The organism is Actinoplanes sp. NPDC023714 (genome assembly GCF_040639855.1).
Lineage (GTDB): Bacteria > Actinomycetota > Actinomycetes > Mycobacteriales > Micromonosporaceae > Actinoplanes.
This window is the reverse complement of sequence record NZ_JBFAAR010000007.1, coordinates 57,672-112,818: the sequence shown is the minus strand read 5'-3', so window position 1 is coordinate 112,818 and position 55,147 is coordinate 57,672. Positions and strand designations below refer to the sequence as shown.

Annotated in this window: 56 protein-coding genes (1 of these 56 running past the window's edge); 29 read left to right on the top strand and 27 right to left on the bottom strand. The window is 72.3% G+C overall.

Translation table 11 applies throughout. The features are described 5' to 3' along the window. Window positions 1-209: 209 nt before the first annotated feature. Both AB0G10_RS28560 and AB0G10_RS28555 read left to right on the top strand, forming a co-directional pair. On the top strand, window positions 210-1,382 hold the full coding sequence (locus AB0G10_RS28560; RefSeq protein WP_360928227.1) for a PD-(D/E)XK nuclease family protein: 1,173 nt from the start codon (window positions 210-212) through the stop codon (window positions 1,380-1,382). A 27-nt stretch (window positions 1,383-1,409) separates the two neighbouring features. Further along, window positions 1,410-2,486 (top strand): response regulator transcription factor, encoded by a 1,077-nt coding sequence (locus AB0G10_RS28555; RefSeq protein ID WP_360928224.1) that lies wholly within the window; start codon window positions 1,410-1,412, stop codon window positions 2,484-2,486. On the opposite strand, the gene AB0G10_RS28550 is transcribed toward AB0G10_RS28555, so the two are convergent. The 3 genes from AB0G10_RS28550 to AB0G10_RS28540 are packed head-to-tail and all read right to left on the bottom strand — an operon-like array spanning window position 2,471 to window position 4,143. Next, on the bottom strand, window positions 2,471-2,737 hold the full coding sequence (locus AB0G10_RS28550) for a hypothetical protein (protein WP_360928221.1): 267 nt from the start codon (window positions 2,735-2,737) through the stop codon (window positions 2,471-2,473). The genes AB0G10_RS28555 and AB0G10_RS28550 overlap by 16 nt on opposite strands. A 22-nt stretch (window positions 2,738-2,759) precedes the next feature. After that, window positions 2,760-3,407 (bottom strand): HAD family phosphatase, encoded by a 648-nt coding sequence (locus AB0G10_RS28545; RefSeq protein ID WP_360928218.1) that lies wholly within the window; start codon window positions 3,405-3,407, stop codon window positions 2,760-2,762. Window positions 3,408-3,459: 52 nt separating this feature from the next. Beyond that, window positions 3,460-4,143 carry a neutral zinc metallopeptidase gene (locus AB0G10_RS28540; protein WP_360928215.1) on the bottom strand — a complete coding sequence of 228 codons (684 nt, stop codon included), beginning with the start codon at window positions 4,141-4,143 and terminating at the stop codon, window positions 3,460-3,462. Window positions 4,144-4,352: 209 nt separating this feature from the next. Between AB0G10_RS28540 and AB0G10_RS28535 the strand changes: the two genes are divergently transcribed. Beyond that, window positions 4,353-5,120, top strand: a complete 768-nt coding sequence (locus tag AB0G10_RS28535; protein ID WP_360928212.1) for an ABC transporter ATP-binding protein — start codon at window positions 4,353-4,355, stop codon at window positions 5,118-5,120. Continuing rightward, a complete protein-coding gene (locus AB0G10_RS28530) occupies window positions 5,120-7,657 on the top strand; it encodes an ABC transporter permease (protein WP_360928209.1) in 2,538 nt (845 codons plus the stop codon). The genes AB0G10_RS28535 and AB0G10_RS28530 overlap by 1 nt, the downstream gene beginning before the upstream one ends. A gap of 418 nt (window positions 7,658-8,075) precedes the next feature. On the opposite strand, the gene AB0G10_RS28525 is transcribed toward AB0G10_RS28530, so the two are convergent. From AB0G10_RS28525 to AB0G10_RS28515, 3 genes are read right to left on the bottom strand one after another with little or no spacing between them, the layout of a single operon-like run. Beyond that, entirely contained in the window at window positions 8,076-8,519 is a 444-nt protein-coding gene (locus AB0G10_RS28525) for an SRPBCC domain-containing protein (RefSeq protein ID WP_360928206.1), read from the bottom strand. Then, window positions 8,516-8,842: a metalloregulator ArsR/SmtB family transcription factor gene (locus AB0G10_RS28520; protein WP_360928202.1), complete on the bottom strand. Its 327-nt coding sequence runs from the start codon at window positions 8,840-8,842 to the stop codon at window positions 8,516-8,518. Before AB0G10_RS28520 ends, AB0G10_RS28525 begins: the two co-directional genes overlap by 4 nt. Before the next feature lie 55 nt (window positions 8,843-8,897). After that, window positions 8,898-9,467, bottom strand: coding sequence for a hypothetical protein (locus AB0G10_RS28515; protein ID WP_360928199.1), 570 nt, complete (start codon window positions 9,465-9,467; stop codon window positions 8,898-8,900). Between the two features lie 116 nt (window positions 9,468-9,583). Between AB0G10_RS28515 and AB0G10_RS28510 the strand changes: the two genes are divergently transcribed. Continuing rightward, window positions 9,584-10,453: a PAC2 family protein gene (locus AB0G10_RS28510; RefSeq protein WP_360928196.1), complete on the top strand. Its 870-nt coding sequence runs from the start codon at window positions 9,584-9,586 to the stop codon at window positions 10,451-10,453. A 15-nt stretch (window positions 10,454-10,468) separates the two neighbouring features. Here AB0G10_RS28510 and AB0G10_RS28505 read toward each other — a convergent pair whose 3' ends face one another. The 4 genes from AB0G10_RS28505 to AB0G10_RS28490 all read right to left on the bottom strand — a co-directional run bounded on the left by AB0G10_RS28505 (window position 10,469) and on the right by AB0G10_RS28490 (window position 12,558). Beyond that, a complete protein-coding gene (locus tag AB0G10_RS28505) occupies window positions 10,469-10,657 on the bottom strand; it encodes a DUF397 domain-containing protein (RefSeq protein WP_360928193.1) in 189 nt (62 codons plus the stop codon). Between the two features lie 84 nt (window positions 10,658-10,741). Beyond that, complete coding sequence (locus tag AB0G10_RS28500; protein WP_360928190.1) at window positions 10,742-10,927, bottom strand: DUF397 domain-containing protein; 186 nt, start codon at window positions 10,925-10,927, stop codon at window positions 10,742-10,744. Between the two features lie 170 nt (window positions 10,928-11,097). Beyond that, window positions 11,098-11,994 (bottom strand): helix-turn-helix transcriptional regulator, encoded by an 897-nt coding sequence (locus tag AB0G10_RS28495; protein WP_360928187.1) that lies wholly within the window; start codon window positions 11,992-11,994, stop codon window positions 11,098-11,100. Window positions 11,995-12,174: 180 nt separating this feature from the next. Next, the gene (locus tag AB0G10_RS28490) at window positions 12,175-12,558 is read right to left on the bottom strand and encodes a DUF6232 family protein (RefSeq protein ID WP_360928185.1); all 384 of its coding nucleotides are present in this window, start codon (window positions 12,556-12,558) and stop codon (window positions 12,175-12,177) included. Window positions 12,559-12,884: 326 nt separating this feature from the next. Between AB0G10_RS28490 and AB0G10_RS28485 the strand changes: the two genes are divergently transcribed. Continuing rightward, window positions 12,885-13,679 carry a GntR family transcriptional regulator gene (locus AB0G10_RS28485; RefSeq protein ID WP_360928182.1) on the top strand — a complete coding sequence of 265 codons (795 nt, stop codon included), beginning with the start codon at window positions 12,885-12,887 and terminating at the stop codon, window positions 13,677-13,679. On the opposite strand, the gene AB0G10_RS28480 is transcribed toward AB0G10_RS28485, so the two are convergent. Continuing rightward, window positions 13,668-14,879 carry an alpha/beta hydrolase gene (locus AB0G10_RS28480; RefSeq protein WP_360928179.1) on the bottom strand — a complete coding sequence of 404 codons (1,212 nt, stop codon included), beginning with the start codon at window positions 14,877-14,879 and terminating at the stop codon, window positions 13,668-13,670. The two genes, AB0G10_RS28485 and AB0G10_RS28480, sit on opposite strands and share 12 nt — an antisense overlap. Window positions 14,880-14,950: 71 nt before the next feature. On the opposite strand from AB0G10_RS28480, the gene AB0G10_RS28475 reads away from it, so the two are divergent. Beyond that, window positions 14,951-16,102, top strand: coding sequence for a histidine kinase (locus tag AB0G10_RS28475; RefSeq protein WP_360928176.1), 1,152 nt, complete (start codon window positions 14,951-14,953; stop codon window positions 16,100-16,102). Between the two features lie 49 nt (window positions 16,103-16,151). Further along, on the top strand, window positions 16,152-16,814 hold the full coding sequence (locus tag AB0G10_RS28470) for a response regulator transcription factor (protein WP_360928173.1): 663 nt from the start codon (window positions 16,152-16,154) through the stop codon (window positions 16,812-16,814). A 49-nt stretch (window positions 16,815-16,863) separates the two neighbouring features. Here the strand turns inward: AB0G10_RS28470 and AB0G10_RS28465 are convergent, their stop codons facing one another. After that, the gene (locus tag AB0G10_RS28465; protein WP_360928170.1) at window positions 16,864-18,138 is read right to left on the bottom strand and encodes a hypothetical protein; all 1,275 of its coding nucleotides are present in this window, start codon (window positions 18,136-18,138) and stop codon (window positions 16,864-16,866) included. 109 nt (window positions 18,139-18,247) lie between these two features. Between AB0G10_RS28465 and AB0G10_RS28460 the strand changes: the two genes are divergently transcribed. The 4 genes from AB0G10_RS28460 (at window position 18,248) to AB0G10_RS28445 (ending at window position 21,865) form a co-directional block, all read left to right on the top strand. Then, entirely contained in the window at window positions 18,248-19,342 is a 1,095-nt protein-coding gene (locus tag AB0G10_RS28460; RefSeq protein WP_360928167.1) for a histidine kinase, read from the top strand. Beyond that, entirely contained in the window at window positions 19,339-20,013 is a 675-nt protein-coding gene (locus tag AB0G10_RS28455) for a response regulator transcription factor (RefSeq protein ID WP_360928163.1), read from the top strand. Before AB0G10_RS28460 ends, AB0G10_RS28455 begins: the two co-directional genes overlap by 4 nt. An 87-nt stretch (window positions 20,014-20,100) precedes the next feature. Continuing rightward, window positions 20,101-21,345 carry a cysteine--1-D-myo-inosityl 2-amino-2-deoxy-alpha-D-glucopyranoside ligase gene (gene mshC, locus AB0G10_RS28450; RefSeq protein ID WP_360928160.1) on the top strand — a complete coding sequence of 415 codons (1,245 nt, stop codon included), beginning with the start codon at window positions 20,101-20,103 and terminating at the stop codon, window positions 21,343-21,345. A 169-nt stretch (window positions 21,346-21,514) separates the two neighbouring features. After that, window positions 21,515-21,865, top strand: a complete 351-nt coding sequence (locus tag AB0G10_RS28445; RefSeq protein WP_360928157.1) for a hypothetical protein — start codon at window positions 21,515-21,517, stop codon at window positions 21,863-21,865. A 126-nt stretch (window positions 21,866-21,991) separates the two neighbouring features. On the opposite strand, the gene AB0G10_RS28440 is transcribed toward AB0G10_RS28445, so the two are convergent. The 4 genes from AB0G10_RS28440 to AB0G10_RS28425 all read right to left on the bottom strand — a co-directional run bounded on the left by AB0G10_RS28440 (window position 21,992) and on the right by AB0G10_RS28425 (window position 25,209). Then, window positions 21,992-22,807 (bottom strand): SCO1664 family protein, encoded by an 816-nt coding sequence (locus AB0G10_RS28440; RefSeq protein ID WP_360928155.1) that lies wholly within the window; start codon window positions 22,805-22,807, stop codon window positions 21,992-21,994. Next, complete coding sequence (locus tag AB0G10_RS28435) at window positions 22,804-23,400, bottom strand: DUF3090 domain-containing protein (protein ID WP_360928152.1); 597 nt, start codon at window positions 23,398-23,400, stop codon at window positions 22,804-22,806. Before AB0G10_RS28435 ends, AB0G10_RS28440 begins: the two co-directional genes overlap by 4 nt. Before the next feature lie 109 nt (window positions 23,401-23,509). Further along, on the bottom strand, window positions 23,510-24,187 hold the full coding sequence (locus AB0G10_RS28430; RefSeq protein WP_360928150.1) for a histidine phosphatase family protein: 678 nt from the start codon (window positions 24,185-24,187) through the stop codon (window positions 23,510-23,512). Next, entirely contained in the window at window positions 24,187-25,209 is a 1,023-nt protein-coding gene (locus AB0G10_RS28425) for an LLM class F420-dependent oxidoreductase (RefSeq protein ID WP_360928147.1), read from the bottom strand. Before AB0G10_RS28425 ends, AB0G10_RS28430 begins: the two co-directional genes overlap by 1 nt. Window positions 25,210-25,322: 113 nt before the next feature. Between AB0G10_RS28425 and AB0G10_RS28420 the strand changes: the two genes are divergently transcribed. Next, window positions 25,323-26,312, top strand: coding sequence for an aldo/keto reductase (locus AB0G10_RS28420; RefSeq protein WP_360928144.1), 990 nt, complete (start codon window positions 25,323-25,325; stop codon window positions 26,310-26,312). A gap of 33 nt (window positions 26,313-26,345) precedes the next feature. Next, window positions 26,346-26,537, top strand: coding sequence for a DUF5703 family protein (locus AB0G10_RS28415; protein WP_360928141.1), 192 nt, complete (start codon window positions 26,346-26,348; stop codon window positions 26,535-26,537). A 159-nt stretch (window positions 26,538-26,696) separates the two neighbouring features. Here the strand turns inward: AB0G10_RS28415 and AB0G10_RS28410 are convergent, their stop codons facing one another. After that, the gene (locus AB0G10_RS28410; protein WP_360928138.1) at window positions 26,697-27,368 is read right to left on the bottom strand and encodes a hypothetical protein; all 672 of its coding nucleotides are present in this window, start codon (window positions 27,366-27,368) and stop codon (window positions 26,697-26,699) included. Window positions 27,369-27,396: 28 nt separating this feature from the next. Then, window positions 27,397-28,704, bottom strand: a complete 1,308-nt coding sequence (locus AB0G10_RS28405) for a M20/M25/M40 family metallo-hydrolase (RefSeq protein WP_360928136.1) — start codon at window positions 28,702-28,704, stop codon at window positions 27,397-27,399. Between the two features lie 64 nt (window positions 28,705-28,768). On the opposite strand from AB0G10_RS28405, the gene AB0G10_RS28400 reads away from it, so the two are divergent. Together AB0G10_RS28400 and AB0G10_RS28395 are read left to right on the top strand one after the other, a co-directional pair. Then, window positions 28,769-29,326 carry a hemerythrin domain-containing protein gene (locus AB0G10_RS28400; RefSeq protein ID WP_360928133.1) on the top strand — a complete coding sequence of 186 codons (558 nt, stop codon included), beginning with the start codon at window positions 28,769-28,771 and terminating at the stop codon, window positions 29,324-29,326. A gap of 126 nt (window positions 29,327-29,452) precedes the next feature. Next, window positions 29,453-30,442, top strand: coding sequence for a LysR family transcriptional regulator (locus AB0G10_RS28395; protein ID WP_360928130.1), 990 nt, complete (start codon window positions 29,453-29,455; stop codon window positions 30,440-30,442). Window positions 30,443-30,838: 396 nt separating this feature from the next. Here the strand turns inward: AB0G10_RS28395 and AB0G10_RS28390 are convergent, their stop codons facing one another. Next, window positions 30,839-33,436 (bottom strand): ATP-dependent Clp protease ATP-binding subunit, encoded by a 2,598-nt coding sequence (locus tag AB0G10_RS28390; RefSeq protein WP_360928996.1) that lies wholly within the window; start codon window positions 33,434-33,436, stop codon window positions 30,839-30,841. Between the two features lie 146 nt (window positions 33,437-33,582). Between AB0G10_RS28390 and AB0G10_RS28385 the strand changes: the two genes are divergently transcribed. The 5 genes from AB0G10_RS28385 to AB0G10_RS28365 all read left to right on the top strand — a co-directional run bounded on the left by AB0G10_RS28385 (window position 33,583) and on the right by AB0G10_RS28365 (window position 39,324). Further along, window positions 33,583-34,047: a hypothetical protein gene (locus AB0G10_RS28385; protein WP_360928127.1), complete on the top strand. Its 465-nt coding sequence runs from the start codon at window positions 33,583-33,585 to the stop codon at window positions 34,045-34,047. A 695-nt stretch (window positions 34,048-34,742) separates the two neighbouring features. Next, on the top strand, window positions 34,743-35,003 hold the full coding sequence (locus AB0G10_RS28380) for a hypothetical protein (RefSeq protein ID WP_127553437.1): 261 nt from the start codon (window positions 34,743-34,745) through the stop codon (window positions 35,001-35,003). Between the two features lie 4 nt (window positions 35,004-35,007). Beyond that, entirely contained in the window at window positions 35,008-35,907 is a 900-nt protein-coding gene (locus AB0G10_RS28375; RefSeq protein ID WP_360928124.1) for a hypothetical protein, read from the top strand. Then, window positions 35,900-38,620, top strand: coding sequence for an FtsK/SpoIIIE domain-containing protein (locus tag AB0G10_RS28370; RefSeq protein ID WP_360928121.1), 2,721 nt, complete (start codon window positions 35,900-35,902; stop codon window positions 38,618-38,620). The genes AB0G10_RS28375 and AB0G10_RS28370 overlap by 8 nt, the downstream gene beginning before the upstream one ends. Continuing rightward, a complete protein-coding gene (locus tag AB0G10_RS28365) occupies window positions 38,617-39,324 on the top strand; it encodes a hypothetical protein (RefSeq protein WP_360928118.1) in 708 nt (235 codons plus the stop codon). The genes AB0G10_RS28370 and AB0G10_RS28365 overlap by 4 nt, the downstream gene beginning before the upstream one ends. Here AB0G10_RS28365 and AB0G10_RS28360 read toward each other — a convergent pair. Beyond that, the gene (locus AB0G10_RS28360; protein ID WP_360928116.1) at window positions 39,321-40,523 is read right to left on the bottom strand and encodes a cupin domain-containing protein; all 1,203 of its coding nucleotides are present in this window, start codon (window positions 40,521-40,523) and stop codon (window positions 39,321-39,323) included. The genes AB0G10_RS28365 and AB0G10_RS28360 overlap by 4 nt on opposite strands. Window positions 40,524-40,534: 11 nt before the next feature. Then, complete coding sequence (locus AB0G10_RS28355) at window positions 40,535-40,810, bottom strand: BatC protein (protein ID WP_360928113.1); 276 nt, start codon at window positions 40,808-40,810, stop codon at window positions 40,535-40,537. A gap of 46 nt (window positions 40,811-40,856) precedes the next feature. Here AB0G10_RS28355 and AB0G10_RS28350 point away from each other — a divergent pair, with 46 nt between their 5' ends. Then, entirely contained in the window at window positions 40,857-41,681 is an 825-nt protein-coding gene (locus AB0G10_RS28350) for a DUF72 domain-containing protein (RefSeq protein WP_360928110.1), read from the top strand. 42 nt (window positions 41,682-41,723) lie between these two features. Here the strand turns inward: AB0G10_RS28350 and AB0G10_RS28345 are convergent, their stop codons facing one another. The 3 genes from AB0G10_RS28345 to AB0G10_RS28335 all read right to left on the bottom strand — a co-directional run bounded on the left by AB0G10_RS28345 (window position 41,724) and on the right by AB0G10_RS28335 (window position 43,456). Next, window positions 41,724-42,149, bottom strand: a complete 426-nt coding sequence (locus tag AB0G10_RS28345) for a TraR/DksA C4-type zinc finger protein (RefSeq protein ID WP_360928107.1) — start codon at window positions 42,147-42,149, stop codon at window positions 41,724-41,726. A 196-nt stretch (window positions 42,150-42,345) separates the two neighbouring features. Further along, window positions 42,346-42,975 carry a uridine kinase gene (locus AB0G10_RS28340; RefSeq protein WP_360928104.1) on the bottom strand — a complete coding sequence of 210 codons (630 nt, stop codon included), beginning with the start codon at window positions 42,973-42,975 and terminating at the stop codon, window positions 42,346-42,348. A gap of 4 nt (window positions 42,976-42,979) precedes the next feature. Then, entirely contained in the window at window positions 42,980-43,456 is a 477-nt protein-coding gene (locus tag AB0G10_RS28335) for a winged helix-turn-helix domain-containing protein (protein WP_360928101.1), read from the bottom strand. Window positions 43,457-43,771: 315 nt separating this feature from the next. On the opposite strand from AB0G10_RS28335, the gene AB0G10_RS28330 reads away from it, so the two are divergent. Then, on the top strand, window positions 43,772-44,152 hold the full coding sequence (locus tag AB0G10_RS28330) for an ankyrin repeat domain-containing protein (protein ID WP_360928098.1): 381 nt from the start codon (window positions 43,772-43,774) through the stop codon (window positions 44,150-44,152). Here the strand turns inward: AB0G10_RS28330 and secA2 are convergent. Genes secA2 through AB0G10_RS28315 form a run of 3 tightly spaced genes read right to left on the bottom strand, consistent with a single transcriptional unit; the run spans window position 44,136 to window position 48,551 of the window. Next, a complete protein-coding gene (secA2, locus tag AB0G10_RS28325) occupies window positions 44,136-46,427 on the bottom strand; it encodes an accessory Sec system translocase SecA2 (protein WP_360928095.1) in 2,292 nt (763 codons plus the stop codon). The genes AB0G10_RS28330 and secA2 overlap by 17 nt on opposite strands. A gap of 56 nt (window positions 46,428-46,483) precedes the next feature. Continuing rightward, a complete protein-coding gene (locus AB0G10_RS28320; RefSeq protein WP_360928092.1) occupies window positions 46,484-47,575 on the bottom strand; it encodes a zinc-binding alcohol dehydrogenase in 1,092 nt (363 codons plus the stop codon). Beyond that, window positions 47,568-48,551 (bottom strand): Gfo/Idh/MocA family oxidoreductase, encoded by a 984-nt coding sequence (locus tag AB0G10_RS28315; protein WP_360928089.1) that lies wholly within the window; start codon window positions 48,549-48,551, stop codon window positions 47,568-47,570. Before AB0G10_RS28315 ends, AB0G10_RS28320 begins: the two co-directional genes overlap by 8 nt. A gap of 184 nt (window positions 48,552-48,735) precedes the next feature. On the opposite strand from AB0G10_RS28315, the gene AB0G10_RS28310 reads away from it, so the two are divergent. From AB0G10_RS28310 to AB0G10_RS28285, 6 genes are all read left to right on the top strand, one after another. Then, a complete protein-coding gene (locus tag AB0G10_RS28310; RefSeq protein ID WP_360928086.1) occupies window positions 48,736-49,776 on the top strand; it encodes a glucosyl-3-phosphoglycerate synthase in 1,041 nt (346 codons plus the stop codon). A gap of 8 nt (window positions 49,777-49,784) precedes the next feature. Continuing rightward, on the top strand, window positions 49,785-50,900 hold the full coding sequence (locus AB0G10_RS28305; protein ID WP_360928993.1) for a glycosyltransferase: 1,116 nt from the start codon (window positions 49,785-49,787) through the stop codon (window positions 50,898-50,900). An 84-nt stretch (window positions 50,901-50,984) separates the two neighbouring features. Further along, window positions 50,985-51,731, top strand: coding sequence for an ATP-binding protein (locus AB0G10_RS28300; protein WP_360928083.1), 747 nt, complete (start codon window positions 50,985-50,987; stop codon window positions 51,729-51,731). Then, on the top strand, window positions 51,728-52,753 hold the full coding sequence (locus AB0G10_RS28295; RefSeq protein ID WP_360928080.1) for a chemotaxis protein CheB: 1,026 nt from the start codon (window positions 51,728-51,730) through the stop codon (window positions 52,751-52,753). The genes AB0G10_RS28300 and AB0G10_RS28295 overlap by 4 nt, the downstream gene beginning before the upstream one ends. A 21-nt stretch (window positions 52,754-52,774) precedes the next feature. Further along, window positions 52,775-54,613, top strand: a complete 1,839-nt coding sequence (locus tag AB0G10_RS28290) for a CheR family methyltransferase (protein ID WP_360928077.1) — start codon at window positions 52,775-52,777, stop codon at window positions 54,611-54,613. A gap of 70 nt (window positions 54,614-54,683) precedes the next feature. Further along, window positions 54,684-55,147, top strand: partial view of an ATP-binding protein gene (locus AB0G10_RS28285; protein ID WP_360928074.1) — the 5' portion only. The gene runs 262 nt beyond the window's last position; only the first 464 of its 726 coding nucleotides appear in the window; the start codon lies at window positions 54,684-54,686; its stop codon lies off the right edge, out of view.

The window sequence follows — 55,147 nt, the reverse complement described above, 5'->3', positions numbered from 1 at the left end:
CCCGACCGGCTGCCCGCCGCGGCCCCGCGCGCGCCCCTGATCACGGTTCGGGTCGCGGCCCGGGTCCCGTCCTGAGTCCCGGCCCGGGCCGCGGCTCGGGTCCGGTCCCCGGTCTCGCCCCTGCTCTCCCACGCGATCGATGCTACGGACACGCCGCCGCGCGACCCACCCCGGCGTTTTCGTCGTACCTCTGGCCTAGCCTCTTCTCCATGACGGCGCACCCCTCCACCACGGCACCGGCGGCCCCGGCACCGGCGGCCCCGGCCCCGTCCCAGCCCGGCGGCCCACGCTCCGCGGACGCCGCCGGCCAGGCGGCCCCGTCCCAGCCCGGCGCACCCTCCGCCGACGCCGCCGACCAGGCCGGCCCGCGTTCCGACGCCGACGCCGATCAGGCCTCGCCCGGCCGCGGCCGCCGCCCCGAGACGCCGCGCGGCCCCTCCCTGTCGCCGTCCCGGGCCGCCGACTTCAAGACCTGCCCGCTGCTGTTCCGCTTCCGCACCATCGACAAGCTGCCCGAGCTGCCCACCGCCGACCAGGTCCGCGGCACCCTGGTGCACGCCGTGCTGGAGCGCCTCTTCGACCTCCCCGCCGGCGAGCGCACCCCCGCGGCCGCGGCGGCGCTGGTCGCCCCCGAGTGGGCCAAGCTGCTCGAGCAGGAGCCCTCCCTCGCCGAGATCTTCACCACTCCGCTCCCGGCCGCCGCCGACCCCGCGGCCGCCGCTGCCGAGGCCGACGCCACCGGCCAGGAGACCCTGATCGACATCCCGCCCGCCGAGGCCGAGACCGCCCGCCTCGCGGCGTTCCTGTCCAGCGCGACGGCCCTGCTCGACGGCTACTTCGCGGTCGAGGACCCGCAACGCCTCCAGCCCGCCGAGCGGGAGACCCTGATCTCCACCGTGATCGGCGACGAGCTGCTGCTGAGGGGCTATATCGACCGCCTCGACGTCTCCCCGGCCGGCGACATGCGCGTCGTCGACTACAAGACCGGCGGCGCCCCGCGCGAGGCCTTCGAGGGCCGGGCCCTGTTCCAGCTGAAGTTCTACGCCCTGGTCCTGTGGCGCACCCGGGGCGTGGTCCCCCGCGTCCTGCGCCTGCTCTACCTCAAGGACGCCGAAGCCCTCGACTACAGCCCCGAGGCCGGCGAGCTCGAGCGCTTCGAACGCACCCTGACCGCCCTCTCCGCAGCGATCGAACGGGCCAAGCGCGACCAGGACTTCCGCCCCAAACCGAGCCGCCTCTGCGGTTGGTGCCGCCACCAGAAGCTCTGCCCCGAATTCGGCGGCACGCCACCACCCTTCCCCGACCTCCCCGAGCCCGCCACCGCCCTGACCCTCCTCCCCGACGACCCCGGTCCCCGCCTGAGAGACGATCCCCTTGGCTGATCCCTACCGAACCCCCGCGGGAACGCCATGACCACCGAAGAGCCACGCCGTGACGCCCGGACCAGCGGCGAGCAGGGCGCCGGCGCCACGACCAGCGGCAAGCAGGACGCCCGCGCCACGACCAGCGGCAAGCAGGACGCCGGCGCAATGGCCGACGGTCAGCCGGGAACGGAGCCGGGGACCAGCGGCGAGCCTGCGCGGCGCCCACCTTTGAGAGTGCTCCTGGCCGACCCTGCGCCGTTGCAGCGTGCGGGCCTGCGAGCCCTGCTGCAGACTCCACCGCACCCCTCCGCCGGGCGGGCCACACCGCGTCTCTCCGCCGGGCAGACCGCGGGCTTCCCTTCAGCAGGACCAGCCCCTTCACCTTCCCTTGCCCGACGATTCGGGAATGAGGTGAAATTTCCGGCGCGCACCGAGGAGCCGAGCGCCGAGCCGGGTGGGACGGGTGCCGGGCAAAGCGCGGCGGGCGTTGGGCCGGACGCGGCGGGTGCTGGGGCGGGGGCTGCTGAGATCGTCGTTGTCGGGGAGGCTGCGGACGGGGTTGAGGCTCTCGATCTGGCTCGGCGGTTGTTGCCTGATGTGGTGGTTCTCGAGCTCGGCCTGCCGCGGCTCGACGGGCTCGAGGTGGCCCAGGCCATCGGCGCGGCGAGGTTGCCGGTACGGGTGCTGGTGGTCACCGACGAGGATGCCGAGGAGCGGATCGTGGCGGCCGTCGGGGCCGGGGTCACCGGATATCTGTGCAAGGACGCGCCCCATGACGAGCTGGTGGCGGCGGTACGGATCGTCGCCGGGGGCGGGGCGGTGATCGCGCCGAAGCTGCTCGCGCGGATTCTCGGGCGGCTCGCGGAGGCTCTGCCCGCTCCGGGGAGTAACGGCGCGGACCGGCTCGACGTGCTGACCGGGCGGGAGCGGGAGGTGCTCGTGCACGTGGCGCGCGGGATGACGAACACCGAGATCGCCGAGGTGCTCCAGGTCAGCGAGACGACCGTGAAGACCCACGTGGGGCACGTGCTGACCAAGTTGCGGCTGCGGGACCGTACCCGAGCGGTGGTTCTCGCCTATGAGTCAGGCCTGGTCAAACCCGGCTCTCAGGACGGGAGGTAACCGGTCACGCGCTTGCCGGACCAGGCGCCGTGGGCGGCCGGGGGCGGGCCGTGCTGCTGGTTGACCGCCACCGTGACGCAGCGGACCAGCCAGGTGTTGACCGAGATGCCCTCGACGGCCGCGAGCTGCTCGACGTGCATGCGCAGCGACTCGGGCATCCGGAGCAGGATCTCGGCGAGACCGGCGGCCGGCTGTGGGTCCGGCACGGCGGCGACGGCGGGTGGGGGCGGGGTGACGTCCACGTCACCCATCGTGCCTCAGGGAAGAGGGGCCTCAGGGACGAATCAGATCCGCCAGGAAAGCCGGATCGACGCCGGAGAGGGACGAGCGCAGGTGCACGCCGTCGACCGGGGGCAGTTCCAGCTCGGCCGGCACGGCCAGGACCGCGGCCCCGGCGGCGAGGGCGCTCGCGACGCCGCTCGGCGAGTCCTCGATCGCGACGCACCGGGCGATCGGGACGCCGAGCAGGGACGCGGCGGTGAGGTACGGCTCCGGGTCGGGCTTCGGCATCGTCACCTCGTCGCCGCAGACGACGACGTCGAAGTTCTCCGGCCCCAGCGTCTTGAGGGCGACCTCGACCAGCCGCCTGCCGGTCGACGTGACGAGAGCCGTACGAATGCCCGCGTCCCGGACGGCGAGGAGCAGTTCCATGGCCCCGGGGCGCCAGACCAGTCCCCCGGCGAACAGCGAGTACACCCGGTCGGTCAGCCACTGCACGTCCGGCGCCTCGGGGCGGTCCGGCTGCCCCAGGTCGTCGCGGAAGATCTGCATGCTGCGGCTCATGCTGCTGCCGACCATCGCGAGCCGGGCGCTGTCGGAGAGGGTGCCACCGGCGCGGACGGCCAGCTCGGCCAGGGCGATGCCCCAGACCCGCTCGCTGTCGACCAGGGTCCCGTCCATGTCGAAGAGTACGGCGTCCATCACGACGATTCTCCGGGTCGGGGCGGCCGCGCCCCAGCGAACGTGACGACCCCTACAGTCCGCAGGCCTGCAGCGAGTCGTTGTAGCCGGCGGAGAAGGACTTCATCCGCTGCTCGGCGGTGCCGTGCGCGCCCTCGGCGAACCACGGCTGGCCCGGGTCGTCGCCGACCGCTTCCAGGCCGTCGGCGAGTTCCTGGGTGTCGCCGTCCTGCATCTCCAGCCGTCCCTCCCGGGCCTTGTCGCCGATGAACGCGCCGGCCATGCAGTCGGCCTGCAGCTCCTGCTCGATGGTGAACTCCTTGCGGATGCCGAGCCGGGCCTGGATGCCGTGCGCGTACTCGTGGCCGAGAAGGTAGAACAGGAACGCGTCGCCGACCTGCTGGAACGCCGCGAACGCCCAGTTCACGTCGTACGCGATGAAGTCACCGGCCGAGCAGTAGACGGCGTTGTTGCGCGGCAGCGGCTCACCGGCGCAGTCGACGTCACCCTCACGTTCGTACGGAATCAATCGCCGGACCGGCGAAAAGCCGGCGCCGAGCCGCTGCTCCCAGTATTCCTCGGCGATCTCCTCGGCCGCCTGGATGTCCCGGCTGAACTCCTCGGGCGTGTTCGTGCCGTCCTGGTTCGCGGTGACGGCGGGCGCCGGCTCCTCGACGTCGGGCGGCGAGGCGGCGGGGAGGCAACCGGTCAGGAGAAGAGACAGAACGACGGGTACGAGAACCGCACGAGCGCGCATGGATCCACGGTAGACAGGTCCGGCCGGGGCCGCTCGGCACGATAGCAGTCAGGGACCACCCTGAGAGTTACCTAAGTGTCTCCCCCACCCGAATCTCCGCGTCGCGCTACGCCCTGCGACGGACGCCGCCCGCCGATTCCGCCGCGAGACTGAGCAGGCCGTCCGGGGCACCGTGCCCCGGACGGACCACAGACTTCAGGGGGACGAGAGTGGCAGCGACGAATGCCGGCGGTCCGGTGGCGGCGCGGGCGAACGAGATCTGGAAGGTCTACGGCTCGGGCGAGGCCCGAGTGGCGGCACTGCGGGGGGTCAGCGCCGAGTTCGGCAGGGGCCGCTTCACCGCGATCATGGGCCCGTCGGGCAGTGGCAAGTCGACGCTGATGCACTGCCTCGCCGGGCTGGACACGGTGGACGAGGGCACCGTCCACGTCGGCGGCACCGAGATCAGCAAGCTCGGCGACAAGGCGCTCACGCGTCTGCGCCGGGACCGGATCGGCTTCATCTTCCAGCAGTTCAACCTGCTGCCGACGCTGAGCGCCGCGGAGAACATCAAGCTGCCGCTGGACATCGCCGGCCGCAAGGCGGACCCGGCCTGGTGGGACACCGTGATCGACACGGTGGGCCTGCGGGACCGGCTCACCCACCGGCCGAGCCAGCTCTCCGGCGGCCAGCAGCAGCGCGTCGCGTGCGCGCGGGCCCTGGTCGGCCGCCCCGACGTGATCTTCGCGGACGAGCCGACCGGGAACCTGGACTCGCGGTCCGGCGCCGAGGTGCTCGCCTTCCTCCGGGACAGCGTGCGCGAGCACGGCCAGACCATCGTGATGGTCACCCACGACCCGGTGGCGGCGAGCTACGCCGACCGGGTGGTGTTCCTCGCCGACGGCGCCATCGTCGACGAGCTGGCGAACCCGACCGCCGAGACGGTGCTCGACACCATGAAGCGCCTCGACAAGCACGGCGACCCGGTGATGCTCTGATGCTGCGCGCGACGCTGAAGAGCCTGCTCGCCCGCAAGCTGCGGCTGGTCCTGTCCGGCCTGGCCGTGCTGCTCGGCGTGATGTTCGTGTCCGGCGCGTTCGTGCTGACCGACACGCTCAACCGCACCTTCGACTCGATCTTCGCGGACGCCTACGCGGCGACCGACGTCTCGGTCACCGCGAAGCCCAAGGTCGAGGTCAGTGAGTTCGAGGGGGAACAGGTCGCCGCGCCGCTTCCGGCCGCGGCGGTGGAGAAGATCAAGACCCAGGCGGGGGTACGGGCGGCAGTCGGTCGCGTGGACACCGACGGCGCCCGGGTGATCGGGTCCGACGGCAAGGTGCTCACCTCGATGGGGCCGCCCCGGATCGGCTCCAACTGGACCGGCACCGACGACGTCATGGAGCTGCGCGAGGGCCGCGGCCCGGAGGCGCCCGGCGAGATCGCCATGAACGCGACCACGGCGGAGCTGTCCGGATACCGGATCGGCGACACCGTGCCGGTGCTCACCCAGAAGCCGAAGCGGGAGTTCACCCTAGTCGGCATCTGGGGGTACACCGGTGACCGGGACAGCATCGGCGGCACCCAGGAGGTCGCGTTCACCACGCCGGTGGCGCAGGAGCTGATGCTCGGCGAGAAGGGCGTGTTCACCTCGGTGACGGTCACCGCCGCCGACGGCGTCTCCCCCGCCGAGCTGCGCGACTCGCTGGCCCCGGCACTGGGCGCCGGCTACGTCGTGAAGACCGGCGACGACCTCGCGAAGGAGAGCTCGGAGAGCATCAAGGAGGGTCTCGGCTTCTTCAACCAGATCCTGCTGGGCTTCGCCGGCATCGCGCTGTTCGTCGGCATCTTCCTGATCCTCAACACGTTCTCGATCGTGGTGGCGCAGCGCACCCGCGAGCTGGCCCTGCTCCGGGCGATCGGCGCGAGCCGCCGCCAGGTGATCAACTCGGTGCTGGTGGAGGCCGTCGTGGTCGGCCTGATCGCCTCGGTGCTCGGCCTGGCCGCCGGGGTCGGCGCCGGCGCGGGCCTCGGCTACCTCTTCTCCAGCATGGGCGGCGGCGGGCTCGACCTCGCCCCGGTCGGCGTGCCGCCGGCCGCGATCATCAGCTCCTTCCTGGTCGGCCTGATCGTGACCGTGGTGGCCGCGGTGATGCCGGCGCTGCGCGCGTCCCGGATCGCCCCGGTCGCCGCGATGCAGGACGTCGCCACCCCGGACCGCCCGCTCACAAAGATCAGCGTCTTCGGCGGCGTCGTCACGGCGGCCGGCGCGGCAGCCCTCGGCGTGGGTCTGTTCGCCGACGCCGGCGACGCCGACCTGTGGCTCATCCTCGGCGGCGTGCTGGTCACCTTCATCGGTGTCGCGCTGCTCACCCCGCTGATCAGCAAGCCGGTGGTGTCGCTGCTCGGCCGCCTCTTCTCCTGGTCGCTGCCGGGCCGCCTGGGCCGGCTCAACTCCGGCCGCAACCCGCGCCGCACCGCGATCACCGCAGCCGCCCTGATGGTCGGCATCGCCCTGGTCACCGGTGTCACGGTGGTCATGGACTCGGCGAAGAGCAGCCTCAAGGCCGAGGCCGCCCGCATCCTCAAGGCCCAGATCATGATCAGCGGCGACCAGAACGGCCCGCGCCCGCCCACCTTCGACCCGGCAGTCGTGTCCGAGGCAGATCACATTCCCGGGGTACGGGCGGCAGCCGGGCTCTACAACGACCTCGTGCAGATCGGCTCCTCGCAGGAGTACGTGGCCGCCACCGAGAACCTGTCCCGGCTCGCCGAGTCCTACGGATCCACCGCGCCCGACCTGCGCGACGACCAGATCGCGGTGAGCGCGCCGGAAGCCGCCGACCAGGGCTGGCAGACCGGTTCGCAGGTGACGATCCAGGCTTCCCGGGGCGACTCCCACACGTACACGATCGCCCTGGTCTTCCCGGAGAACACCCTGCCCGGCAACATCATCCTGCCGGGCGCCGCCATCCAGGACTTCGGCATCACCCAGCCGGTCTTCGGATTCGTCCGCCTCGACGACGGCGTGGCCGTCTCCTCCGTGCTGCCGCAGATCAAGACCCTGGTGGCGGACAGCCCCGAGGTCTCGGCCACCGACCAGGAGACGTTCATCAACGGCCAGGCCGCCCAGTTCGACCAGATCATCACGATGATCCAGATCCTGCTCGGCCTGGCCATCCTGATCGCCGTCCTGGGCGTCGTGAACACCCTCGCCCTCTCTGTCCTGGAACGCACCCGCGAACTGGGCCTGCTCCGGGCCGTCGGCCTCGGCCGCGCCCAGACCATGCGAATGGTCACCGTCGAAGCCGTCGTGATCTCGGTGTTCGGCGCGCTGCTCGGCGTCGCGGTCGGCGCGGGGATGGGCGGTGCGGTGGCCCGAGCCCTGGAGAACGACGGCATCACCGAGATCGTGATCCCGTGGGAGCGGATGGGGACATACCTCGCCCTCGCCGCCCTCGTGGGAGTCGTCGCGGCGGTGGCGCCGGCGATCCGGGCCGCGAGGCTGAACATCCTGGGCGCGATCGCGCACGACTAGGTCCTGTTGCGTAGGGGGCAGGAGCTTCCTGTCTCGTAGAGGGAGCAGGAGCGAGGCGAGGTCCAGGCGTCGTCCGGGTGTGCGGCGCGAAGGACCTGGCGGAGGTTCGGTGGAGGACGTCCCGGTTTCCACACGCGGGCGTCCTCCACCGCGCCGGCCGATCCGCTGGACACGCGTGCGGCGCCGGCGAGCGCGCCCGCACGGTCGACGCCCATGCCCTGATCGCCGTCACCGCCTACCCACCCGATCTGGTCCGACAGGCCCCGGGAGCGGCCATCCACCGCCGCACCGACGTCGTCGGGTCCTGGCCGGGACCGGCTGCTGTCCATGGCTGTTCCAACCGCGTGTCGGGAGCCATGGACTGCAGCCGGACCGGCCGCCGGGGAACTGCTGCGCCCGTGGATCACCGTTGAGCGGTTCAGGCACCCAGGAGCTTGTCGAGCTTCGTGAAGCTGCTTCCCCAGCCCTCCTCGGCGCCCTCGTGCATGGGCTCGGGGAACGGGGATTGGGTGAGCACGAGCCGGGTGCGGCCGCCGGGCTCGTCGTGGAACTCGATGCGCAGGCGGAGGGTGTCGGTGCCGAAGTCGGGGATGTGGGCGACGTTCTCCTCGCCGGCCAGGAGCTCGTTCTCGACGACCTCGGTGAAGCCGGCGTTGACCGGGGAGGTGATCGCGGGGTCGTCGTCGTTGACCATGGTGAAGCGCTGGTGGCCGCCGGGGCGGACGTCGAGGTCGACGGTGTCGCGGGGCACCGACCAGCCGACCGGGCCGAACCAGGCGGCCAGCTGGTCGGGGTCGGTGAAGGCGCGGAACACGAGCTCGCGGGGCGCGTCGAAGATGCGGGTGATGACGAGGTCGGTCACGGTTCCTCCTGGATCCGCTTGAGGTGGGCGTCGAGGCGCGCGAAGTTGTCGTCCCAGAACCTGCGGTAACGCTCCATCCACGCGGTCGCCTCGCGCAGCGGCCCCGCCTCGAGACGGCTGGAACGCCACTGCGCGGAACGGCTGCGGGAGATCAGGCCCGCATTCTCGAGGACCTTCAGGTGCCGGGAGATCGCCGGGAGGCTGATGTCGAACGGCTCGGCGAGCTCCGTCACGGTGGCCTCACCCTCGGCGAGCCGGGCCAGGATGGCGCGGCGCGTCGGATCGGCGAGGGCCGCGAAGATCACGCTGAGACGATCTTCCACTTAACCTCCTCGTTAATTAACGAGTACGTTAAGCGCGAACACCCACGCCTGTCAATCACACCTTGCTCGGCACCCGCCGGTGCAGCTCCGCGAGCAGGACCTCGGGGCCCGGCGACATCAGGCCGACGTCCACCACGTAGGCGATCTCCGAGCCGCGGCGGCGGATCCTCGGGTGCCCGCCCTTGCCGGCCAGCTCGGTCGCGTAGTCGTCGGCCACCGGGGTGACGATCAGCTCGGTGAAGGGTCCCCGCCCGTGCAAGGCCACCGAGGCGATTCCGGACCAGGGGATGTGTACGGGGTGACGACCCGTCGCCGCGAAGTCCAGCCCGTGCACCGACGTGTGGAGCCAGCCCAGCCGCCGCCAGACGATGAGCATGACGACCGCGGCCGAGACCGCCGGCACGATCAGCGCCGCCTCCACGTAGAGCACGATGTCGGCGGGCTCGGGGCGGTGCCCGGCAGCGATCTTGAGCCCCAGATAGAGGCCGAGCATCGGCACCCACGCGGCGGCGAGCACCCAGAGCGTGGTCACGAAGAACATGCCCCGCGCCTGGATGAAGCTCACCGTGTCGTCGGTCGGGCCGAGCACCTGATCCACGTGGCCCGCATGAACATGATCTGGCATGGTGCGATTATGCGCGGATTTCACCCGGTTGATCCGATAGATGACGGACTCCGGGTGGCCGGATCCACGGCGCGGCCGCCGGGTGCGTCCGTGACGCCGCACGTAGGCTGTGTTCCATGACTGAGTTCGACGGCCTCCCGCTGCTCCGCTCCCCCGTGGCCATCGCCGCCTTCGAGGGCTGGAACGACGCTGCGGACGCTTCGACCGCGGCCGTGGAACACCTCGAACAGGTGTGGCAGGCCAAGGAGATCACCAGCATCGACCCGGAGGACTTCTACGACTTCCAGGTCAGCCGCCCCACCATCACCATGGCCGAGGGCGAGACCCGCAAGATCGAGTGGCCGACCACGCGGTTCACCGTGGCGAGCCCGCCCGGCAGCGACCGCGACGTCGTGCTGATCCGCGGCATCGAGCCGAGCATGCGGTGGCGGACGTTCTGCGAGTCCGTGCTGGAGATCTGCCACAGCCTCGAGGTGAACCGGATCGTGCTGCTCGGCGCCCTGCTGGCGGACGTCCCCTACACCCGGCCGCTCCCGATCAGCGGCAGCGCCTCCGACCGCGAGGTGGCGGAGAAGTACAACGTCGTGCCCACCCGGTACGACGGCCCCACCGGCATCGTCGGCATACTCCAGGAGGCGTCCACCCGCGCCGAACTGGACGCCCTGTCGTTCTGGGTGCACGTCCCGCACTACGCGAACAACCCGCCCTGTCCCAAGGCCACCCTCGCCCTGCTGAGCCGGATCGAGGACGTCCTCGACCTGCCGGTGCCGATGGCCGACCTGGCCGAGCAGGCCGACGAGTGGGAGAAGCGCGTCCGGGCCGCCGCCGAGCAGGACTCCGAGCTGGGCGAATACGTGCGTGAGCTGGAGGAGCGCGTCGGCGACGCGGGGATCCAGCCGCTGACGGGTGACGAGATCGCCAGCGAGTTCGAGAAGTACCTGAGGCGCCGGGGTGGGTCGGCCGGGCCCACCGCCGGCTCCTGGTAGGCGGATCAGAGCGGGTCAGAAGCGGAAGTCGCCGGCATCGACGATGCCGGCGACGAGCACCTTCCACTCCTCGCGGGTTGCGGCCACGATCAGGTCGGGCTGCCTGTTGTTGCGGATCAGGACCTCGTCGTCCCGAAGTGCGATCTCCAGACACGTGTTGTCGGCGCACCGGCTACTCGGTTGCCAGATGATCGACTCGGACATACGCCTTTACCTCCGATGGGCGCTGGACTACTCAGAGTACGTCCAGGACCACCGGATGTCATTGATGGCAATGACTGCGCGCGCCTAGCGAAGGTCGACTCGACCTGCGGCAACGTCATCCAGGAAGTGGTGCCAGTCCTCGCGGGGCAGCGTGAGGAAGGGCTGATCCGGCCGCTTCGAATCACGGATCGCGACGAACCCGTCCCCGAGGGGCGCCACCTCGACGCATGCGTGATCGGCACAGAAGGTGCTTCGGGTCCATGCCAGCATCTGTCGGATCCTCCCTCGCGCGAGCAGCGGGGAGCTTCGGGCCCCGAGCGAGGACCTTATCCATTGTGGAGAGTAGCCGTCCAGCTGCGGCCCCGACGCCGGGGCCCGCACAGAGCTTAACCGGGCATTTGCGGGTATTTGCCACTTCCGCCAGATTTGTCGGCCGAATTTCACTCGTCCAGGGTGCGCCGGAGCCGGTACGCCTCCGCCAGCATCGCGATCCGGGTCAGCTGCTCGTCGGCGCAGAGCGACCAGAGCCGTTCGAAGTACCGGCTGTGGAAGTCGAGCTCGCCACGCTCGGAGACGACCCGGTCACGCCCGTAGAACTCCTGGTAGAGGATGGCGTCGTCGTAACCCGGATCGCTGAGGCTGACGATCTGGAACGGGCCGAGGATGCCGCCCTCCCCGCCCTTGTCCAGCGGCATCATCCTGATCCGCACCCCCGGCAGCTGGGAGATCTCCTCGATCGCCTCCAGCTGCTCGGCCATCACCTTGGCGCCGCCGACCTTCCGCAGCAGGACCGACTCGTCGAGGATGAAGTAGTAGTCGGGGCCGCTCGTCCGGTCGAGGATCTGCCGCCGGCGCAGCATCCGGACGTCGTAGCGGACCCGGCGCTCCTCCGCCGACAGGCCGGGGCTCGGCTCGTGGGCCCACCAGTCCAGCACCGCCTCGGCGACCGCCGGCGTCTGGAGCAGGCCCGGCACCACGCTCGGCTGGTAGACCCGGATCTCGGTGGCCTCGGACTCGAACTGCAGCAGCTGCCGCATGCTCTTGGTCAGATGTTTGCGGTATTCCGCCGCCTCGTACCACCGCTGCCGGCGGGAGACCCTCGCGTCCTCCGTCAGCCGCCCGATCTCGGCCTCGTCGGCGACGCGGTAGAGCTGCAGCAACGCACGGAGATCGGTGACCGAGACGCCGACGTCGCCCGCCTCGATCCGCTGCACCTTGGAGAGCGACCACCCCAGCAGGTTCGACACCTCGGTCTGGTTCAGCCCCGCGGCCTGCCGATAGGCGACCAGGGCCAGCCGGACGCGCCGCCGGGCGACGGCGGGGGGTTCTCCCTGCATGGCGACCATGCCATCCCGTCCTGGCTGCGTCACAGCCGATCAGCCGTACTTCAATCTGCTACATGTCAAATAGAAACCTAGCACTGTGCGTAACCGAACCGCTCCGCCGCGCAGCCCCCTTGGCCGAATGGTGAACAGACGGGCCTGCCGCGCACCGCGGCAGGCCCGTCCCGTCGTCCCTCACTCCGCATCCCTCGCCAGCCTCTCCAGGCTTCGCTGCAACCCCCGGCAGACCTGCTCGAACTCGCGCTGGTCGGACGAGCTGAACAGCCGGGCGTACTCCTGGCCGCAGACCGCGACCAGGTCCCACCGCGGGGGCGGGCGGCGACTCAGGGAGAAGGCCGCGTGCATCAGCAGCACCAGCACGATCAGTGCGCCGAGCAGCGCGGACTCGCTGCCCACCAGGGGGATCGCCACGACCGCGCCGGCCAGGGCGGAGAGCCCCATCGCCTGGTGCAGGCCCCCGCCCGCTGCTTGGTGCCGGACGATGTGGACGTCGTGCAGTGCGCGGACCGGGAACCGCCGCAGGCCCGCCACCTCGAAGAACTCGTCGGTGATCAGCACTCGCGGACCTCGATAGAAAACTGACAATTGCGTCTCCTCCCCCTCGCCGGGGCTTGCCGACGGAGGGGAGGTGCGTAACGATGAAACGTGAGTGAGTCCCCTCCGAGAGACGGGACCTCCGGCGGCATCCAGCTGCAACTGGGTGCCGCCTTTCCGTGAGTACCGGTCAGTCCACTCTCCGTAACGAATTATGGACGTCCGCATCGCATGATCGCTATACGTCTATTTGCTGTATAGCCGTTACGGCTCCCGGTGTGTCATCCAGCAGCCCCGATCCGGCATGAGGCATCCTAGGAACCTAGCCAGACCGACTACGGGGAGGGCAGATGTCGACGATCAATCCGGGCAGCCCGGAGTTCCCGCACCGGCAGATCTCCAACCAGCTCAAGGATCGCGTGCGCCACGGCGAGTGGCAGCCCGGCGAGCGCCTGCCCTCGATCCCCGCGCTCGCCGAGCTGTTCGGCGTCGCGAAGCAGACCGTGCAGCGGGCCGTCGATCAACTCCGGGTCGAGGGCATTCTCATCACCAAACCCGGATCGGGTACGTACGTCCGCGGCACCCGACGCCGGCTGAACCGTCTCTCCCGCGGCCGCTACGGGCTGCACCGCGGCTACCACGCCGACCTCGCCGCCCGGTACCGCCAGCAGCTCGTCCGCGTCGGCCGGGAGCCCGCCCCGCCGGAGGTGGCCGACGCCTTCGGGGTCCGCGACGGCACCGAGATGCTGGTCCGCCGGCACGTGGTCCGCACCGACGAGGCGACCGTCGAGCTCGGCGCGTCCTGGTTCCGGGTCACCGACGTGAACGGCACCTCGCTGGAACGGCTCGAGGCGTTCGGCCGGCCGCTCTACCAGGAGGCCGAGGAGGCGATCGGCCGGCGGTACGCGCAGGCCACCGACACGATCAGCGCCCGGCAGCCCAGCCGGGAGGAGGCGGAGATCCTGCAGATCCGGCCGGACACCCCGGTGCTGCACCTGCTGCACGTCGCGTTCGACGAGTCCCGCAAGCCGATCGAGGTGGCGCAGGCGACCTGGCCCGGGCCGATGACCACGCTGACCGAGGAGTACCGCATCCCGGAGCAGCCGGCCGAACCCGACCCGGACCCGGGGCTGTCACTGGCCTGAGATGCCGGCCAGCAGGGCGATCGTCCGCTCCGGCTGTTCGAAGATCGCCCGGTGCCCGCCGCCGGGCAGGACGTGCAGCTCCTTCGCCGGCGCCTCCAGCGCGCGGTACCAGGGGCCGAACAGCTCCTCCAGCCCGCGCATCTCCTCGCCGCCCTGCAGGAAGTAGGCCGGGACGGCGAGCCTCGGGACGTCGCGGCGCAGGTCGACGTCCTGCATCCGGGGGTAGAGGGCGTCCCAGGTGTCCACCATGGCGGTCAGCGCGTGCGCCTTGCGGAGCAGCGTGTACTCGGGAGCGCCCAGCTCCAGGCCGGGGTCGCCCTGGTCGTAGACGGTGTTCTCGTGGAGCAGGAGAGCTTCATAACCCCAGAAGCCTTCGTACGGGGGCGGGCCCTGCTCCTCCAGCCGGGCCACCACGTCGTCGTGGCCCTCCGCCCTCGCCCAGGCCAGGATGTCGGCATAGAAGATCCGATCGCTGTCGAGGAGGTCGACCGCCTGGCCGGTGCCGATGTAGGCCTCGTACCGCGCCGGCTCCCGGTAGGCGGCCAGCGCCCCCGGGATCGAGCCGCCGGAGAACGCCATCAAATAGATCTTCGGCCGATCGAAACGGTCGCTCAGATAGCCGGTGACGGCCAGCACGTCGGCCACCTCGTCGTCGACGGTCACGTCCGGGGGCGAGAACGCACGCCGGTCCATCGTGGCGACCACGAAATGCCTCTCCAAACCGGACAGGTGTCTCCGCATGGCCCCCCTCTCCGATCCACCGGGCGATCCGGGTACGAACAACAGGACCGGCTTCGCCGGTTCGGCACCACGGATCATCACGTCCAGGCCTCCGACCTTCGTCAGCTCGGCGATGCCTCCGGCCACCGGCGCGGTCCGGGCCGGGATGGCGAACGCCACCGTCAGGGCCACGAGCAGCGACGACGCCACCGCCACCGGCAGCCGGCGACGGCCGCGGAGGGCACGCCCCGACCACACTCCGAGGATCATCGGCAGCAGCGCCAGCAGCCCGTGCACCCCGCGGCCGGTGACCAGGGCGATCGCACCGAACGGACTGATGTGTGGCATGTCGACGGACGGACCGGTGGCACGGATCCGCACCAGCTCGTACGTCACGGCGTACACGAGCGGGGTTGTCAGGAACGCCCAGCGTGAGCGGCACGCGAGCGCGCCCACGACGAAGCTGCCGGCGATCGTCACGATCGCCTCGGTGGTGGTGAGGGGGCCGCGCGGCTGGTCACGCCGTGCGGGCCGCTCCTAGGCTTCCCGGCATGCTCTTCGCCCTGCTGGTGCCGGACCCCGGCGACGCCACGATCCGGGACCGCGTCGCCGACGGCATCGCCATCGTGCTCGCGCTGCTCTACGGGTCGGTCATGCTCGTGCTGGGCGACGCGACCGCCCCGGGCGCGTTCCTGTCCTGGCAGCTCGACGTCGCGATCGGCGTCGCGGGCACGGCCGGGCTCCTGCTCCGCCGCCGGCATCCGATCGCCCTCACCGCGGCGCTGCTGCCCCTCGGCGCGGTCTCGGTGATGGCGACCGGCCCGATCCTGATCGCCCTCTTCACGGCGGCGGTCCGCCGCCGGGCGCCGGTCGTGCTGGCCCTCGGCGCCGTCAACGTCGCCACCGGCGGCGTCTACTACCTTCTGCACGACGACCCGGCGTCCGACATCTGGGTCGACTTCGCGATGCGCGGGCTGGTCACGGCCGCGGCGATCGGGTGGGGGCTGTTCACGCAGGCCCACCGCCGGCTCACCGCGTCGCTGCGGGATCAGGCCGCGCGGCTCCGGGCCGAGCAGCAACTCCGCGCCGAGCAGGCGAAACTCACCGAGCGGGCGCGCATCGCCCGCGAGATGCACGACGTGCCCGCCCACCGGATGTCGCTGATCAGCCTGCACGCCGGGGCGCTCGAGGTGCGCGGGACGGTCTCCCCCGGGGAGCTGTCGATCGCGGCCGGGGCGATCCGATCGGGCGCTCACGAAGCACTGGAGGAGCTGCGGTCGGTGGTCGGCGTGCCGCGCAGCCGTCCCGAGCCGCCGCAACCCGGGCTCGCCGACGTCCCCGAGCTGGTGGCGAGCGTGCGCGACGCCGGGATGACGGTCGACTTCACCAGCGCGGTGCCGTCCGACGGGCCGCCCGTGGTGCTGGGGCGGACCGCCTACCGGATCATCCAGGAGGGCCTCACCAACGCGCGCCGGCACGGTGCGGAGCCGGCCGCGTCGGTGCGCCTGCGGGGCGCCGCCGGGCAGGGCCTGCGCATCACGATCGTCAACCCCCTTTCCGGTACGCCCGCGGCACCCTCCTCGCGGTCCGGCCTCGGCCTCGTCGGCATCACCGAGCGGGTCGAGCTCGCGGGCGGGACGGTCCGCTTCGGGCCCGACGCCGGCTCCTTCCGCTTGGAGGCGGACCTGCCATGGGAGAACTGAACCGGGCGTCGCCCCCGACGTCGGGTCCTGCGCGGTGACGGCGACCGGCGTGAGCGGGCGGGCTGTCCGGCTGCTGCTCGTGGACGACGATCCGCTGGTGCGGGCCGGGTTGCGGATCCTGATGGGCGGCTCGGACGACATCGAGGTGGTCGGCGAGGCGGGCGACGGCGGCGAGGCGATCCGGGCCGCCGAGGCACACTGGCCCAACGTGATCCTCATGGACGTCCGGATGCCGCGGGTGGACGGCCTGGTCGCCACCCGGCGGATCCGGGGACGGGCGAACGCGCCCCAGGTCATCGTGCTCACCACGTTCGACGTGGACGAATACGTTCTGGAGGCGCTCCGCGGCGGCGCCAGCGGGTTCCTGCTCAAGGACACGCCGCCCCGGGAGATCCTGGAGGCGGTCCGCACGGTCGCCTCGGGGGCGGCCATCCTCTCCCCCACGGCCATCCGGCGGCTCATCGACCACGTGGCCGATCCCGCGGCCGGCAACCGGCGGGCCCGGGCCCGCACGCGGCTGGCCGAGCTGACCGGGCGGGAGACGGAGGTGGCGGTGCTCGTCGGGCACGGCCGTTCCAACGCCGAGATCGGTGCGGAGCTGGGGATGGGGGTGCCCACCGTCAAGGGACACGTATCGCGGCTGCTGACCAAGCTGGACCTGAACAACCGTGTGCAGATCGCGCTGCTGGTCCACGACGCGGAGCTGCTCTGACACCGCCCAGGATCGGGTCAGGCCGGGATCGGGTCAGGCCGGGATCGGGTCAGGCCGGGATCGGCGGGGCGGGCTGGAGGTCGGGGGCCGGGTCGGGGGTGCGCGCGAGGGCTCGCGCCGTCAGGCCGAACCCCGCGAGGAGCAGCAGCGGGCCCGTCACGCCGATCGGGCCGAGGCCCAGGGTGAGGAAGGCGATCACTCCGGCCGCCACGAGGGCGGCGTGCCACCAGGGGGTCAGGCCGCTCGCCGAGGCGCCCGCCGCCACGGCGATGAGGCCGAGCAGGCTCAGGGCCATGCCGGGCAGGGCCCAGCCGAAGGTGAAGGGCGCGAAACCGGCCAGGGTGTCGCTCACCCGCGTCGCGATGGTGGCGTCCAGAATCTGGCGGGCCGCCAGGTCGGCGCTGTCGCCCAGCATCAGGCCGCTGAAGTTGACGAGGGCCACGACCGTGACGGCGCCGGCCATCCGGGTGAAGCGGTTGGCCCGGGCCGCGACGATCAGGACCGCGGGGATGAAGAGCACCCAGGCCAGGTGCAGGAGGAGGGCGCTCACCTGGGTCTGCACCGGCTTCGCCATCGAGTCGGCCAGGTCGCCGCTCCAGTCCGGGACGGTGGCCATGCCGGCGGCGAAGGCGACCGGCGCCGCGTACAGGGAGAAGAGGCCGAACCGGCGCACGAAGGCCGGGAAGACGCCCGGCTCGGCCGGAGGCTGAGTCGCGGGCCGCAGCAGGCGGCGGGCCGCGACGGTGTAGGCGGCCGTGAGGAGCAGCGGGCCGGTCAGGCAGAGCGGGACCGGGGAGATGGCGAACGCCAGGTAGAGGGCGGTGCCCAGCAGGGCGGCCGCGGCGGTGGGCCGGCCGATGACGCGGGCGCGGGCCGCCGCGATCGGGGTGAGGATCAGGGCCAGGCCCCAGCCGATCAGGCCCGGCCACTGCCAGCCGGCGACGGTCACGGTGAAGGAGAGGAAACGCTCGTCGACGGCGGCCACTTGCGCGTCGGGGAGGTTCTGTTCGAGCGCGAGCAGGACGAAGTCGCTCGCCATCAGGGCCGAGAAGGTGGTCAGGCCGACGATCACGGCGACCCAGGCGACGCCGCCCAGGATCGCGCCCCGCCGGCGGATCGGGGCGAGCAGGCCGAGGAAGCCGGGTACGAAGAGGACCCACGCCCAGTGCAGCAGGATCGCGTGGGCCTGGACGGCGCCCGGATGCTGCCGGTAGACGCCGTAGCCCTGATCGTCACCCAGCGCCGGATCGATTCCGGTCGCGACCGTCAGCAGGATGGGCGCCAGGACGAGGCAGAACGCGGAAAACCTTGGAAGTGTCGACATGCCTGGAAAATTTAGGAACAGCAGGCCGCGGGGTCGCCCCCAGCGAGGATGAACCGGTCTCCTCCTCGTGGGGGATCCGCCGCCGGGGAGCCGCCCCTACGGTCATCACGTGGGTCTGAAACGGACGGACATCGCGGTGGCGGCGGCGTTCGCCGCGTTCGCGCTCATCGAGGAGCTCACGATCGCGATGCCGGGCGGCTGGTGGCCGTTCGCGCTCGCCGGGTTCACCACGCTGATCCTGTTCCGGCGCCGGATCCCGCTGCTCGCGATGATCCCGAACGCGCTCGCGGCGACCAGCATGTTCTATGTCGACGCCACGATCGACGGCGAGAAGACGGTCAACTTCCGTCTGTGGCAGGTCGTCTCCATGATGATCATCGCTTACACCATCGGGCGGGAGAGACCGAGAGACAGGCGAGGGTACGCCGTCATCGCGCTCACCTTCGGGATGTACTGGAGCTTCAACCCCGGCGACCCGATGGCCGACGTCTTCTTCCCGCTCGCGCCCTACGTGCTCGGCCGGGGCGTGGCCGCGCAGGCCCGGCGCAGCGAGGTCTCCGCGCGGACCATCGCCGACCTGCGCGAGCAGCAGGCCCGCGACGCGGTCATGGAGGAGCGGGTGCGCATCGCCCGCGAACTGCACGACATGGTGGCGCACAGCGTGACCGTCATGGTGATCCAGGCGGGCGTGGTCCGCCGCCGGCTGGAGGCCGGCCTCGACGTCGACCACGACCTGCTGCGCAGCATCGAGTCGAGCGGGCGGGACGCGGTCGGCGAACTGCGCCGCACGCTGGGGCTGCTCCGCGGCGAGGAGGGCGAGCCGGCGCAGCCGCCGGCCGGGCTGGACCGGCTCGACGAGCTGATCGCGCAGGTCCGCGAGGCGGGGCTGCCGGTGACCGTGCGGCGGGAGGGTGAGCCGGCGCCGCTGCTGCCGGCCGTGGACATGTCGGCGTACCGGATCGTGCAGGAGGCGCTCACCAACGTGCTGAAGCACGCCGGGCCGGCCCGGACGACCGTGGAGATCGCGTACCGGCCGGGCGGGCTGCACCTCTCGGTCGTGAACGACGGGACGGCCGCGGCGCTGCGGACCGGCGGGCAGGGGCTGATCGGGATGCGGGAGAGGGCGGCGCTGTTCGGGGGCGACCTGGAAGCGGGGCCGCGGGCCGGCGGCGGCTTCGCGATCACGGCGAGGCTGCCCCGATGAGCATCACCGTCGTCATCGCCGATGATCAGCGGATGGTGCGGGCCGGGCTGCGCATGGTCATCGAGACCGAGGCGGACATGACCGTCGTGGGCGAGGCCGGGGACGGGGCCGAGGCGGTGGCCCTGGCCCGGCGGGTACGGCCGGACGTCGTGCTCATGGACATCGCGATGCCCCGGCAGGACGGGCTCGCCGCCACCGGGACGCTGCTGGCCGGGGCGGACCCGCCGCGGATCATCGTGCTCACCACGTTCGACACCGACGACAACCTGTACCGGGCGTTGCGGGCCGGAGCGAGCGGCTTCCTGCTGAAGGTCTCCTCCCCCGAGCACCTGATCACCGCGATCCGGGTGGTGGCGGCCGGGGACTCGCTGCTCGACCCGGCGGTCACGACGCGGGTGATCGCGGCGTTCGCGGGGCGGCCCGGGCCGGTGCCGCCGCCGGAGCTCGGTGAGCTGACGCCGCGGGAGACCGACGTGCTGCGGCTGATGGCCCGGGGGATGTCGAACGGCGAGATCGCGGCGGCGCTCACCGTGGGCGAGGCGACGGTCAAGTCACATGTGGCGCGGGTGCTGATGAAACTCGGGCTGCGGGATCGGGTGCAGGCGGTGGTCTACGCCTACGAGTCCGGCCTGATCCGGGCGGGTGAGGCGGGCGGATCCCTCGTACCCTGAAAGAAGCGTGACAGAAACGCCCGGCTGCGGCAGAGGTTTAGGTCACGCGGCGGGCCATGTCGCTCATGGGCTGGTTAGGCTCCGAGGATGGATGCTTGGACCGGCCATGACGTGCCCCGCCTGCCGGAAACGGAGGGGCGACCGACGCTGCGGCTCTACGACACCGCGCGTGCCTCTGTCGAGCCGAGCACGCCCGAGGGCGTCGCGACCATGTACGTCTGCGGGATCACGCCCTACGACGCGACCCATCTCGGCCACGCGGCCACGATGATCGCTTTCGACCTGGTCAACCGGATGTGGCGGGACGCCGGGCGGGACGTCACCTACGTCCAGAACGTGACCGACATCGACGATCCGCTGCTGGAGCGGGCGGCGCGCGACGGCGAGGACTGGATCGTCCTGGCGATGCGCGAGACCGCGCTGTTCCGGGAGGACATGGAGGCGCTGCGGATCATCCCGCCGGCGCACTACGTCGGCGCGGTCGAGTCGATCCCGCGCATCGTCGGGCACGTCCTCGAACTCATGGACAAGGGCGCTGCCTACCGGCTCGAGGACGGTACCGGCGACGTGTACTTCGACATCGGCAAGGCGCCGAACTGGGGCTACGAGTCGCACCTGTCCCGCGAGGAGATGACGGCGCTCTCCGCCGAGCGCGGCGGCGACCCGGAGCGCGCCGGCAAGCGCGACCCGCTCGACCCGCTGCTGTGGCGCGGCGCCCGCGAGGGCGAGCCGGTCTGGGACGGCGGCGACCTCGGCCCGGGGCGCCCGGGCTGGCACATCGAGTGCGCCACGATCGCGCTCGGGCTGCTCGGCGACACCATCGACGTGCAGGGCGGCGGCAGCGACCTGCTCTACCCGCACCACGAGTGCTCGGCCGCGCACGCCGAGGTGCTGACCGGCGCCGCGCCGTTCGCCCGGCACTACGCGCACGCCGGCATGATCGGCCTCGAGGGCGAGAAGATGTCGAAGTCCAAGGGGAACCTGGTCTTCGTGTCCCGGCTGCGCGGCGACGGCGTCGACCCGATGGCGGTGCGGCTCGGGCTGCTCGCCGGGCACTACCGCAGCGACCGGGAGTGGACCGACGCGGTGCTCAAGGCCGGTCTCCAGCGCCTGTCCCGCTGGCGCGAGGCGGCCGCCGCGGCCCAGGGGCCGTCGGGTGAGGGCCTGCTCGGCGCGGTCCGCGAGGCGCTCGCCGACGACCTCGACGCCCCGGCCGCGCTCGCCGTGGTGGACGCCTGGGCGGAGGCGGCGCTGGCCGGCGCCGGGGATGACGCGGAGGCGCCGGCGCTGATGGCGAGGACCGTCGACGCGCTGCTCGGCATCCGTCTGTAGAGACCGGGGAAAAGGGGCGTCCCGTTGGACCCTAGACGCCCCTGACCTGCGCCGTATCAGGAATACGGAAAAAATGCACTATTGTTCTTTTATCCGTGAAAATCAGCGCGATACCGCTTCGGAGAAGACAGACTTGGTCCCGGTCAAATCATCTCCGAAAGGAAAAATCATGCGTCGCACGGCTCTGTTCCTCGGGGGCGTTTTGCTGTCCACCGGCGTGAGCCTCGCGCTGGCCGGACCGGCCCTGGCTTCCGACGTCAAGAGCAACAAGGACCACGGTGGCTACGCCGCGTCCGTCGCCAACCACGACTCGGGCGACCACCCCGACGTCATCGTCATCAACAACGGGAACGACCGCTACTACCCGGGTCGTTACTACGGCGGCTACAACTCGTCGTACTGGCTCGGCCTCGGCTTCAGCTTCTACGGTGGCGTGGGCGGCAGCTACTACCCCGGCTACGGATACGGCTCCTGGGGCTTCGGCTTCGGTGGCGGCTTCGGTGGCGGGTACGGCTACTGACGTTCACGGCTTCCACAGCCGACCTTGCAAGCCCGGGATGCCGCCGCATCTCGGGCTTGTTCTTTCGGTGCCGCTTGTTCTTCGGTGCCGTTTGATCTTTGGTGCCGCTTGTTCTTTTTGGTGCCGCTAGATGGGCGGCCAGGGGATCGCCGGCCAGTCGGTCGGCGGCTGCGGGAACCGCGCGGCGCGGAGCAGCCGCTTCACGCGCAGGCCGACGTGCTGGACCTCGGAGATCGTGAGGTGCTCCTCGAGCGCCTCGCCGAGCGCGCCGTTCAGATCGGCGGTGAGCCGGGTCAGCACCTCGACGGCCTCGGACGGCAGGGCCGCGCCGGTCCAGCCCCACAGCACCGTCCGCAGCTTGTTCTCCACATGGAAGCTGACGCCGTGGTCGACGCCGTGGACGCCGCCGGTCGAGGGGTAGAGGACGTGGCCGCCCTTGCGGTCGGCGTTGTTGATGACCGCGTCGAAGACGGCGAGCCGGGCCAGGCGCGGGTCGTCGGCGTGGGCCAGCGCGTAGGCGTCGCCGTCGTCGTCGCGGGCCGCCGCCACCGGGAACCAGCCCTCCGGGACGTCGTAGGCCGGGACGAACCCGATCAGCCCCTCGGCCTCGTCCGGCTCGTCGATCCAGAGCTGGAGGGCGCCGGGGCCGAGCGGGCCGTCGCGCAGGATCGTCGGCGGCACCAGGTCCCAGCCGGTCGCCCGGGAGACGAGGTAGGCCGAGACCTCCCGGCCCGCGAGGGTGCCGTCCGGGAAGTCCCAGAGCGGGCGCTCGCCGCGGACCGGTTTGTAGACGCAGCGCCGGGTCAGCCCGTTCAGGCTGATCTCGGCGCGCAGCGTGGTGTTGGAGGCGTCGACGAGACGCCCCTCGATCTCGATGGCGCCCCGGCCGAGCAGCTCCAGGGCGTCCGCCTCGGCCAGCACCGACGTGGATTCGGCCGTCACCGGTGGTAACCGTTGTGCCGGGGACAGAGGTGACCGGCCGGGTCGAGCGGCTGGCCGCAGAGCGGGCACGGCGGCCGGCCGGCGGCCACCACCCGGCGGGCACGGTCGATGAACGCCCGGGTCGCCTCCGGGGTCAGCCGCACGCGCAGGCGGTCGAGGTCGTCGTCGGGCTCGTCCTCGTCGTCGTCGACCTCGTCGTCGTCATCGTCCTCGTCGAGCGGGCTGCCGGAGAGGTCGGCCTCGGCCTCGCCCGCCTCGATCGCCTCGATCACCACGGTGCTGGTGTCGACGTCGAAGGCGAGGCCCAGCGTGCCGACGCGGAACTCCTCGTCGACCGGGGTGTCGAGGGGCTCGTTGTCGTGCGAGGTCGGCAGGACGCCCTCGGGGAGGTTCACCCCGAACCGCTTGTTCGCCTCGAGGAGCAGCTCCTCGAGTTTCTCGGCGAGGAGCGACACCTGGACCTTCTCCAGCGCAACGCTGATCACCCGGCCGCCGCCGCGGGCCTGGAGATAGAAAGTGCGGTCCCCCGGCTCGCCCACCGTCCCGGCGACGAACCGCTCCGGCGGCTCGAAGGCATGCACTTGGTGGGTCATACCGACAACCCTAGCCATCCGCGACGGTAACCGCGCGGGTCGTCGCGCCCGGTTCGCCGAGGGCGCAACGACCCCTACGCTGCGGCAAACCGGCAGTCACGCAGCGTCGTCAAACCGCCCCGCCACCGGCTCCCCCGCCCACCGCCGCGTCGCTTTCCACGCGCTTCGGGGGTACGACCGACGACAGGTCCCCGGTCTCGTTGAGGCGCACCAGAAAGGGGCGGGTCGGGGTATACCGGATCGCCGTGATCGACGCCGGGTCGGCAACGATCCGCTGGAACTGGTCGAGGTGCAGGCCGAGCGCGTCGGCCGCGATGGCCTTGATCACATCGCCGTGGGAGCAGGCGACCCAGACGGCCTCGGGACCGTGCTCCGCCGTGATCCGCGCGTCCCACTCCCTGACGGCCTTGACCGCCCTGGCCGACATGTCAGACATGGCCTCGCCGTTCGGGAAGACCACGGCGCTCGGGTGCTGCTGGACCACCGGCCAGAGCGGATCCTTGGCCAGCTCCTTGAGGGGCCGGCCCTCCCAGTCGCCGTAGCCGCACTCGATGAGGCCCTCGTCGGTCTGCGGGTCGATCTCCGGCAGCGCGATCTCCAGCGTCTGCCGGCACCGGATCAGCGGGCTCGTCACGACCGCCGCGATCGGGAGCTTGCGCAGCCGCTCACCGACCCGGGCGGCCTGCTCGCGGCCGGTGTCGTCGAGCTCCACGGGCTGCCGGCCGGCCAGTCCGCCCGCCGCGTTCGCCGTGGTCCGGCCGTGCCGCAGCAACAGGACGGTCGCCATCAGACGCCCGCTTCCTCGAACGCCTCGGCCACGGTGCGGAGCGTCGCGATCCCCGACTCCAGGTCGCCGACGTAGGGGCTGATCGACAGCGTGCCGACGCCGGCCGCGGCGTACTCCCGGATCCGGTCCTTGATCCGGTCCTTCGTGCCGATCATCGAGGTGCGCTCGATGAACTCCTGCGGGACGGCGGCCGCGGCCTCGGCGACCTGCCGGTTCAGGTAGAGGTCCTGGACGAGCTTCGCCTCCTTCTCGTAGCCCATCCGGATCGCGAGCTGGTTGTAGAAGTTCTGCTCGCGGCTGCCCATGCCACCGATGTAGAGGGCGGCGTACCAGCGGACCACGTCGGCGCAGGCGCTGAGATCGTCACCGATGACGACCGGAACGGTGGGCGCGATGTCGAAATCCGGATTTTTGCCGATATGCCCGGTGTATTCGTGCGCCATGTCCGGCGCGAAGAAGATCGCCAGCCAGCCGTCCGCGATCTCCCCCGCCAGCTCCAGGTTCTTCGGGCCGACCGCCGCGAGGTAGAGCGGGATCTCCGACCGCAGCGGGTGGAAGCCCAGCTTGATCGCCTTGCCGGCGCCGTCCGGCAGCGGCAGCGTGTAGTGCTCGCCCTGGTAGGCAACCTTCTCCCGGGCCAGGGCCAGCTTCACGATGTCCACGTACTCCCGGGTGCGGGCCAGCGGCTTCGCGAACCGCACGCCGTGCCACCCCTCGGAGACCTGCGGGCCGGAGACGCCGAGGCCGAGCCGGAACCGGCCGCCGGAGAGGGTGTCGAGGGTGGCCGCCGTCATCGCGGTCATGGCCGGGGTCCGCGCCGGGATCTGCATGACGGCGGCGCCGAGGTCGATGTTCGTGGTCTGGCCGGCCATCCAGGCGAGCATGCTCACCGTGTCCGACCCGTACGCCTCGGCGGCCCACACCACGGCGTAGCCGAGCCGGTCCGCCTCCTGCGCCATCGCGAGATGATCAGCGGGCGTGCTCCATGCTGTCTGGTATCCGAGGCTGAGTCCGAGCCGCACGTACCCTCCCGAGATCATGATGGTTCCGTAAAGCATATTTCCGTCCGGTAACCGACGCGCCGCGCGGGTACTCGGCCATTCCACGAAGTGCATGCTCTGAATAAGGTTCACTCATGCATCAGCGACCGCTCGGCCGAAGCGGGCTAGCGGTTTCGCGGCTCGCGCTCGGCACCATGACCTGGGGACGGGACACCGACCCCGACGACGCGGCCGCCCAGTTGAAGCTGTTCCTCGAAACCGGTGGCACGCTGATCGACACGGCCGACGTCTACGGCGACGGCGACGCCGAGTCGGTGATCGGCTCGCTGCTCGACAGCCTCATCCCCCGCGACGAGGTGGTGATCGCCACGAAGGCCGGCCTCACCCCGCGCGGCTACCGGCCCCGCGACGCCTCCCGCGGCAACCTGCTGCGCTCGCTCGACGCGTCGCTGCGCCGGCTCGGCACCGACTACGTCGACCTCTGGCAGATCCACGGCTACGACGGCCAGACCCCGTTCGAGGAGACCCTGGCCGCCCTCGACCACGCCGTGACCAGCGGCAAGGTGCGCTACGTCGGGGTCTCCAACTTCGCCGCGTGGCAGACCGCCCGGGCCGCGGTGTGGCAGTCGGCCTACCCGGGCCGCGCGCCGATCGTGGCCGCCCAGATGGAATATTCGCTGCTCGAGCGCGGCATCGAGCGCGAGATGCTGCCGGCCGCGGCGGCGCTCGGCTTCGGGGTGCTCGCCTGGTCGCCGCTGGGCCGGGGCGTGCTCACCGGCAAGTACCGCAACGGCCGGCCGCTCGACTCGCGGGCCGCCTCCGAGCACATGGCGCCGTTCGTCCAGACCTACCTCGAACCCCGCAGCTCCAGCATCGTCGAAGCGGTGGTGATAGCGGCGGGCGGCCTCGGCGTCTCCCCGCTCGAGGTGGCGCTGGCCTGGGTACGCGACCGGCCCGGGGTGGCGTCGGTGCTGCTCGGCGCCCGTACGACCGCCCAGCTGCAGGGCGCGCTGCGCAGCGAGCACCTGGTCCTGCCGGCCGAGATAGCGATCGCGCTCGACGACGTCTCGGCGATCGACGTCGGATACCCGGAACGTGAGGGAACAGGCTATCCGGAAGCTTGAGCATCGCCTGATCGCAGGCGCATATTGGTTCCCATGGACTACGAATACGCGCCGCTGCGGCTGCCCTCGAACGTCGACAGGTTGACCGCGGCGGCGCAGCTCGCCATTCAGGCGGAGTTCTCCGGCTGGGAGCTGGCCCGGGTCCAGCTCTTCGCCGACGGGACCCGCAAGGTCATGCTCCGCCGGCGGCTCCAGCAGACACCGCAGCCCGGCCTCAGCTACTGAGGCCGGGCTGTGTGTCGCCGTGTCGCCTCCGCGCGACCAGAGTCGCATTCCGCCCGTCGATGACGAGAGTGCCGAAAACGACTAGCGAAGCGTGGTCGTTTTCGGTGCTCTCGTCATCGACTCAAAGGGGCGGAATGCCCGCCGAGCGGAGCGAGGCCATCAAGCGTGGTTGTGACCGGCGTGGTCGTCCTCGTCGTCCGGGAGGAACGGGTGCTCGTCCAGCCGGCCCACCAGCTGGTCGCCCTCGACCGGGGCGAACGGGCCCGACCCGTCGGCGTCGTCGAACGCCTCGAGGTCGAGCGGCGCGGTCACCTCGGTGACCGTGAGCAGGCCGTCGAGCGGCTCCAGCTCGGGCACGTCGAGCGAGGCCAGTGAGCCGTCGCCGGCCTGGAGCAGCTCCAGCACGGCCTCGCCGACCGACTCGACCGGTCCGGCGTCCTCGTCCTCGGGCACCGATCCGCGGCGGGCGGTCTCGGCCACCTTCAGCAGCGCGGCCACGCTCGGCACCCGGTAGTCGCGGCGCTGCCGCACCGAGACGACCTGGTCGTACGGGTCGTCGCCGGCGCCGTCCGCACCCGCGCCGACCAGCCCGAACCGGTGGTCCGCCTCGTCCGGGTCGATCGACTCGACGTCCCACGGCGTGACTTCGCCGAACGCGTCGAGCAGCTTCTCGTCGTACGCGTAGGAGGCGTTGTTCAGGGTGACGTACGCCTGCCAGACGTCGTCGTCGTCAATGCGGCCGGCGGCAGCCTTGACGGCCGCGAGATGCGCCCGCGCCGCCTCGACGACGGCCTCGAGGGCAGCGTCGAGCTCCGCATTCTGGTCGGTCATGGAGATGGTGTCCTTCCGCAAGGTCAAGTCAGCTGTTTCGGAGCAGTCGGTCGAGCACACGCACGCCGAACTTTAGCCCCTCGGTCGGTACCCGCTCGTCGATGCCGTGGAACAGTGCACTGAAGTTGAGGTCCGGCGGCAGCCGCAGCGGCGCGAACCCGAAGCAGCGGATCCCCAGGGTGGCGAAGGCCTTCGCGTCGGTGCCCCCGGACATCAGGTACGGCACGGTACGCGCACCCGGGTCCTCGGCGCGCAGCGCGGCGCCCATGGCGTCGACCAGGTCACCGTCGAACGTCGTCTCGACGGCCTGCTGCTGGTGCAGGTGCTCGATCTCGACGTCCGGCCCGATGATGTCGCGCAGCTCGGCCAGGAACGCGTCGGCGTGCCCGGGCAGGGTCCGGCAGTCGATCGTGGCGGACGCCTTGCCGGGGATGACGTTGTCCTTGTACCCGGCTTCGAGCCGGGTCGGGTTCGCGGTGTTCCGGATGGTCGCGCCGATCAGGTTGGCGATCGGGCCGAGCTTCGCGATGGCGAGCTCCGGCTCGTCCGGGTTCAGGTCGATCTGCAGCGCGTCGCTGACCTGTTCGAGGAACTGCCGCACGGTCGGCGTCACGACGGTCGGGAAGCGGTGCCGGCCGACCCGGGCGACGGCCTCGGCGAGCGCCGTCACGGCGTTGTCGTCGTGGATGAACGAGCCGTGCCCGGGCCGGCCGTGTGCGTGCAGGCGCAGCCAGTCGAGGCCCTTCTCGGCGGTCTGCACGAGGTAGAGGCGCAGGTCGTCGTTGACGGTGTACGAATACCCGCCGACCTCGCCGATCGCCTCGGTGACCCCTTCGAAGAGGTCGGCGTGCTCGCGCACGAGCCACTGCGACCCGTACTCCATGCCGGCCTCCTCGTCGGCCGTGTACGCCAGCACGATGTCGCGCGGCGGCGTGTAGCCGATCCGCCGCCACTCGCGCACCACGGCCAGGACCATGGCGTCGAAGTCCTTCATGTCGACGGCACCGCGGCCCCAGAGGTAGCCGTCCTTGATCTCACCGGCGAACGGGTGCACCGACCACTCGCTCGCGTCGGCCGGCACCACGTCGAGGTGGCCGTGCACCAGCAGCGCGCCGCGCGACCGGTCGGCGCCCGGGATCCGGGCGATCAGGTTGGCCCGGGTCGGCGCGGACTCCAGCAGCGTGGCCTCGACGCCCACCTCGCCGAGCTTGGCGGCGACGTACTCGGCGGCGGCGCGCTCGCCGACGGTCGTACGCGGGTCCCCGGTGTTGGTGGTGTCGATGCGCAGCAGGTCACGGCAGAGGTCGACGACCTCGTCCACGGCGGTGGTGTCCATCCGCCTTTCTTACCAGCAAGGTGTAACAACTTCCCCCAGGGGGAACTGGGCGGCCGTGTCTGAAGTGAATCTCCCCCCGTTGCCGCCGACCGGCGGCGAGACTCCCGGGCGCAGCATCGTCGATGTGATCAACGCCCAGCACCGGGAGCTCCTGTCCCTGACGTCCCGGCTCGAGTCCGAGCCCGACAACCCGAAGGTGAAGAGCGTCCTGGTCGCGGTCGCGTCCCGGCACCTCTGCGCCGAGGAGCAGTACCTCTACCCGGCGATCCGCACGGCCGTACCGGGCGGCAACGAGCTGGCCGACCGCGAGCTGGCCGAGGACCAGGCGCTGTTGCGGCTGCTCGGCGGCGACGACCTGGACCGGGCCGCCGAGGCGATCCGCCGGCACGTCGCGGCCGACGCCGAGGAGCTGCTGCCGATGCTGGAGCAGATGGTGCCGTCCGAGGATCTGGTCCGGCTCGGCAACCGCCTGGAGACCGCCGAGGAGGCCGCGCCGACCCGCCCGCACCCGTCGAGCCCGTCCACCCCGCCGTGGAACAAGGTCGTCGATCCGCTCCTCGGCGTCGTCGACAAGGCCCGCGATGCCCTCACCGGACGTAAAACTTATGTACGCGATCTGTAACTAAACCTGACTAGAGGGCGATTCGCCCATCTTATCCCGTTCGTTAATATGTTTGTCACGGGTTGCCGATCTTTCCGCCGCTCATAGGACTAGCGTTGGATCGCATCTTGGTCCTAACGTCACGCTATGAACCTGGAGCTGCGGCATCTGAAGGTGGTCTGCGCCATCGCGGAGACCGGCAGCGTCACCAAGGCCGCGTCGCAGCTGGGCCTCGCCCAGCCGGCGCTCACCGCGCAACTGCAGCGCATCGAGCGGACGCTGGGTGGCCCGCTGTTCGACCGGGACCGCCGGGGCGCGCGCCCGACCGCGCTCGGCGAACTCGTGCTCTCCCGTGCCCGGGTGCTGCTGCCCGCCATGAAGGGCCTGCAGGACGAGGCCGCACGCCTGGCGGCCGGCGGCACCCAGGACATGATGAGCCGCTACCGCATCGGCGCGATCGGCGGACCCGTCGTCGCGCACCTGCTGCACCGGCTGTCCGCGACCCAGCCGGAGGCGCAGATCTCCACCCACGCCTCCTACTACGTCGACGAGCTGGCCACCATGGTCCTGGCCGGCAAGCTCGACTACGCCCAGGTCGGCGTCTGCGGTGACGCCCTGCCCTCCGCCGAGTACGGCCTGGTCTGGCAGACGGTCGCGGTCGACGCGGTCTGCGTCCTGCTCCCCGACGACCACCCGCAGGCCAAGGACGACGAGGCCGACCTGGCCGAGCTCTCCGAGGAGCAGTGGGTGGCCGGCGCCGGCGACGGCTGTTTCGCCGACTGTTTCGCGGCGGCCTGCGCCCGCTCCGGCTTCGCCCCGAAGAAGGTCCTCGAGACCGACCCCCGCGCCTGCGTCGACATGGTCGAGCTCGGACTCGCGGTCGGCCTCTGCCAGCCCACCTTCCGCCCGCCCGTGGGCCTGACCTCCCGCCCGCTGAAGGGCGCCCCCCTGCGCTGGCGCACCGCCGTCGGCTGGCACCCCGACTCCCCCGCGGCCCGCAGCGCCCCGAACCTCATGCAGCTCGCGAACGAGGCCTACCAGGACGTCATAGCCCGCAACGACAACTACGTCAGCTGGCTGACCGCCCACCCCGAGCTGTCCGGCATAGGAGCAGCACCCACCCTGGCTGCCGCTTGACCCCATCATTCGTACGAGTGGGCAGCCCGCCCCCACCGGCACCACCGCCTGTCCCCGCCCCACAGACCTGAAGCCCCTTCCCCCCGGCGCGCCCCGCCGCCTGCCCCGGCGTCCCCTCACCCTCCGACCCTTCGCCGGCGACGAGTCCCCGCTCCGTGACACCCGCCGCCCAGCGGTCAGGCCGGCCGCCACCGAGCAAGCGGACCACGGCACCCGGCCACCGGCACCACTCGTCTGCTACACGGCCGGCCGGTGCTCACCACGCTCCGGCGCGGCGGGGACGGCGCGCACTGTGGCCTTCCGGCGTACCCAGGAAAGCGGGACCGGACCGCCTGGCTGGAGCGAACGCGCAAGGGGCGCCGGAGGAATCTCCGGCGCCCCTTGATCAGAAGCGGGCTATCGGGCCGCCACCGAGGACTCGACCTCGAAGGTCAGCTGGTCGTCGGCCACGTCGACGCGGACCTTGCGGCCCGGTGCCAGGTCGGCGGCGAGCAGCATCTTCGACAGGCGGTTGTCCAGTTCGCGCTGGATGGTGCGGCGGAGCGGGCGGGCGCCGAACTCCGGCTGGTAGCCACGGTCGGCGAGCCAGTCCACGGCCGCGTCGGTGATCTCCATCTGGACGTCCTGGGCGTGCAGCCGGCGCCGGGTCTCCTCGAGCAGCATCTCCGTGATCTTGTGGAGCTGGGAGCCCTCCAGCTGACGGAAGATGATGATCTCGTCGATCCGGTTGATGAACTCGGGGCGCAGCGACTCCTTGAGCCGGCGGTCCAGCCGGTCGCGGAGCTCGTCGTCGGCGGAGCGGCCGCCCGGGGCCGTGCCGAAGCCGACGCTGCGGGTCGAGCCGGTGATCAGATCCGAGCCGAGGTTCGAGGTCATGATCAGGACGGTGTTCTTGAAGCTGACCGTCCGGCCCTGGCTGTCGGTGAGCCGGCCGTCGTCGAGCACCTGGAGCAGGATGTTGAAGACGTCCGGGTGGGCCTTCTCGATCTCGTCGAGCAGGACCACGCTGTACGGGCGCCGCCGCACCGCCTCGGTCAGCTGACCGGCCTCGTCGTAGCCGACGTAGCCGGGAGGCGCGCCGACCAGCCGGGACACGGTGTGCCGCTCCTGGAACTCGCTCATGTCCAGCCGGATCATCCGGTCCGGCTCGCCGAACAGCGCCTCGGCGAGCGAGCGCGCCAGCTCCGTCTTGCCGACACCGGTCGGGCCGAGGAACAGGAAGCTGCCGACCGGCCGGTCCTCGTCGCCGAGCCCGGCCCGGGAGCGGCGGACCGCCTCGGCGACCGCCTCGACCGCGTCCTCCTGGCCGATGACGTGCGCGTGCAGGTGCTGCTCGAGCCGGAGCAGACGGTCCCGCTCGGCCTCGGTGAGCTGCGCGACCGGCACGCCGGTGGAGCGCGACACCACCTCGGCGACGTCGTCCTGGGTCACCTTCGGGATGCCGTCGGCGCCGACCCCGGCGCCGGCGATCTGCTCCTTCAGCGAGTTGATCTCGTCGCGGAGCTCGGAGGCGCGCTCGTACTTCTCGGCCGCGACCGCCTGGTCCCGGTCCCGGGACAGCTCCTCGAGCCGGCGCTCCCGCTCGCGCAGGCCGGCGTCCGGCGTCTTGGTGCGCAGCCGCACCCGGGCGCCGGCCTGGTCGATCAGGTCGATCGCCTTGTCCGGCAGGAACCGGTCGGTGATGTAGCGGTCGGAGAGCACCGCGGCGGCGTCCAGCGCCTCGTCGGTGATCCGTACCTGGTGGTGGGCCTCGTAGTTGTCCCGCAGGCCGCGCAGGATCGCCACGGTGTCCTCCACCGACGGCTCGCCCACGAGGACCGGCTGGAAGCGCCGGGCCAGGGCCGCGTCCTTCTCGATGTGCTTGCGGTACTCGTCGAGGGTGGTCGCGCCGATGACGCGCAGCTTGCCGCGGGCCAGGGCCGGCTTGAGCATGTTGCTGGCGTCCATGCCGCCGCCCTCGCCGCCGCCACCGCCCGCGCCGACCAGCGTGTGGATCTCGTCGAGGAAGACGATGAGCCCGTCGCCGGACGCCTGGATCTCCTCGATCACCTTGCGCAGGCGCTCCTCGAAGTCGCCCCGGTAGCGGGTGCCCGCGACCAGGCCGGCCAGGTCGAGCTGGATGACCCGCTTGTCCTGCAGGGTCAGCGGGACGTCGCCGTCCACGATCCGCTGGGCCAGGCCCTCGACGATCGCGGTCTTGCCGACGCCGGCCTCGCCGATCAGGACCGGGTTGTTCTTGGTACGCCGGGACAGGATCTCCACGGCCTGCTCGATCTCGTCGGCGCGCCCGACCACCGGGTCGATCTCACCGCGCCGCGCGGACTCGGTCAGGTCCACGCCGAACTGCTCCAGCGTCGGCGTGTTCGCGTTGCCCTGGTGGTGGTGATGGTGAGAGCCGCCGGACTGGCTGGACGAGGCCTCCGGGTGCGGGATGTTGCGCGGGTCGAGCCGGCCGGCGAGCAGCCGTCCCGCCGCGGAGTCGGTGTTCAGGCCGAGCGCCATGAGGATGTGCTCCGGCCCGATGTAGGAGGCGCCGACGGCCCGCGAGATCTGCAGGCTGTCCAGCAGCGCGCGCTTGGCGGCCGGCGTGAGCGAGACCTGCTCGGGCGTCTCGCGGGCGGCCGCGCCCATGTCGGCGCGCCGGTTCGCGGCGGCGGTCCGCGCGGCGTCGGTGTCGGCCTGCGCGTCCAGCTCGGCGAGGAGGGCGACCGGATCGGTGCCCGCGCGGCGCACGGTCTGCTTCATCGGCTCCTGCTGGAGCACGGCCCACAGCAGGTGATCGGTGTCGAGATCGGCGAGGGCGTTGTCCCCGCCGGAAACGCCGGAAAGCTCGGCGGCCCGGCGCGCCGCGTCGGCGAGAACCTGCCGGGCGTCGTTGCTCATGTACCGCGCGATGTCGAAGCGCTGCGCGGGGCGCTGCGGCCCGGCCGCACCGAAGAAGCGCGCGAACAGGTCGTCCCACTGACCGGACCCAGCTGGTCCGAACGGTCCGATGCTCATCAGGGTCTCTTCTCTCTGGTACCTCACTCAGGCCTCTCGGCCCGTCCAGGCGACAACCGCGTCGCCGGGGATCACAGCGTTCCCCGCAGCCCTCTCATTCCCACTTCGGCGAAAAAGTTGACTGGGGTACGCTCAACTTCATGGTCACACCCGCTGCGTCGTCGGAGCCCGCCGGATCCCTGACCCCAGCGTTCCAGGAGCCGGGCGCTCCGGCGCCGATATCCGCGTCTTCCGTCCCGCTCGTCGTCGTCGACGGCGCGAATGTCGTCGGATCTGTCCCCGACGGCTGGTGGCGGGACCGCGCCGGAGCCGCCGCCCGCCTCCGCGACGGGCTGGCCTCGGTGCCCTCGTCGGGCCTGCCGGATCTGGCCCCGCCGGTCGAGGTGGTCCTGGTCGTCGAGGGCCGGGCCCGGGACATCCCTGCCGTGCCCGGTGGGGTGGGGATCGCCCGGGCGTCCGGTTCCGGCGACGACGAGATCGTGGCGGTGGTGCGGTCGCAGCCCGCGGGCCGGCGGGTGGTGGTGGTGACGGCTGATCGCGGGTTGCGGGAGCGGGTGGTCGCCCTGGGCGCGGAGGTGCGCGGGCCGTCGGCGGTCCCGCGCTGAGGGTGGGCCGGGCGGTTCGGCGGCGGCTTCCTCTTGTGTACGTCGTGAGCATCCGGCCCGCCGGGATCGGCCGCGCCGCGGATTCACGGCGTCGGTGGCGCTCGGCGCAGACGGGCGCTCAAGTTTTCACCGGCAGCGTCCGCAGCCCATCACTGTGCTCGGTCACACCCGATCACGCGCCGCCTCTCCCGACGGCGGGTGCGTGGTGGCCGGGACGGCTGATCGTGGGCTGCGGGAGCGGGTGGGTGGTCGCTCCCGGCGCGGAGGCCGGCGGCCTGTCGCCGGGCCTGCCCCCGGTTGGAGGGTGAGGGGACGCCGGGGCCGGCGGCGGGTCGCGCCGGGGGGAAGGGGCTTCAGGTCTGTGTGGCGGGGACGGTGGTGGTGCGGGTGGGGGCGGGCTGCCCCCTCGTACACATGAGGAAGAGCGGCGTATCCGGGACTCGGCGGGGGTATGGGAGGGGTGGAGCGCTCCACCTGGGAGTGGATCTCGCGTCGGACCCGGTGGCGGGGAGGGGGTCGCATGATCCACAATGGACAGGGCGATCACCAGGGAGGATCGGGCGATTCGGCGTGCGTCCACAACGCACGGCAGGAACGTCACCTCCTGCCAAATCAGGGCATCCGAGGACGGCCGGGCGACAACCGGGCGGTAGGCTGCGAATAGCAAGCAGAGTTTCGTACAGGAGGCTGCACGGGTGGCCAGTGTCGCCGAGGTCAGAGCTGCCGTGGACGCCGCGCTCCAGCAGGTCTCCGAGGGGCAGGCGGCGATAGAGGCGGCTCGGCAGCGGCTCAGTGAGGCCCAGCAGAGCCTGGCCGCGGCCCTCGACGGCAGCGCCAGCGATCTGGTGGGGGCGGCCCACGCCTCGCTGTCGCAGGCCGATCAGCAGCTGGAGGAGTGCCTGGGAGCGACGCTGGTGGCGGTCGAGCAGGCGCAGACCTACACGGCGCAGCTCTGACGCGATGTCGCTGCTGCAAGAGCTCGGCGCCCAGCTCCGCGCCACCGCCGACGATCTGCCCGCCGGGTTGATCACCGTGGCGATGGAGCGGCTGCGGAACGCCACCGAGATCCTGAACTGGGTGCGTGAGCAGTCGGTCGACGACCTCGGCGTACCCGTGCTCGGCAATGCCACCGAGCACGCGGAACGCGCGGCAGCGGCGGTGCGTGCCGCGCAGGACGCGATCGAGGCCTATCTCGCGGCGATCGGGCTGGCCGGGACGCCCGGCGCGGCGCCCGGCCAGGAGTGGCGGGCCGCGCTCCAGCACGAGGAGACCCGGCCGGCCGCGGCGGACGAGAACGAGAAGCCGGAGGCGCTCGGGCCCTGGTGGCAGCAGCGGGTGGCCCAGCTGACCGGCGAGCCCGCCCCCGAGGAGGAGCGGAGACCCGAGCAGACCGGGACGGCCGAGCTGCTCCGCCGGGTCGCCGCCGGGGTGCGGGCCGGCGACCGCGCCCGGCTCGGCCGCGAGCTGCACGCCGTGAGCGCCTCGACCGGGCTGGGCCTGTCCGCGGTGACGCCGCCGGTGCTGCACCGGCTCGCCGGCGACCTGCTCGGCCACGAGCCGCGCCCGGAGGACGTGCCCCGGCTGCGCAGCGCCGCCGAGTCGCGGGTGAAGGCGCTGCTGCCGGGCACCTCGCCGGCGGTGCTGGAGACGCTGATCGCCCGGGTCTGCCGGGTCCCGGTGCAGGAGCAGCAGCCGCAGACCAGCCATCCGGCGGACAACGCGGTGACGGCGAGCGTGCTGACCGGCGTGCTGCTGGCCCGCCTCGGCCGGGACGCCGGCTCACTGGACCCCGACGCTCCGGAGCCGGTCCGGCGCGAGGCCGCCGGCAAAGCCAATGACAAAACGGTAGGAAATGGCTGAATCCACCAAGCAGCGTGTCATGGAGATCCGGGCCGGGTTGTCCCACGCCCTCGGCGCCGCACAGACCGCGCTGGAGCTCGCGCAGCAGGCGGCCGTCGCGGCCGACGAGCGCCGGAGACGGGTGACCGCCGCGGCCACCGGCCGGCAGCGCAAGCTCGCGGCCGCGCGGGACGAGCGGATCGACGAGATCGACACCTGGCACGACACCGAGCTGTCGGCGCTGGCCGGGGCCGCCGCCGCGGCGGCCGACCGGGCCGCTCCGGGCGCCGCCGGCGAGCCGTGGCACAGCTGGGAGGCGACGCCGCTGCCGAAGGCCGCCGAGCTGAGGGTGGGGCGGCTGCTGCTGCCGGAGGCGCCGATACCGCACCCGGAGCGCACCGACCCGTGGTCGACGGCGCCGGGCACCCCCCGCGAGGCGATCACGTCCGACGACGGGCCGCCCGAGGTGCCGGCGCTGGTGCCGCTGCTCGACCAGGGGCACATCGTCGTCGACGGCGCCGAGAAGGAGGCCGACGAGCTGGTCGCGGGCCTGCTGCTGCGGGCGCTCGGGACCAGCGCGCCCGGGGCCGTCCAGATCATCGGGTACGACCCGGAGCACCTCGGCGGCGGACTGGCCGGGTTCGCGCCGCTGGCCTCCGCCGGGGTGCTGACCTTCACCGGCCCGGGCGAGCTGCCGGCCCTGCTGGAGGACCTGGTCGGGCACGTGCGCCGGATCAACGAGAAGGTGCTCGCCGGGGAGTACACGTCGCTGCGCGAGCTGCACGCGGCGACCAAGCGGCGGCCCGAGCCGTGGCGGATCGCGGTGCTGCTCGGCGCGCCCGAGCTGACCCGGCACGAGCGGTCGCAGCTCGACCGGCTGCTGCGGACCGGGGCCGCCTGCGGGGTGCACCTGGTGATCCGGGGGCTGGCCGTCGAGCCGGGGCCGGGGATCGAGTTCGTGCACGCGGCGGCCGGCGACGACGCGCGGGTGGCCGGGGCGGGCGATCTCCCCGTACGCCTGGATCCCGGCCCCTGGCCGGAACTGGTCACCGCGACCTGCCGGCAGATCGCCGAGACGGTGGCGGCCGGTCCGGCGCCGGTCGCGCTGGAGAGCCTGCTGCCGGAGCCGGGCGAGGAGTGGCGGCAGAGCTCGGCGTCGGCGCTGACCGCGCCGCTCGGCGACAGCCCGCAGGGCTCGCCGGTGACCGTGACGCTGAGCGACTACCCGCCGCACGCGCTGATCGCCGGGCCGTCCGGCACCGGCAAGACCAACTTCATCTACGCCTGGCTCGGCGCGCTCGCGGCCCGCTACTCCCCCGAGGAGCTGGCCTTCTATCTGCTGGACTTCAAGGAGGGCGTGTCGTTCGCCCGGTTCGCGCCGGGCCGCCGGGACCCGAGCTGGCTGCCGCACGTCCGGCTGGTCGGGGTCAACGTCAACACCGACCGCGAGTTCGGCCTGGCGCTGCTCCGATTCCTCGGCGGCGAGCTGCGGCGGCGCGCCGACGCGGCCAAGCAGTACGAGGTGACCAACCTGGCCGAGCTGCGCGCCGAGGACCCGGAGGGCAGCTGGCCGCGGATCGTCGCGGTGGTCGACGAGTTCCAGGTGCTGCTGGCCGGCCGGGACGCGGTCGCCGCCGAGGCCGTCGACCTGCTGGAGGACCTCGCCCGCCGGGGCCGCTCCCAGGGCATCCACCTGGTGCTGGCGAGCCAGGACGTCTCCGGCATCGAGGCGCTCTGGGGCCGGCCCGCGCTGGTCGCCCAGTTCTCGCTGCGGATCGCCCTGCCCAAGGCCCGCCGGGTGCTGGCCGAGCAGAACAACGCGGCCGACACGCTCCCCCGCTACCACGCCGTGGTGAACGCCGACTCCGGCGCCACCCCGGCGAACCGGGTGGTCCGGGTGCCGGCCGCCGGCGACCGGGACCAGTGGAGCGCGCTGCAGCACCGGCTGTGGCGCAAGCGGCCGGCGGAGCTGGGGCCGCCCCGGCTCTTCGACGGCGACGTGGTGCCGCGCCTCGCCGACAGCCCCGACTTCCGGGCGCTGCGGCCGTCCGAGTCGCCGGCCGCCCCGATGGTGCTGGTCGGCGAGACCATCGACGTGACGGCCCGGTCGGCGCGGACCCTGCTGCGCCGCGCGCCCGGCCGCAACCTGGCCGTGCTCGGCACCCGGGTGGACGAGGCCTGCGCCGTGCTGGCCACGGCCGGCCGCTCGCTCGCCGCCCAGTTCACCCCGGAGGGCGCCCGGTTCTCGGTGGTCTGCCTCGACCCGGACGCCCGGGCCGCCGCCGAGGCGCTGCACGCCCGGATACCGGAGTGCGGCTGGTACGACAACGAGAACGTCGACTGGCTGCTCGAGGACGCCGCCGCCGAGGCGACCGCGGCGTGGCCGGCCGACCGCCCGCACTTCATCCTGATCTACGCGGCGGACGCGCTGCCCGGTGGCAAGGCGGCCGCCGACCAGCTGCGGACCGTCCTGCGCCAGGGACCGGAGCGCCGGCTGCACGTGCTGGGCTGGTGGCGCGGCGCCGGCCTGCTGCGCGACTCGCTCGGCGGGCAGGCGTCCCGGACCGACCCGATCGGCGCGTGGGTCGCGCTGGACGTGCACGGCAGCGAGCTCGCGCCGTTCTATCCGGGGACTGGGGCGCCGAACTGGTACCCGCGCCCCTGGCGAGCCCTGCACTTCGACCGCTCGGTGCACCGCGGCGCCGAGGTGACCATCCCTTACGGAACGTCATGAGCGAACTTCAGCCGTCCGATTTCGAGCGCGCCGACTACCGTACGGTCCTGCGCCGGCTCACCACGCTGGACCAGCGCGCCGCCGCGCTCCGCGACGAAGCGGAGCGGTGGCACGCCGAGCGGGTCGCTTCGGCCTCCGAGGCGGTCCAGGCCGCGGAGGAGGAGGTACGCCAGGCCCGTGCCGAGGTCCGGGCCGCGCAACGCGACCTGGAGACCGTGGACGCCCGGGCGGCCGGCCTGTGGTCCGAGTTCGTGCACCGGGTCGGCCCGGCGGCGGAGCGGTTCGGGCGTACCCTGCCGCCGGCCAGCATCCCCCGGCAGCGGACCGAGCGGGACGCCCAGGACTATCTGGACGAGGTGGAGAGCCGGGTCAAGTACACGGCGCCGGCCCGGCCGTTCACCATCGCCACCAAGATCCTGTTCGGCATCTTCGGGTTCGCCGGCGGGGTCCTCGGCGTCATCGGCAACACGGTGCTGCGGCAGACCGGCGAGGCGGCCGGCGGCGACTGGCAGCAGGCCGCCCCGGTGGTCGCGCTGCTGGTGCTGCTCGCCTGCCCGGTCCTGGCCGTGGTGACGGCGAAGCTGGTCGCGGACAAGCGCGGGGTCGGCCTGGACACCGCCGCCGTGGCGACGGTGCTGACGACCGGGCTGGTGACCGCGGGGCTGCTGTTCACGGCGGTCCAGTTCGCGCAGACCGGCACCTAGGCCGGGACCGCTATCCCCTCGGTGAGCAAGCGGCGGGCCAGGACCAGGCGGTCCTCGTCGCTGTCGAGGGGCAGGTCGCCGACGCGATGAGGTTCGCCGTCCAGCGCCAGCCGGACGGCACGCACGCACGAAAGCGGGAAGCGCAGCGTCCGGATCGGGGTTCGCAGCTCGCCGTCCGGGGTGAGCTGCCACTTCAGGCCCGGGCGGACGGCGATCGTCCGAGCGGGATCGAGCGCCGCCGCGACGTCGAGCTGGGCCAGCGGGCTGATCGGGGCGGGCCGCGCGGCCGGCCAGGACCGCCGGCGCAGGCGCTCGGCCAGGGCGGCCGGGTCGGCGGTGGTGAGCCAGGCGGCCAGGGCGGCCGCGGTCGCGGCGAGCTCCGGCGCGATCGCGTCCGGGTCGGCGACGTCGAGGCCGTACGGCAGGGTGGCCCGCAGCTCCGGCTCGGCCATCGCCATGGCGAGCAGCTCCTCGGCGAGGGCGTACCGGGTCAGGCCGCGCACCCCGATGGTCAGGTGCAGCGACCGGCCGCCGAGCGCGCGGGCCGAGTGCAGCCAGCCGCGCGGCAGGTAGAGCGCGTCGCCCGGCTCCAGCACGACGTCGAGGGCCGGCTCGCCCTCGGCCGTGGCGGCCACCTCGTCGGCCCGGCCGCCCCACGGCTGGTTCTCCAGCGGGTCGGCCAGCACCGGCGGGTGCACCCGCCACTGCTTCGTCCCGTCGATCTGGAGGACGAAGACGTCGTGGGTGTCGTAGTGGGTGGCGAAGCCCTGGCTCGCGGGCGGGGTGAGGTAGGCGTTCATCTGCAGCGGCCGGTTCAGCCGCGCGCCCAGCTCGCCGGCGAAGGCGATCAGCGGCGGCCAGAGCCGGTGCAGGCCCTGCAGGACCAGGGTGGCGCCCTCCGCGTACAGGCGCATCACCTGCTCGTCGAGGACCTGGTCGGCGATCTCGGCGCCGGCCCCGCCCCCGCCGGTGAACCGGCTCGCCGGCAGCACCGTCCCCTGCTGCGCGACGCGGAGGAACGGGGTGCGCAGCCCCCGGCTGCCGAGCAGCTCGTCGACGGCGGCCGGGGAGAGCAGATCGGCGAAGCCGTCCGGGCCGCCGAGGTCGGCGGCCCGGGACAGCAGGGGTTCGCGGCCCCAGACGGCGCCGGCGAACTTCTCCTCGTCCAGAGCGACGAGGCGTTCCAGGGCGGTCCTCACGGGGCCGGTGCTCAAGAGGCGCTGCCGTCCGCGCCGCCGTCCCGGCCGGACGGGTTCGCGCCGCCGTCGGCCGGGCCCTCGCCGGTCGACCCGGCCGCGCTGCCGTCCGCCCCGCCGTCGCGGCCGTGCGGGTTGGCGCCACCGTCGGCCGGGCCCTCCGGGGCGCTGGAGGCCGCGCCGTCCGCGCCGCCGTCCCGGCCGACCGGGTTCGCGCCGCCGTCGGCCGGTCCCTCGCCGTCCAGGCCGTCGGGGTCGGAGCTGATGATGTCGCTGTCGGAGAGTGCCATGGCTTGCCCCTTACGTCGGTAATGTCCGGGCAGCACGTTACCCGGGATGATCACGTCTAATCCCGGGTATTCGGCCGTCATGCTCTGGATCGGCACTTCGGGATGGCAGTACCGGGACTGGCGGCCGGCGAAGGGCGCGAGCGAGACCGGATACCTCTACCCGGCCGGCCTGCCGCAGCGGCTCTGGCTCGAGCACTACGCCGGGCGGTTCGACGTCGTCGAGGTCAACAACGCCTTCTACCGGCTGCCCGAGAAGCACACGTTCGCGCAGTGGCGGGAGCGGACCCCGGCCGGCTTCCGGTTCGCCGTGAAGATGAGCCGGTACCTGACCCACGTGAAGCGGCTGCGCGAGCCGGCCGAGCCGGTGGCCCGGTTCCTGGACCGGGCGGCCGGCCTGGGCGACAAGCTCGGGCCGGTGCTGCTGCAGCTGCCGCCGACGCTCAAGGCCGATCTGGACGCGCTCGACGCGACGCTCAAGGAGTTCCCGCCGGAGATCCGGGTGGCGGTCGAGCCACGGCACGAGACCTGGTTCACGCCGGAGTGCGAGGAGTTGCTGCGCCGCCACGGCGCCGCGCTCTGCTGGGCGGATCGGCTCGGTCGTCCGGTCACGCCACTGTGGCGTACGGCGGACTGGGCCTATCTGCGTTTCCACGAGGGCGCCGCGAAGCCGTGGCCGCGGTACGGCCGGCAGGCGCTGCATTCGTGGCTGGAACGCATATCTCCGGCGGAGACGTTCGTCTTTTTCAACAATGACCCGGGCGGCGCCGCGGTCATCGATGCCGGAGTGTTCGCCCGGCGCGCGGAGCGCGAGAATCGTGAAATCAGTCACGTTCCCCGAGTGCCGGTGCGAAGGGAATCGAATTCCGAGTAATGGAAATGTTTCCGGGGGCCGGCGGGCCCCCGGAAACGACGATCAGCTGGCGCGGCGCTCGCGCACCGACTTGCAGTTCACACACGACGTGGCGGACGGGAAGACCTCCAGCCGCTCCACCGGGATCGGGTTCGAGCACCCCTCACAGTTGCCGTACGTACCGTCGTCCAGCCGCTGCATGGCGTGCTCCGCCTGGGTCCGCCGGTCCAGCAGGGTACGGATCAGCGAGGTGGCCGCGTCCCGCTCGGCGGTCTTCGACCCGCTGTCGGCCTGGTCGTCCCCGGCCGCGTCCCCGATCTCCACGAGACGGAGACGTTGGTTCTGCGCTACGGCTTCCTCGTACTCGGCATTGAGTTCGTCGAACCGGCTGCGCAGGATCACACGGATCTGCTCGACCTCCTCGGCCGACCGCGTCTTGACCGCGCCCGCAGCGCCCTTACCCGCAACAATCGCTCCGTTGACGAGCATGCAGTCCCCCTGCCTTCCCTCAGCCCCAAGCCGGTGGCATCCGCCCGGGGCCTCTTCGTCCCGGTCCGGCTCGGTGGAGCCGGTCGATACCCACCGCCGGAGATCCCAAACGAGACCCCCGCAAAAAAGTAACCGGAGCATAACTGTCAGTGGTTGAATCCGCCACGGACTCGGCAAGCGGGTCTTGTGCCGAGACTCACCTCTCGGTCACCAGAGCGGGCCGCCGGGGGTCGTCGAGACGCACCACGACGTCGGCGAACGTCTCCGGAGCGACCTCGCCGGCGTACCTCCGGAAGGCCGGCAGAGTCCATCGCTGATCCTCGGCGGTGCGCCGCTCCAGGGCGGCCGGCGAGAGCTCAAGATGGACGGTGAAGTCGAACGGCAGGCCGGAACCGAGCAGCAGAGGGCCGCTGACCAGCACGATCGCGCCGCCGGGGAGTTCCTGATAGGGCTCCCGGGCGGCCCGGTCCCGGGTCGCGTCCCAGAGCCGGGTCACGATCCGCCCGGAGCCGTCCGCACCCGCCGGGACCAGCACTTCCCGGGTCAGGCCGGCCTCGTCGAACCAGCCGGCGTAGAACGAGTCGGGATTGGTCCGCCCGAACTCCAGCCGCAGCGAGGCGGGACGCAGGAAGTCGCCGGTGTCCACGCGGACGGCCGGGCGGCCGCGGACCCGCAGCGGGCCGACCAGGGCGTCGGCGAGACGCGCGGGGTCGGCGGCGGCGGGACCGTCCACGGCCACCCGGATCCTACTGTCGGATTCCCGACTGGCGAGCCGATCGGCGAGATCCTCGACGAGGCCCTCGAAAGAGACGGGAACTATGCGCACCGCATCAATGGTGCGGCATGATCGCCACGCGGGCGTCGTCGGCCAGGCGGTACCCCACGCCGTAGACCGTCGTGATCGCCGGCACGCTCGCGCCGAGCTTCAGCCGCAGCCGGCGCACGTGGACGTCCACCGTGCGCTCTCCGGCCCTCTCGTAGCCCCAGACGGCGGCGAGCAGCTGCGCCCGGGAGAAGACCCGCCGCGGCCGCTCGGCGAGGTAGAGCAGGAGGTCGAACTCGAGACGGGTGAGCGGCAGCGCCTCGCCGTCGAGCAGGGCCTGGCGCGAGCCGGTCAGCAGGCGCACCTCGGGACCGGCGGCCTCCGGCTCGGTGAGGGACGGCTCGGCCGGCTCCACCCCCCCGGTGGCGGCCGCCTCGACGGTCACCGTGCCGCGGCTGAGCTCGACGAGCTCACGGACCGCGCTGAGCAACTTGTGCGCCTGTGGTGAGACGGTGTCGCCGGTGAGCGGAATGGCCAAGGTCACGGTCAGAGCCGGTTCGGCGGGACGGCGGCCGGATCCGCGGCCCGGCCCGGCAGAACGACGATCGGCACGCGGCGACAATGCGCTGCCCGGCATGAATTCAGCCCCCAGAATTTGCTGCGGCAAGCGAATATGAACGATCACTGTGGGTAAAGCGCGGACGATATTTCCGGCCGACGCGTTCGCGGGTCAAGTCGCCAACCACACTGTGGGAAAGTCGTTCCACATTGTTCTCGGCGCCGGAAACGCATTCCGGGAACGGTTTCTGTCAGCCTCATTAAAGATTGCCTAACGGCACACGCGGGTACGCGTACCGGCGTGACTGAGCTTGACGAAGAGACCCTGGCGTTCGCGCACCGCATGTTCGACCTGGCACGAACCGGGGACCCGGAGCTGGCGGCGCAGGTCGCGGCCGGTCTCCCGGTGAACCTGACGAACGACAAGGGCGACACCCTGCTGATCCTGGCGGCGTACCACGACCACCCGGGCACGGTGGCATCGCTGCTGCAACTGGGCGCCGACCCGGACCGGATGAACGACCGCGGTCAGACGGCGCTCGGCGCCGCCGTCTTCCGGAAGAACCAGGAGACGGTGGACGCGCTGCTGGCCGCCGGCGCGGATCCGCGCGCCGGACGGCCCTCAGCGGTGGAGATGCTGGAGTTCTTCGACCTCGGCGAGGTCGTCAGCCTCCCGAGGTGAGCCGGCGGCCGACGGCCGCGATGAGGCGGTCCAGCTCGGAGCCGAACGGGTTGTCGTGGACCAGGTACGTCCAGGTGGCGCTCGGCCGCACGATCTCGGCGCGGTCGGGCTGCCAGCCGTCGGTGAGGTCGACCTCGTCGAACGTGTCGATGGTCTTCGTCTCGACCTGGGTGAGCAGCTCCTGGAACGCCGGCACGGCGGCCCGGTGGAACTCGTCCAGCGGGTCCAGCTTGCCCAGGGCCCGCAGGTGCACGCCCTCACGGACCTCGGAGAGGTAGGCGAGGTGCTCGGCCCAGAGCCGGTCCAGGTGGTAGAGCGCGATGGCCCGGGCCGCGTCGGAGAGCACGTCCTCGTCGGTCTCCTTGGCCTTCTCCGGCGACTTCTCGAGGAGCATGATCGCGGCGACCTCGGAGGTGAGCAGCCGCTCCCGGCGCTCGGCCAGCAGCAGGCGCTGCTGCTCGATGATCTGGCTGTACCGCCAGGTGTTGCGGTGGATCTCGTAGTTCACGCCCTCGGCGACCCGCTGGGCGTGCTCGACCGCGTAGTCCACCTGCGGGTCGTGCACGACGCCGTCCATGTCCATCCGCGGCGAGGACGGCACGATGTCGCCGGCGTGCCGGTTCACCAGCTCGTCCTCGAGGCTCACGAAGAAGACCGAGGCGCCCGGGTCGCCCTGCCGGCCGGCCCGGCCACGGAGCTGGTCGTCGACGCGGCGGCTGTCGTGCCGGCCCGCGCCGATGACGTAGAGGCCGCCGAGCTCGACCACGGCGTCGCGGTCCTTCTCGTCGCTGCCGCCGAGGCGGATGTCGACACCGCGGCCGGCCATCTGGGTGGAGACCGTGACCGCGCCGAGCGCGCCGGCCTCCGCGATGATCGCGGCCTCCTCGGCGTCGTTCTTCGCGTTCAGCACGTTGCACGGCACGCCCGCCTCGGCCAGCTGGCGGGCCAGGGTCTCGGACGCCTGCACGTCGAGGGTGCCGATCAGGACCGGGCGGCCCTTGTCGTGCGCGATCTTGATCTCCTCGACCAGGGCCTCGTCGCGCGTGTCGTGCGCCGAGTAGATCCGGTCCGGGTCGTCCTCGCGGATGTTCGGCGTGTTCGGCGGGACGACCGCGACCTCGAGCTTGAAGTATTCCCGGAGCTGCTCGCCGACGTGCACGGCGGTCGCCGTCATGCCGCAGACGGTCTTGTAGAGGGCGATGAACGCCTGCACCGTGACGGTGTCGAGCACCTCGCCCTCGGAGGTCGCGGTGATGCCCTCCTTCGCCTCCACGGCGGCCTGCAGGCCGTCCGGCCAGCGGCGGCGCTGGGCGACCCGGCCGCGCATCTCGTCGACCAGCTCGACCGTGTTGTTGCGGACGATGTAGTCGACGTCGCGGTGCAGCAGCGCGTGCGCGTGCAGGGCGACGTTCACCGAGGAGAGCCGGGCGACCTGGTCGTCGGCGTAGAGGTCGATGCCGCCGAGCTCCTCCTCGAGGTGCTTGAGGCCCTCGTCGGTGAACGCGACGCTGCGGCCGTCCTCGGCCACCTCGTAGTGCTTGCCGGCGCGCAGGCCGCGCATCAGCTCGGCGGCGTCGTGCACCGGGTCGGCCTCGACCGCCACGCTGCCGGCCAGGATCATCGGCACCCGGGCCTCGTCGATCAGGATCGAGTCGGCCTCGTCGACGACGGCGGTGGCGAGCTCCCGCTGCACCCGGTCGGCCACGTCGGTGACCAGCTGGTCGCGCAGGTAGTCGAAGCCGGCCTCGCTCACCGAGACGTAGGTGACGTCGGAGAGGTAGGCCTCGCGGCGCTCCTCCGGCGTCATCGACTCGGTCACCCAGCCGACGGTGAGGCCGAGCAGCGTGTAGATCGGCTCCATCCAGGTGGCGTCGCGCTTGGCGAGGTAGTCGTTGACGGTCAGGACGTGGACCGGTCCGTGCCCGAGACGGGTGTGCCCGTACGCCGCCAGGGTCGCGGTGAGCGTCTTGCCCTCACCGGTGGCCATCTCGGCGACCCGGCCGTCGAGCAGCGCCATGGCGCCGAGCAGCTGGACGTCGTACGGCCGCTGTCCGATGGCCCGCCGCGCGGCCTCCCGGCCGATCGCGCAGAGCTCGGTGTAGTCGGTCGCCTCGCGGGCGGCCTCGGTCAGCGCCGCGTCGTCCAGCTCCTTCAGCGCCTCCTCGCGCTGCTCGATCGCGCCGAGCCGCTTCTCCAGCGGCCCGAGGTCCACGGTCGTGCCCGGACGCTGCAGAAACTTACGGAAACGGTTCTTGAACCGCTGCGACACACCCATGGCGCGCAACGGTACTTCATTTTCGCCCATCTCAGGCGTCGGACCCGGGGCCCACGTCAGAACGAGAGCACCACCTGCAACTCCTGACGCCGGCGCTCGGCGAGGTCGGTGAGCAGGGCCGGGCCCTCCTCGAACGGCACCACCGCCGTGACCAGGTGCTTCCGGATCGCCTCGCCGTCGGCGCGGAGCAGGTCCAGGGTCGCGGCGGAGAGCCGTTCCCGGTCCCAGGAGTGCGCCAGGCCGCGCGGCACCCGGCCGATCTGCGCGCAGCGGACGCCGAGGCCGTTGTGGTGGAACTCCTCCCCCAGCCGGACCTCGTCCGCCCCGCCCGGATAGAAGGCCAGGTCGATGACGGTGCCCTGGGGGCGCAGCAGCCGCAGCCCGAGGTGCAGGGCGGCGGCCTGACCGCGGCACTGGAAGACCACATCGGCGCCACGGTCGCCGTCGGCGTGCCGCCACCGGGTCTTCAGGATCACCGCCGGGTCGTCCGCGTCCGAGCTGCTGTCCAGCGTCTCCAGGCCGAGGGCCTCGGCGGCCGCGCGGCGCTGCGGCGTCGGGTCCAGCACCACCACCGAGGCGGCGCCGTGCTGCCGGGCCAGCAGCGCGGTGAGCAGGCCGACCACGCCGGCGCCGACGACCGCGACCCGGGCGCCCAGGACGCCGTCGCCGAGCGAGCGGACCGCCGGGCCGAACCGGTCGGCGGCCGCGTGCAGCAGCCCGTTCGCGCAGATCGGGCCCATGTGCGCCGCGTAGACGCCGAGCAGCGGGTCGAGCCCGTCCGGCAGCACCACGACCCGGTCGCGCAGCGGGTGGCCGACGTAGCCGGTGCGGTGCCCGTAGGTCATCGCCACGACGGTCCCGTCCGGGTAGGCCGGGGTGCGGCTGTCCTCGATCCGGGCCACCTCCATGTAGCCGAGGCGGTTCACCGGGTAGGCCTGGTCCGGCGGGGCGCCGAACAGGCCGAGGGCCGGGTCGAAGCCGGCGTGCAGGGCCGGGTTGGTGCCCTTCAGGAAGGTCAGCTCGGTGCCGGCCGAGATGCCGCTGAACAGCGTGCGCGCCCGGAAGCCGCCGTCCGGCACGCTCTCCTCGTCGACTTCGGCGATCTCCAGGCGGCCCGGTCCCGCCACGATCAGATTGCGTTCAGGCACGCGCGGCCTCCGCCCGGGTCAGGCTCACCGGGCGGCCTGCGGCCACCGACTCGGTCACTGCCAGAGCCACTTCATGGGTACGGAGGGCCTCCGCGTACGACACCCGGATGTCCTTCTGTTCCCCCCGCACCGCGGCCACGAAGGCACGGTCGACGGCGTGATGGGCGCTCGCCGGGTCACAGGTGATCACCTCGGCGCCGCTGGTGTCGCGGACCGTCAGCTCGCTCTCGGTCAGCTGCAGGGCCAGGCCGTCGGCGTAGATCTCGAGGCCGGCCCGCTGCTTCCAGCCCAGCACGCAGGTGGCCGCGAGGGTGCCGACCGCGCCGCTCGCGAACCGCAGCGTCGCCGCGGTGGCGCCGTCCACGTCGGCGTCCGGGGCCTCCGGCGGCGTCCCGTTGCCGTAGGCGAACACCTCGTCCACCTCACCGCCGAGGTGCCGGGCCAGGTCGATGACGTGGGCCGCCTGCTCGACGACCGGGCCGCCGGACATCTCGGCGCGCGCCCACCAGGCGACCGGCGGCACCTTGTCCAGCCAGGCGCCGGTGATCAGCCGGATCGGGCGGCCGGCGAGGAGTTCGCGGGCCCGCTCGACGACCGGCAGATAGCGCCAGTGATGACCGACCGACGTCAATAGATCACGCTCCGCCACCAAACCGGCGATTTCGCAGGCTACGTCCTTATTGATAGAAATGGGCTTTTCCACGAACATCGGCAGTCCTGCCGCGATCACGGCCCGCTCGGCGTCGCCGTGCGCGAACGGCGGCACGCAGACGTAGACGGCGTCCACCCCGGCGCCGATCAGGTCCGCCACCGACCCGTACGCCCGGGCGCCGTGCTCGGACGCGAGCCGCGCCGCCGCGTCCGGCTGCACGTCGGTCACCGCGGTGACCTGTGCGTCCGGCAGCCCGGACAGCACCCTCGCGTGCCGGGCCGCCACGCCACCCGCGCCGACCAGACCGATTCTCGTCACTGCCACCCGTACCCCCATCGCACGTCCTGATGATCCGGCTGGAGGGATAACCATCGGCGCCGTTCCCAAACTCTCCACAGAGGAGCACACTCGCCCGCATTCGAGCTGTAACCAACCCGAAAGATTGTGAACACCACATCCAGGGAAAGTCCGCCGCGGCCGGAAGATCGCGAACTTGGGGGGAACGCTGATGTGGCATTCGCACGAGACCGCCTCACCGATAGTCGAGGCGTGGACGACGTACCGGACCGGTAAGGCGACACAGTGGACGGCGGAGCAGCTGGCCGCCGCGAAGGGCCGTACCGGGGTGAGCGTGGTCATCCCGGCCCGCAACGAGCAGGCGACCATCGGCGCGATCGTCGCCACCATCCGCCGCGAGCTGATCGAGAAGGTGCCGCTGGTCGACGAGATCGTCGTGGTCGACTCCCGCTCCACCGACGCGACCGCCGCGGTCGCCCGCCGGGCCGGCGCGCGGGTGGTCAGCCAGGACCGGCTCACCCGCGGCCTGCCCCGGATGGAGGGCAAGGGGGACGCGCTCTGGGCCGGGCTGGCGGCCAGCACCGGGGACGTCGTCGCGTTCGTCGACGGCGACCTGCACGAGTTCTCGGCGCACTTCGTCACCGGGCTGCTCGGCCCGCTGCTGACCGACCAGACCGTGGAGTTCGTCAAGGGCTTCTACCACCGCCCGCTGGTCGGCACGGCCGGCGTCGAGACCGACGGCGGGGGCCGGGTCACCGAACTCGCGGCCCGCCCGCTGCTCAACCTGTTCTTCCCGGAGCTGTCCGGTTTCGTCCAGCCACTGGCCGGCGAGTACGCCGGGCGCCGCCGCACCCTCGAGCGCATCCCGTTCGTCTCCGGCTACGGCGTCGAGGTGGGCATGCTGATCGACCTGGCCGACCTGGTCGGCCTCGACGCGCTCTGCCAGGTCGACCTCGGCGAGCGCAAGCACCGGCACCAGGGCACCGAGGCGCTCGGCCGGATGGCCGCACAGATCATGGTGACCGCCTGGTCCCGGATGCACCGGCGCGGCCTCACCGCCGAGGCGATGCCGCCGTCCACCCTGCTCACCCAGTTCCGCCGGGGCGGCGAGGACGCGCTGCCCAACCTGGACCGGCAGATCGCGATCACCGAGACCGGGGTGACCGAGCGCCCGCCGCTGGCCGAGCTCGACCGGGAGTCGCTCGGCCTGGTCGGGTCCGGCCGCGCCGCCGGCGGGGCGGTCGCCGCGTGAAGGTCCTGATGAACGCCGGGCCGTGGCTGCCGGTGCCGCCCGGCGGGTACGGCGGCATCGAGAACGTGGTGGCCACCCTCATCCCCGAGCTGCGCCGGCTCGGGGTGCGGGTGGTCTTCGCCGGGGTGGGCGAGAGCACGATCGAGGCCGACGGCCGGGTGTCCGTCTTCGACCACGGGCAGTTCGACGCCATCCAGCGGCCGTACAACCAGGCGGTCGGGGTGGTGCAGGCCCACCAGCACGCCGTGGTGCGGGCGCTGCGCGAGCACGACGACATCGACCTGATCCACGACCACGTGGAGGCGGCCGGCCTGGTCACCCTGGCGTCCCTGGGCGACGGCGCGCCACCCGGCCTGCAGACCCTGCACTGGGACCTGCACAAACACCCGGCGCTCTACTCCACCTTCGACGGCGGCGACCGGGTCCGGGTCAACGGCGTCTCGGCGGCCCAGCTGGCCCGGGCGCCGCGGGCCCTGCGCGACCACGCGATCGGGCACGTCCACCTGGCCACCCCGCTCGCGGCCGAGCCGGCGCCCGCCGTGGAGAAGGACTCGTACGCGGTGGTCCTCGGCCGGATCAACCCGGGCAAGGGACAGGATCTGGCCGCCCGGCTCGCCCACGAGCACGGGTTCGACCTCGTTCTGGCGGGACCCGTGGGCCCGTACAAGAACGCTGTCGATCTCGAAGCCGCGGAGAGCGACCCGGACGCCCGGCGCAACCCCGACGTGCAGTTCTGGCGCGAGAAGGTGGCGCCGCACGTGGACGGGACACGCGTGCGCTGGATCGGCACGGTGACCGGACGCGACCGTGATCTGCTGGTGGCCCGCGCCCGGGTGGCCCTCTTCCCGCTGCGCTGGGAGGAGCCGGGCGGCACCGCCGTGGTCGAGTCGCTGGCGCTGGGCACCCCGGTCGCCGGCATCGCGCGCGGCTGCCTGCCGGAGCTGATCGAGGACGGGCACACCGGGCTGCTGACCGATTCCGAGGAGGAGCTCGGCGAGCTGGTGGGCAAGGCCGCCACCATCGATCCGCGCGCCTGCCGGGCCGAGGCGGAGCGGAGATTCACCCCGGCGGTGATGGCCGAGGCCTATGTGCGCCTCTACGAACGGATCCGGAACCCCGGCTGACGTTTGCGAGGCCGGAACCCCGGGCACCTCCCTCCCGTCCGCCCGCCCCCGACGGCACGCGGACGGGAGGGAGGCAGCACCCCGATGCCCAGCCAGCTGGTCTGCCGGCCGGAACGGGACCTGCCGGTGGCGGTGCTGACCATCAGCGGCACGCTCGACCGGATCACCGGTGACGCGCTCGGCGCCGCGGTCCGCCGCAGCCTCTCCAGCCTCCCCGAGAAGCTGCTGCTCGACGTCGAGCGACTACACGTCTCCGACCCGCTCGCGCTCACCACCCTCGGCGCCGTCGTCTGCCAGACCGCCGAGTTCCCGGCCGTGCCGATCGTGGTCTGCGGCGCGGACCGGCCCACCCGGGACGCCCTCGCCGGCTCGGCCGCCTGCGCCGGACTGGAGTTGGCCGACGACTGCGGCGACGCCCTCGACCACGCTCTGGAGCCGGCCCGGCCGCCCGTGCCGCGGATCCGGGTCCGGCTGCGACCCGTCCCGGAGGCCTGCCGGCAGGTCCGGAACCTGGTGAGCCAGGCCTGCGCCGCCTGGCATCGGGCCGACGTGACCGCGACCGCCACCCTGGTCGCGACCGAGCTCGTCGCCAACGTGGTCCGGCACGCGCACACCACCATGCGGTTCACCTTCGAGCTGCGCGGCAACCGGCTGATCATGGCGGTCCGCGACGGCAGCCTCCGGATGCCCCGGACGCTCGACCCGGCGGTCACCGACGCGGGCGGGCGCGGGCTGCGGCTGGTCCGGGACCTCACCGATGCCTGGGGCGTACTGCCCGTCTCCGACGGTAAGGTGGTGTGGACGCAACTCACCACCGGAGCCGCCGCGTGACAGCGGAGCATCGTGACGTGGTCGCCGTCGGCGCCTCGGCCGGCGGAGTGGAGGCCCTGCGCGCCCTTGCCGCCGGGCTGCCCCGCGACTACCCCGGCTCGGTGCTGGTGGTCCTGCACGTCCCGCGGGAGGCGCCGAGCGCGCTGCCGCAGATCCTCACGCGCAGCGGCCCGCTGCCGGCCTCGCAGGCCGCCGACGGCGAGGAGCTGCGCGCCGGCCACATCTACGTCGCCCCCGGCGACCATCACCTGCTCCTGCTCGACGGTCACCTGCGGCTCAGCCGCGGCCCCGCCGAGAACGGGCACCGGCCCGCCGTGGACCCGCTGTTCCGCTCGGTCGCCCGGACCCGGGGCCGCCGGGCCATCGGCGTGGTGCTCTCCGGGTCCCGCGACGACGGCGCCGCCGGTCTCGCCGCGATCGCCGCCCGGGGCGGCGTCACCGTCGTGCAGGACCCCGCCGACGCGTTCACCCCGTGGATGCCCCGGGCCGCCCTCGAACGGGTGAGCCCCGACCACGTCGTCCCCGCCGCCAAGATCGGCGGCCTGATCGCCGGGATCACCGCCATGGAGCTGCCACCTCAGGGCCCGGCCGCCCCCGATCCGCTGTTCGACGCCGAGGTCGCGGCCGCCGACCTGCTGCCCGTCACCAGCGACCACCTCGCGCCGCCGGCCGGCTATGGCTGCCCGAACTGCGGCGGCAGCCTCTTCCTGGTCGAGGAGGATCCGATCCCCCGGTTCCGCTGCCGGGTCGGGCACGCCTGGTCGCCGGAGAGCCTGCTGGACGAGCAGGCCGAGACGCTGGAGAGCGCGCTCTGGATGGCCCTGCGCGCTCTCGAGGAGAAGGCCACCCTGAGCCGGCGGATGGCGGAGAGCCGGCCGACGAACGCGGGCGCGGCCCGGTTCCGGGAGATGGCCGACGACGCGGCGAACGCGAGCACCACCCTGCGCGGCCTGATCGCCCGGCTCGGGTCGACGGCGCACCCGGGCGACATCCGGAGGTCCGGCGCGCCCGATCCGGTCTGACGTACGGTAGCGTTTCGGCCTGTGCAGGCGACGGATCCGAACTTCGAGGCGCTGCTGGGATATCTGAAGGAGTCCCGGGGCTTCGACTTCACCGGCTACAAGCGGTCCAGCCTGATGCGCCGGGTCAACCGGCGGATGAGCCAGGTGGAGACCAGCGACTACCAGGAATACCTGGACTACCTTCAGGTGCACCCGGACGAGTTCACCGCGCTCTTCAACACGATCCTGATCAACGTGACGGCGTTCTTCCGGGACGCCGACGCCTGGGAATACCTGCGGACCGACGTCCTGGAGCCGATGGTCGCCGCGAAGCCGGCCGACTCCATGATCCGGATCTGGTCCGCCGGCTGCGCGTCCGGCGAGGAGGCGTACACCCTCGCGATGGCGCTGGCCGAGGTGCTCGGGCTCGAGCAGTTCCGGGAACGCGTGAAGATCTACGCGACCGACGTGGACGAGGAGCAGCTCAACGAGGCCCGGCAGGCGTCGTACGGCGAGCGCGAGGTCCAGGCCCTGCCGCCGGAGCTGGTCGAGAAGTACTTCGAGCCGGTCAACGGGCGGTTCGTCTTCCGCAAGGACCTGCGCCGCTCGGTGATCTTCGGGCGCAACGACCTGGTGCAGGACGCCCCGATCTCCCGGATAGACCTGCTCACCTGCCGCAACACGCTGATGTACTTCAACGCCGAGACGCAGGCGAAGATCCTCGGGCGATTCCACTTCGCCCTGGCCGAGACCGGCATCCTCTTCCTCGGCAAGGCCGAGATGCTGCTCAGCCACTCCAGTCTGTTCATCCCGATCGACCTGAAGCGGCGCGTCTTCCGCCGGGTTCCCCGCCTCTACGCACCGCCCGGCGTGACCTTCACCGACCCGCCCCCGGCGGCCGGGGCCGCGGTCACCGGGCTCGACGAGCTGCGCAACGAGGTGTTCGCCGCCAGCCCCCTCGCCATGCTGGCGCTCACCTCCGACGGCATGGTCGCGCTCTCCAACCGGCAGTTGGAGAAGCTGTTCGGCGTCTCGTCCCGCGACATCGGGCGGCCGTTCCGCGACCTGGACCTGTCGTACCGGCCGGTGGAGCTGCGGCGCTTCATCGAGCAGGCGCAGCTGGAGCGCCGCACCCTGCGGGTCCGCGACGTCGAGTTCCACCGAGGCTCCGAGGTCACCTACGTGGAAGTGCAGATCAGCCCGCTCAGCGGCGCCGACGGCAGCCTGCTCGGGGTCAACCTGATATTCCACGACGTCACCGCGGCCCGGCGGCTCCAGGACGATCTTGAGCACGCCAACCAGCAGCTCGAGGCCGCGTACGAGGAACTCCAGTCGACGAACGAGGAGCTGGAGACCACCAACGAGGAGTTGCAGTCCACGGTCGAGGAGCTGGAGACCACCAACGAGGAGCTCCAGTCCACGAACGAGGAGCTGGAGACCATGAACGAGGAGCTCCAGTCCACCAACGACGAGCTCCAGAGCATCAACGACCAGCTGCGGATCAGCACCAGCCAGCTGGACGAGGCGAACGTGTTCCTGGAGACCGTGCTGACCAGCCTCCAGGCCGGCGTCGCCGTGGTCGACCCGGACCTGCGGATCCGGATGTGGAACCGGCGGGCCGAGGACCTCTGGGGACTGCGCTCCAGTGAGGTGATCGGCCAGCACTTCCTCAACCTCGACATCGGCCTGCCGATCGACCAGCTCCGGCCACTGCTGCGCGGCGCGCTCGGTCCCGCCGGCGTCTCCGACGAGATCCAGCTGGAGGCCGTCAACCGGCGCGGACGGGCCATCACCGTCCGGGTCGCGTGCACGCCGCTGCGCCGCCCGGACGGCGGTCCCGCTGAGGGCGACGGAGCTATCGTGGTCATGGAGACGGCCTGACGTTTCGCCGGGCCCTGGTTTCACCCGGCGCAGCCGGGGGTAACCGGCGGGCCTTGGAGAGGCGGAGGGCATGACGGTCCGGTGCGAGGTTCGACCCGAGGGCGGCAGCCTGGTCGTGGCGACGAACGGACGGCTCCGCCTCGCCGACGTCGTTCCGCTGCGCGAGCGTCTGCTCAAGTGCCTGGCCGAGCAGCCCGACGCACTGCTCGTCGACCTCTCCGGCCTCGAGGTGGACCAGCCGCTCGCGCTCTCCGTCTTCACCGTGGTGCTGCGGCAGGCCGCCCGCTGGCCCGGCACGCCGGTGCTGCTCTGCGGCCCCCCGCCGGAGACCCGCGCGCTGCTGATCGGCGGCGCGTACCGTCGCCTGCCGCTCTTCCCCGACCTGGCCCGCGGGCTCGCGCACCTCGGCGACGACCGCCGCACCATGCCGTCGATCACCGAGGAACTGCTGCCGGTCAGCGGCTCCACCCGGCACGCCCGGGACGTCGCGACCGAGGCCTGCCTGCGCTGGGACCTGCCCGGCCTGGTCGCCCC

Bases quoted from the DNA above. Each gene is read 5' to 3' on its own strand.
- secA2 (WP_360928095.1), bottom strand. From the start codon at position 46,427: ATGGGTGTGTCGCAGCGGTTCAAGAACCGTTTCCGTAAGTTTCTGCAG.
- AB0G10_RS28415 (WP_360928141.1), top strand. From the start codon at position 26,346: ATGGACTACGAATACGCGCCGCTGCGGCTGCCCTCGAACGTCGACAGG.
- AB0G10_RS28510 (WP_360928196.1), top strand. From the start codon at position 9,584: ATGACTGAGTTCGACGGCCTCCCGCTGCTCCGCTCCCCCGTGGCCATC.
- AB0G10_RS28550 (WP_360928221.1), bottom strand. From the start codon at position 2,737: ATGGGTGACGTGGACGTCACCCCGCCCCCACCCGCCGTCGCCGCCGTG.
- AB0G10_RS28555 (WP_360928224.1), top strand. From the start codon at position 1,410: ATGACCACCGAAGAGCCACGCCGTGACGCCCGGACCAGCGGCGAGCAG.
- AB0G10_RS28370 (WP_360928121.1), top strand. From the start codon at position 35,900: ATGGCTGAATCCACCAAGCAGCGTGTCATGGAGATCCGGGCCGGGTTG.
- AB0G10_RS28435 (WP_360928152.1), bottom strand. From the start codon at position 23,400: ATGACCCACCAAGTGCATGCCTTCGAGCCGCCGGAGCGGTTCGTCGCC.
- AB0G10_RS28405 (WP_360928136.1), bottom strand. From the start codon at position 28,704: ATGGACACCACCGCCGTGGACGAGGTCGTCGACCTCTGCCGTGACCTG.
- AB0G10_RS28515 (WP_360928199.1), bottom strand. From the start codon at position 9,467: ATGCCAGATCATGTTCATGCGGGCCACGTGGATCAGGTGCTCGGCCCG.
- mshC (WP_360928160.1), top strand. From the start codon at position 20,101: ATGGATGCTTGGACCGGCCATGACGTGCCCCGCCTGCCGGAAACGGAG.
- AB0G10_RS28465 (WP_360928170.1), bottom strand. From the start codon at position 18,138: ATGTCGACACTTCCAAGGTTTTCCGCGTTCTGCCTCGTCCTGGCGCCC.
- AB0G10_RS28345 (WP_360928107.1), bottom strand. From the start codon at position 42,149: ATGCTCGTCAACGGAGCGATTGTTGCGGGTAAGGGCGCTGCGGGCGCG.
- AB0G10_RS28410 (WP_360928138.1), bottom strand. From the start codon at position 27,368: ATGACCGACCAGAATGCGGAGCTCGACGCTGCCCTCGAGGCCGTCGTC.
- AB0G10_RS28475 (WP_360928176.1), top strand. From the start codon at position 14,951: ATGCTCTTCGCCCTGCTGGTGCCGGACCCCGGCGACGCCACGATCCGG.
- AB0G10_RS28455 (WP_360928163.1), top strand. From the start codon at position 19,339: ATGAGCATCACCGTCGTCATCGCCGATGATCAGCGGATGGTGCGGGCC.
- AB0G10_RS28350 (WP_360928110.1), top strand. From the start codon at position 40,857: ATGATCACGTCTAATCCCGGGTATTCGGCCGTCATGCTCTGGATCGGC.
- AB0G10_RS28395 (WP_360928130.1), top strand. From the start codon at position 29,453: ATGAACCTGGAGCTGCGGCATCTGAAGGTGGTCTGCGCCATCGCGGAG.
- AB0G10_RS28495 (WP_360928187.1), bottom strand. From the start codon at position 11,994: ATGCAGGGAGAACCCCCCGCCGTCGCCCGGCGGCGCGTCCGGCTGGCC.
- AB0G10_RS28545 (WP_360928218.1), bottom strand. From the start codon at position 3,407: ATGGACGCCGTACTCTTCGACATGGACGGGACCCTGGTCGACAGCGAG.
- AB0G10_RS28365 (WP_360928118.1), top strand. From the start codon at position 38,617: ATGAGCGAACTTCAGCCGTCCGATTTCGAGCGCGCCGACTACCGTACG.
- AB0G10_RS28500 (WP_360928190.1), bottom strand. From the start codon at position 10,927: ATGCTGGCATGGACCCGAAGCACCTTCTGTGCCGATCACGCATGCGTC.
- AB0G10_RS28560 (WP_360928227.1), top strand. From the start codon at position 210: ATGACGGCGCACCCCTCCACCACGGCACCGGCGGCCCCGGCACCGGCG.
- AB0G10_RS28505 (WP_360928193.1), bottom strand. From the start codon at position 10,657: ATGTCCGAGTCGATCATCTGGCAACCGAGTAGCCGGTGCGCCGACAAC.
- AB0G10_RS28375 (WP_360928124.1), top strand. From the start codon at position 35,008: ATGTCGCTGCTGCAAGAGCTCGGCGCCCAGCTCCGCGCCACCGCCGAC.
- AB0G10_RS28485 (WP_360928182.1), top strand. From the start codon at position 12,885: ATGTCGACGATCAATCCGGGCAGCCCGGAGTTCCCGCACCGGCAGATC.
- AB0G10_RS28445 (WP_360928157.1), top strand. From the start codon at position 21,515: ATGCGTCGCACGGCTCTGTTCCTCGGGGGCGTTTTGCTGTCCACCGGC.
- AB0G10_RS28355 (WP_360928113.1), bottom strand. From the start codon at position 40,810: ATGGCACTCTCCGACAGCGACATCATCAGCTCCGACCCCGACGGCCTG.
- AB0G10_RS28540 (WP_360928215.1), bottom strand. From the start codon at position 4,143: ATGCGCGCTCGTGCGGTTCTCGTACCCGTCGTTCTGTCTCTTCTCCTG.
- AB0G10_RS28420 (WP_360928144.1), top strand. From the start codon at position 25,323: ATGCATCAGCGACCGCTCGGCCGAAGCGGGCTAGCGGTTTCGCGGCTC.
- AB0G10_RS28300 (WP_360928083.1), top strand. From the start codon at position 50,985: ATGCCCAGCCAGCTGGTCTGCCGGCCGGAACGGGACCTGCCGGTGGCG.
- AB0G10_RS28310 (WP_360928086.1), top strand. From the start codon at position 48,736: ATGTGGCATTCGCACGAGACCGCCTCACCGATAGTCGAGGCGTGGACG.
- AB0G10_RS28430 (WP_360928150.1), bottom strand. From the start codon at position 24,187: ATGGCGACCGTCCTGTTGCTGCGGCACGGCCGGACCACGGCGAACGCG.
- AB0G10_RS28530 (WP_360928209.1), top strand. From the start codon at position 5,120: ATGCTGCGCGCGACGCTGAAGAGCCTGCTCGCCCGCAAGCTGCGGCTG.
- AB0G10_RS28305 (WP_360928993.1), top strand. From the start codon at position 49,785: ATGAACGCCGGGCCGTGGCTGCCGGTGCCGCCCGGCGGGTACGGCGGC.
- AB0G10_RS28385 (WP_360928127.1), top strand. From the start codon at position 33,583: ATGGTCACACCCGCTGCGTCGTCGGAGCCCGCCGGATCCCTGACCCCA.